General features: G+C 72.5%; 49 protein-coding genes and 3 pseudogenes (1 of these 52 running past the window's edge). 25 read left to right on the top strand and 27 right to left on the bottom strand.

From position 1 onward, the window contains the following. On the top strand, positions 1-1989 hold the 3' portion of the coding sequence (gene lysX / locus ODJ79_RS35755) for a bifunctional lysylphosphatidylglycerol synthetase/lysine--tRNA ligase LysX (protein WP_263028086.1). 1311 nt of this gene lie to the left of the window's left edge; only the last 1989 of its 3300 coding nucleotides appear in the window; the start codon falls outside the window, past its left edge; its stop codon occupies positions 1987-1989. A 94-nt stretch (positions 1990-2083) separates the two neighbouring features. Here the strand turns inward: lysX and ODJ79_RS35750 are convergent, their stop codons facing one another. Beyond that, entirely contained in the window at positions 2084-3451 is a 1368-nt protein-coding gene (locus tag ODJ79_RS35750) for a PKD domain containing protein (protein ID WP_263028085.1), read from the bottom strand. 121 nt (positions 3452-3572) lie between these two features. Here ODJ79_RS35750 and ODJ79_RS35745 point away from each other — a divergent pair, with 121 nt between their 5' ends. After that, positions 3573-4364: a hypothetical protein gene (locus ODJ79_RS35745; RefSeq protein ID WP_263028084.1), complete on the top strand. Its 792-nt coding sequence runs from the start codon at positions 3573-3575 to the stop codon at positions 4362-4364. Positions 4365-4391: 27 nt separating this feature from the next. On the opposite strand, the gene ODJ79_RS35740 is transcribed toward ODJ79_RS35745, so the two are convergent. Next, positions 4392-5600, bottom strand: a complete 1209-nt coding sequence (locus ODJ79_RS35740; RefSeq protein WP_263028083.1) for an NAD(P)/FAD-dependent oxidoreductase — start codon at positions 5598-5600, stop codon at positions 4392-4394. A 2-nt stretch (positions 5601-5602) separates the two neighbouring features. After that, positions 5603-6208, bottom strand: coding sequence for a GTP cyclohydrolase I FolE (gene folE / locus ODJ79_RS35735; protein WP_263028082.1), 606 nt, complete (start codon positions 6206-6208; stop codon positions 5603-5605). 101 nt (positions 6209-6309) lie between these two features. Between folE and ODJ79_RS35730 the strand changes: the two genes are divergently transcribed. Next, complete coding sequence (locus ODJ79_RS35730) at positions 6310-6948, top strand: helix-turn-helix transcriptional regulator (protein WP_263028081.1); 639 nt, start codon at positions 6310-6312, stop codon at positions 6946-6948. 27 nt (positions 6949-6975) lie between these two features. Here the strand turns inward: ODJ79_RS35730 and ODJ79_RS35725 are convergent, their stop codons facing one another. The 3 genes from ODJ79_RS35725 to ODJ79_RS35715 form a co-directional block, all read right to left on the bottom strand. Beyond that, positions 6976-8361, bottom strand: coding sequence for a discoidin domain-containing protein (locus tag ODJ79_RS35725; RefSeq protein WP_263028080.1), 1386 nt, complete (start codon positions 8359-8361; stop codon positions 6976-6978). 224 nt (positions 8362-8585) lie between these two features. Next, on the bottom strand, positions 8586-9323 hold the full coding sequence (locus ODJ79_RS35720; RefSeq protein WP_263028079.1) for a YwiC-like family protein: 738 nt from the start codon (positions 9321-9323) through the stop codon (positions 8586-8588). 7 nt (positions 9324-9330) lie between these two features. Further along, positions 9331-10029, bottom strand: a complete 699-nt coding sequence (locus ODJ79_RS35715) for a helix-turn-helix transcriptional regulator (RefSeq protein ID WP_263028078.1) — start codon at positions 10027-10029, stop codon at positions 9331-9333. A gap of 89 nt (positions 10030-10118) precedes the next feature. On the opposite strand from ODJ79_RS35715, the gene epsC reads away from it, so the two are divergent. Continuing rightward, positions 10119-10664, top strand: a complete 546-nt coding sequence (epsC, locus tag ODJ79_RS35710) for a serine O-acetyltransferase EpsC (protein ID WP_263028077.1) — start codon at positions 10119-10121, stop codon at positions 10662-10664. Next, on the top strand, positions 10637-11566 hold the full coding sequence (gene cysK, locus ODJ79_RS35705) for a cysteine synthase A (RefSeq protein ID WP_263028076.1): 930 nt from the start codon (positions 10637-10639) through the stop codon (positions 11564-11566). The genes epsC and cysK overlap by 28 nt, the downstream gene beginning before the upstream one ends. Here cysK and ODJ79_RS35700 read toward each other — a convergent pair. Then, positions 11544-12752 carry a molybdopterin molybdotransferase MoeA gene (locus tag ODJ79_RS35700; RefSeq protein WP_263028075.1) on the bottom strand — a complete coding sequence of 403 codons (1209 nt, stop codon included), beginning with the start codon at positions 12750-12752 and terminating at the stop codon, positions 11544-11546. The two genes, cysK and ODJ79_RS35700, sit on opposite strands and share 23 nt — an antisense overlap. Before the next feature lie 133 nt (positions 12753-12885). On the opposite strand from ODJ79_RS35700, the gene ODJ79_RS35695 reads away from it, so the two are divergent. From ODJ79_RS35695 to narI, 4 genes and pseudogenes are all read left to right on the top strand, one after another. Further along, the gene (locus ODJ79_RS35695; protein WP_411267405.1) at positions 12886-16512 is read left to right on the top strand and encodes a nitrate reductase subunit alpha; all 3627 of its coding nucleotides are present in this window, start codon (positions 12886-12888) and stop codon (positions 16510-16512) included. After that, a pseudogene (narH, locus tag ODJ79_RS35690) lies at positions 16512-17972 on the top strand (nitrate reductase subunit beta); the annotation flags it as partial. The gene ODJ79_RS35695 and the pseudogene narH, both read left to right, overlap by 1 nt. Before the next feature lie 2 nt (positions 17973-17974). After that, positions 17975-18604 (top strand): nitrate reductase molybdenum cofactor assembly chaperone, encoded by a 630-nt coding sequence (narJ, locus tag ODJ79_RS35685; protein WP_263028074.1) that lies wholly within the window; start codon positions 17975-17977, stop codon positions 18602-18604. Continuing rightward, complete coding sequence (gene narI, locus ODJ79_RS35680) at positions 18601-19353, top strand: respiratory nitrate reductase subunit gamma (RefSeq protein ID WP_263028073.1); 753 nt, start codon at positions 18601-18603, stop codon at positions 19351-19353. The genes narJ and narI overlap by 4 nt, the downstream gene beginning before the upstream one ends. Here the strand turns inward: narI and ODJ79_RS35675 are convergent. From ODJ79_RS35675 to ODJ79_RS35665, 3 genes and pseudogenes are all read right to left on the bottom strand, one after another. Next, positions 19347-19880 (bottom strand): annotated as a pseudogene (locus ODJ79_RS35675) (NifU family protein); the annotation flags it as partial. The gene narI and the pseudogene ODJ79_RS35675 overlap by 7 nt on opposite strands. A 4-nt stretch (positions 19881-19884) precedes the next feature. Further along, positions 19885-21831 (bottom strand): ferrous iron transporter B, encoded by a 1947-nt coding sequence (gene feoB / locus ODJ79_RS35670; protein ID WP_263028071.1) that lies wholly within the window; start codon positions 21829-21831, stop codon positions 19885-19887. Continuing rightward, positions 21828-22067 (bottom strand): ferrous iron transport protein A, encoded by a 240-nt coding sequence (locus ODJ79_RS35665; protein WP_263028070.1) that lies wholly within the window; start codon positions 22065-22067, stop codon positions 21828-21830. The genes feoB and ODJ79_RS35665 overlap by 4 nt, the downstream gene beginning before the upstream one ends. A 197-nt stretch (positions 22068-22264) precedes the next feature. Here ODJ79_RS35665 and ODJ79_RS35660 point away from each other — a divergent pair, with 197 nt between their 5' ends. Together ODJ79_RS35660 and ODJ79_RS35655 are read left to right on the top strand one after the other, a co-directional pair. Continuing rightward, entirely contained in the window at positions 22265-23476 is a 1212-nt protein-coding gene (locus ODJ79_RS35660; RefSeq protein WP_263028069.1) for a nitrate/nitrite transporter, read from the top strand. Positions 23477-23483: 7 nt separating this feature from the next. Beyond that, positions 23484-23951, top strand: coding sequence for a hemerythrin domain-containing protein (locus ODJ79_RS35655; protein ID WP_263028068.1), 468 nt, complete (start codon positions 23484-23486; stop codon positions 23949-23951). A 12-nt stretch (positions 23952-23963) separates the two neighbouring features. On the opposite strand, the gene ODJ79_RS35650 is transcribed toward ODJ79_RS35655, so the two are convergent. Together ODJ79_RS35650 and ODJ79_RS35645 are read right to left on the bottom strand one after the other, a co-directional pair. After that, positions 23964-25175, bottom strand: coding sequence for an NAD(P)-binding domain-containing protein (locus ODJ79_RS35650; RefSeq protein WP_263028067.1), 1212 nt, complete (start codon positions 25173-25175; stop codon positions 23964-23966). Between the two features lie 32 nt (positions 25176-25207). Next, entirely contained in the window at positions 25208-25756 is a 549-nt protein-coding gene (locus ODJ79_RS35645) for an OsmC family protein (RefSeq protein ID WP_263028066.1), read from the bottom strand. A 91-nt stretch (positions 25757-25847) separates the two neighbouring features. Here ODJ79_RS35645 and ODJ79_RS35640 point away from each other — a divergent pair, with 91 nt between their 5' ends. The 3 genes from ODJ79_RS35640 to ODJ79_RS35630 are packed head-to-tail and all read left to right on the top strand — an operon-like array spanning position 25848 to position 28827. Next, positions 25848-27053: a homoserine O-acetyltransferase MetX gene (locus ODJ79_RS35640; RefSeq protein ID WP_263028065.1), complete on the top strand. Its 1206-nt coding sequence runs from the start codon at positions 25848-25850 to the stop codon at positions 27051-27053. Beyond that, a complete protein-coding gene (locus ODJ79_RS35635) occupies positions 27050-28354 on the top strand; it encodes an O-acetylhomoserine aminocarboxypropyltransferase/cysteine synthase family protein (protein WP_263028064.1) in 1305 nt (434 codons plus the stop codon). The genes ODJ79_RS35640 and ODJ79_RS35635 overlap by 4 nt, the downstream gene beginning before the upstream one ends. Beyond that, a complete protein-coding gene (locus ODJ79_RS35630) occupies positions 28351-28827 on the top strand; it encodes a CoA-binding protein (protein ID WP_263028063.1) in 477 nt (158 codons plus the stop codon). The genes ODJ79_RS35635 and ODJ79_RS35630 overlap by 4 nt, the downstream gene beginning before the upstream one ends. A gap of 6 nt (positions 28828-28833) precedes the next feature. On the opposite strand, the gene ODJ79_RS35625 is transcribed toward ODJ79_RS35630, so the two are convergent. Further along, entirely contained in the window at positions 28834-29613 is a 780-nt protein-coding gene (locus ODJ79_RS35625; protein ID WP_263028062.1) for an LLM class F420-dependent oxidoreductase, read from the bottom strand. 68 nt (positions 29614-29681) lie between these two features. On the opposite strand from ODJ79_RS35625, the gene ODJ79_RS35620 reads away from it, so the two are divergent. Further along, on the top strand, positions 29682-30752 hold the full coding sequence (locus tag ODJ79_RS35620) for a cellulose-binding domain-containing protein (protein ID WP_263028061.1): 1071 nt from the start codon (positions 29682-29684) through the stop codon (positions 30750-30752). Positions 30753-30773: 21 nt separating this feature from the next. Here ODJ79_RS35620 and ODJ79_RS35615 read toward each other — a convergent pair whose 3' ends face one another. Genes ODJ79_RS35615 through ODJ79_RS35590 form a run of 6 tightly spaced genes read right to left on the bottom strand, consistent with a single transcriptional unit; the run spans position 30774 to position 37418 of the window. Further along, positions 30774-31241, bottom strand: coding sequence for a YcxB family protein (locus tag ODJ79_RS35615; RefSeq protein WP_263028060.1), 468 nt, complete (start codon positions 31239-31241; stop codon positions 30774-30776). A 1-nt stretch (position 31242) separates the two neighbouring features. Next, the gene (locus tag ODJ79_RS35610) at positions 31243-31764 is read right to left on the bottom strand and encodes a hypothetical protein (RefSeq protein WP_263028059.1); all 522 of its coding nucleotides are present in this window, start codon (positions 31762-31764) and stop codon (positions 31243-31245) included. Beyond that, entirely contained in the window at positions 31668-33458 is a 1791-nt protein-coding gene (locus ODJ79_RS35605) for an ABC transporter family substrate-binding protein (RefSeq protein ID WP_263028058.1), read from the bottom strand. Before ODJ79_RS35605 ends, ODJ79_RS35610 begins: the two co-directional genes overlap by 97 nt. 27 nt (positions 33459-33485) lie before the next feature. Then, positions 33486-35513 (bottom strand): ABC transporter ATP-binding protein, encoded by a 2028-nt coding sequence (locus ODJ79_RS35600; RefSeq protein ID WP_263028057.1) that lies wholly within the window; start codon positions 35511-35513, stop codon positions 33486-33488. Next, positions 35510-36418, bottom strand: a complete 909-nt coding sequence (locus ODJ79_RS35595; RefSeq protein WP_263028056.1) for an ABC transporter permease — start codon at positions 36416-36418, stop codon at positions 35510-35512. Before ODJ79_RS35595 ends, ODJ79_RS35600 begins: the two co-directional genes overlap by 4 nt. Position 36419: 1 nt before the next feature. After that, on the bottom strand, positions 36420-37418 hold the full coding sequence (locus ODJ79_RS35590) for an ABC transporter permease (protein WP_263028055.1): 999 nt from the start codon (positions 37416-37418) through the stop codon (positions 36420-36422). A 153-nt stretch (positions 37419-37571) separates the two neighbouring features. On the opposite strand from ODJ79_RS35590, the gene ODJ79_RS35585 reads away from it, so the two are divergent. Next, positions 37572-38078 (top strand): beta-class carbonic anhydrase, encoded by a 507-nt coding sequence (locus ODJ79_RS35585; RefSeq protein WP_263028054.1) that lies wholly within the window; start codon positions 37572-37574, stop codon positions 38076-38078. Between the two features lie 8 nt (positions 38079-38086). Here the strand turns inward: ODJ79_RS35585 and ODJ79_RS35580 are convergent, their stop codons facing one another. Further along, entirely contained in the window at positions 38087-39013 is a 927-nt protein-coding gene (locus ODJ79_RS35580; protein WP_263028053.1) for a trypsin-like serine peptidase, read from the bottom strand. A gap of 224 nt (positions 39014-39237) precedes the next feature. Here ODJ79_RS35580 and ODJ79_RS35575 point away from each other — a divergent pair, with 224 nt between their 5' ends. Then, positions 39238-40368 carry a hypothetical protein gene (locus ODJ79_RS35575; RefSeq protein ID WP_263028052.1) on the top strand — a complete coding sequence of 377 codons (1131 nt, stop codon included), beginning with the start codon at positions 39238-39240 and terminating at the stop codon, positions 40366-40368. Then, positions 40355-41470 carry an alpha/beta hydrolase gene (locus tag ODJ79_RS35570; RefSeq protein ID WP_263028051.1) on the top strand — a complete coding sequence of 372 codons (1116 nt, stop codon included), beginning with the start codon at positions 40355-40357 and terminating at the stop codon, positions 41468-41470. Before ODJ79_RS35575 ends, ODJ79_RS35570 begins: the two co-directional genes overlap by 14 nt. On the opposite strand, the gene ODJ79_RS35565 is transcribed toward ODJ79_RS35570, so the two are convergent. Next, entirely contained in the window at positions 41463-42830 is a 1368-nt protein-coding gene (locus ODJ79_RS35565) for a sensor histidine kinase (RefSeq protein ID WP_263028050.1), read from the bottom strand. The genes ODJ79_RS35570 and ODJ79_RS35565 overlap by 8 nt on opposite strands. 34 nt (positions 42831-42864) lie before the next feature. Between ODJ79_RS35565 and ODJ79_RS35560 the strand changes: the two genes are divergently transcribed. Genes ODJ79_RS35560 through ODJ79_RS35550 form a run of 3 tightly spaced genes read left to right on the top strand, consistent with a single transcriptional unit; the run spans position 42865 to position 44877 of the window. Next, on the top strand, positions 42865-43335 hold the full coding sequence (locus ODJ79_RS35560; protein ID WP_263028049.1) for a DUF1003 domain-containing protein: 471 nt from the start codon (positions 42865-42867) through the stop codon (positions 43333-43335). A gap of 27 nt (positions 43336-43362) precedes the next feature. Continuing rightward, complete coding sequence (locus tag ODJ79_RS35555; protein ID WP_263028048.1) at positions 43363-44037, top strand: response regulator transcription factor; 675 nt, start codon at positions 43363-43365, stop codon at positions 44035-44037. A gap of 6 nt (positions 44038-44043) precedes the next feature. After that, positions 44044-44877, top strand: a complete 834-nt coding sequence (locus ODJ79_RS35550) for a hypothetical protein (RefSeq protein WP_263028047.1) — start codon at positions 44044-44046, stop codon at positions 44875-44877. Positions 44878-44952: 75 nt separating this feature from the next. Here the strand turns inward: ODJ79_RS35550 and ODJ79_RS35545 are convergent, their stop codons facing one another. The 5 genes from ODJ79_RS35545 to ODJ79_RS35525 all read right to left on the bottom strand — a co-directional run bounded on the left by ODJ79_RS35545 (position 44953) and on the right by ODJ79_RS35525 (position 51780). Then, positions 44953-46041, bottom strand: coding sequence for a hypothetical protein (locus tag ODJ79_RS35545; RefSeq protein WP_263028046.1), 1089 nt, complete (start codon positions 46039-46041; stop codon positions 44953-44955). A 46-nt stretch (positions 46042-46087) separates the two neighbouring features. Beyond that, positions 46088-46885: an inositol monophosphatase family protein gene (locus ODJ79_RS35540; RefSeq protein WP_263028045.1), complete on the bottom strand. Its 798-nt coding sequence runs from the start codon at positions 46883-46885 to the stop codon at positions 46088-46090. Then, positions 46872-47870 (bottom strand): hypothetical protein, encoded by a 999-nt coding sequence (locus ODJ79_RS35535; RefSeq protein ID WP_263028044.1) that lies wholly within the window; start codon positions 47868-47870, stop codon positions 46872-46874. The genes ODJ79_RS35540 and ODJ79_RS35535 overlap by 14 nt, the downstream gene beginning before the upstream one ends. Further along, complete coding sequence (locus tag ODJ79_RS35530) at positions 47867-48184, bottom strand: PadR family transcriptional regulator (protein ID WP_263028043.1); 318 nt, start codon at positions 48182-48184, stop codon at positions 47867-47869. Before ODJ79_RS35530 ends, ODJ79_RS35535 begins: the two co-directional genes overlap by 4 nt. Positions 48185-48285: 101 nt before the next feature. Beyond that, positions 48286-51780, bottom strand: coding sequence for a putative Ig domain-containing protein (locus ODJ79_RS35525; RefSeq protein WP_263028042.1), 3495 nt, complete (start codon positions 51778-51780; stop codon positions 48286-48288). Positions 51781-52226: 446 nt separating this feature from the next. Between ODJ79_RS35525 and ODJ79_RS35520 the strand changes: the two genes are divergently transcribed. The 4 genes from ODJ79_RS35520 to ODJ79_RS35505 all read left to right on the top strand — a co-directional run bounded on the left by ODJ79_RS35520 (position 52227) and on the right by ODJ79_RS35505 (position 56645). Further along, positions 52227-52847, top strand: a complete 621-nt coding sequence (locus ODJ79_RS35520; RefSeq protein WP_263028041.1) for a fasciclin domain-containing protein — start codon at positions 52227-52229, stop codon at positions 52845-52847. A 593-nt stretch (positions 52848-53440) separates the two neighbouring features. Further along, positions 53441-54250, top strand: a complete 810-nt coding sequence (locus ODJ79_RS35515; RefSeq protein WP_263028040.1) for a hypothetical protein — start codon at positions 53441-53443, stop codon at positions 54248-54250. Positions 54251-54435: 185 nt separating this feature from the next. Beyond that, complete coding sequence (locus tag ODJ79_RS35510) at positions 54436-55173, top strand: IS5 family transposase (RefSeq protein ID WP_317620731.1); 738 nt, start codon at positions 54436-54438, stop codon at positions 55171-55173. After that, positions 55170-56645, top strand: a complete 1476-nt coding sequence (locus tag ODJ79_RS35505) for a tetratricopeptide repeat protein (RefSeq protein WP_263028039.1) — start codon at positions 55170-55172, stop codon at positions 56643-56645. The genes ODJ79_RS35510 and ODJ79_RS35505 overlap by 4 nt, the downstream gene beginning before the upstream one ends. Here the strand turns inward: ODJ79_RS35505 and ODJ79_RS35500 are convergent. Next, a pseudogene (locus ODJ79_RS35500) lies at positions 56642-57095 on the bottom strand (ATP-dependent Clp protease ATP-binding subunit); the annotation flags it as partial. The gene ODJ79_RS35505 and the pseudogene ODJ79_RS35500 sit on opposite strands and share 4 nt — an antisense overlap.

The following is a 57095-nucleotide window of genomic DNA, read 5'->3' as shown; positions in this document are numbered from 1 at the left end:
ACCGCGCACGATCCGGGCGGCGCGGTGCGCGGGCTGCTCACCTTCGTCCCATGGGGCGTGCGCGGCCTGTCGCTCGACCTGATGCGCGCCGACCGGCAGGCCGAGAACGGCCTGACCGAGTTCATGGTCGCGTCGCTCATGGAGGCCTGCGCCGACCTGGGCATCCGCCGGATCTCGCTGAACTTCGCGATGTTCCGCTCGGTGTTCAGCTCGGCCGAGAGCGTCGGCGCCGGCCCGGTCACCCGGCTCAGCGACGCGGTGCTGTCGGTGGCGTCCCGGTTCTGGCAGCTGGAGTCGCTGTACCGGGCGAACGCCAAGTACCTACCCGCCTGGTATCCCCGGTTCCTCTGCTACGACTCGTCGCTCACGCTCAGCCGGGCCGCGCTGGCCGCCGGCATCGCCGAGGGCTTCCTGCCGTCGCTGGCCCCGCCGGCGCCGGACCGGGCCGACGAGATCGTGGACGTCGTACGCGCCCAGGAGCAGGAGCTGCTGCGCCCGGTCCGCCCGCCGCGCCGGCTCAGCCAGCAGCAGCGCGCCCGCCTGGAGAAGACCGATCGGCTGGTCAAGCTCGGCCACGAACCCTATCCCGTGTCAGTCCCGCACACCTCCACCATCGCCGAGGTCCGGGCCACCCATCCGGGACTGGCGCCGGACGCGCGGACCGGCGAGCGGGTCTCGGTCACCGGCCGGGTGCGGGCGCTGCGCGACCTGGGCGGCGTGCTGTTCGCGGTGCTGCAGGACGGCGCCGTCACGCTGCAGGCCATGCTCACCGACGACACCACGCCCGCGCCGGCCGGTCACCGGTGGCGGCAGACCGTCGACCTCGGCGACCACGTGAGCGTCACCGGCGAGGTGGTCACCTCCCGCCGCGGTGAGCTGTCGATCCTGGTGGACGACTGGACCATGGCCGCCAAGTGTCTGCGCCCGCTGCCCGACACGCACGCCGGCTTCACCGATCCCGAGGCCCGGCTCAGCCAGCGCCACCTCGACCTGCTGATCAACCCGGACGCGATGCAGGTGCTGCGCGACCGCAGTGCCGCGGTGAAGGCGCTGCGGGACGCGTTCGCCGCCCGGGGATACGCCGAGGTCGAGACCCCGATGCTGCAAGCGGTGCACGGTGGCGCGGCGGCCCGCCCGTTCCGCACCCACATCAACGCGTACGACATGGGCCTGTATCTGCGGATCGCGCCCGAGCTTTACCTCAAGCGGCTCTGCGTGGCCGGGATGAAGAAGGTCTTCGAGCTCAACCGGAACTTCCGCAACGAGGGCGTGGACGCCACCCACAACCCGGAGTTCACCTCGCTGGAGGCGTACGAGGCGTACGGCGACTACCACTCGATGCGCGACCTGACCCGGGAGATCGTCCTCGAGGTGGCCATCGCCGTGCACGGCAAGCCGGTCGCCATGCGACCCGACGGGCCGGTCGACCTGAGCGCGCCGTGGCCGGAGGTGACCGTGCACGAGGCGGTGAGCCGGGCGGCCGGCGCCGAGCTGACCTCGGGCACCCCGGTCGAGCGGGTACGCGAGGTCTGCGAGCGGCACGGCGTGCACGCCCCGGCCGATGCCACCGCGGGCGAGCTGGTCGTCGAGCTGTACGACGCGCTGGTCGAGAAGCAGACCACCTACCCGACGTTCTACACCGACTTCCCGATCGAGACCTCGCCGCTGACCCGCACTCACCGCGCCGACCCGCGGCTGGCCGAACGCTGGGACCTGGTCGCGTTCGGCATGGAGCTGGGCACCGCGTACTCGGAGCTGGTCGACCCGGTGGAGCAGCGGGAACGGCTCACCGCGCAGTCGCTGAAGGCGGCCGCCGGCGATCTGGAGGCGATGCAGCTCGACGAGGCCTTCCTTACCGCCCTGGAGTACGCGATGCCGCCGACCGGCGGGCTCGGCCTCGGCGTCGACCGGCTGGTGATGCTGCTGACCGGCACCACGATCCGGGCCACCCTGGCGTTCCCGTTCCACCGCCCGGCGGCCGGCTCGTAGGCGATCGCGGTGGTCGCCGGGCCGGCGCTCGGCGCCCGCACGAGAGGTGGCGAGGCTCAGGTGTGGCTCGCTGAGCGCGTCGCTGGGGCCGGGTCTATCTCGTTGAGGCGCTATGCCGAAAAGGCGCCGCGCCCGGCAACGGGAACATGCCGATCCGGCCGTGGTACTCGTGGCCGAGCTCGTCGGTGTCCGAGCCGACCAGCAGGCCCTGCGGGACGACCACCAAGGCGTAGACGCCGACGCCGCGGGCCCGGGTCGGGTTCCAGGGCAGCGTCTTGCCGGTGGCCGGGTCGACCGCGCCGATGCCGGGCCGCTCGACGGCGCCCGGCCCGACCGTGTAGAACGGCTTCTCGCCCGGGTTCTTGACCTTGTGACCGTCCGGGTTGTCCATGTACAGCTGGTGGCCGCCCAGGTAGACGGCGACCCCGGTGATCGCCACCGCGGACAGCGAGTTGCCGCCGGTGTGCTGCACCCAGACCGGCTCGTGCCGGCCCGGACCGGCGGTCTGGAAGCGGACCGCGGCATCGCAGACCTTGTCCCGTCCCGAGGTGCCGCCGCTCGTGGTGACCACGATGTAGGTGCCGTCCGGGGAGAACTTCACCTGCCGCAGGTACGCCTGGAAATCGGGTGCGCACGGGGGTATGAACGCGTCGGTGTACCAGTCGGTCAGCGCCGCCCGCGGCCCGGACACGTCGAACATCGCGATCTGGGAGCGGTAGATCGCGCCGACCCGCCGCATCGCACCGACCGCCACCAGCCGCTGCCCGTCCGGCGACAGGTCGAGGCTGGTGACGAAGGTATCCGGCAGGCCGAGCGCGGTGAGCTGGGCGTCGAAGCCGGGGTCGACCGCGCCGGTGAAGGCGTCGAGCCGGGCGAGGCCGGCCCGCCGGATCCGGTTGATCCCGGTGAAGGTGCCGCCGGCGTAGACGTTGTCGCCGCGAACGGCCAAGGTTCGGACGTCGCCGTAGTTGATCGCGGCCCGGAAGCCGCTCACCCGCTTTCCGTTGAGCGAGAGCCGGGCCAGGCCGCGCTGCCCGAAGCCGTTGACCGTGGTGAACGTGCCGCCCGCGTAGACCGTGCCGCCGGGGCCGGTGGCCAGCGCGTGCACGCCGCCGTCGACCCGCGGCGCGAACGGCAGGACCGCGCCGGTGAGCAGGTCGAAGGCGAAGATGTTCCGCCGGGCGTAGAGGTGCCGGCGGGAGCTGTCGGCGACCTTCTTGAACTCGCCGCCGACGACCACCGTGCGATCGACCACGGCGATCGCCCGGACCTCGCCGTCCAGCACGTGCGGGGTGTAGGCGACCGGATGCTCGGAGACCACCGCCGGCTGCCAGGAGTCCGCGGCGGCCGGATGCACCGAGACCACCGCCGGCTGCCAGGAGTCCGCGACGGCCGGCGACGGGGTACCGGAGGTGACGGCGACGACCACGAGCAGGGCAGCAGCAAGCAAACGACGGCGCATCGATCGGTCCCCCATCGCTGGAAGTGGTTGAGGGGATCAACGAGGATCGGCTCGCCGGGTGGCGGTGACTCATCCGAAGGGAATGAGGCCGGCCGGGCGGGGCGGCCCACACGATGATGATGTGCGCGTTCCGGCGACGCTTCCGCAGGCCGTCCGCGAGGAGTTGCGGCGGGCGCTGCACCCGCCGTACGACCTGCCGCTGGGCATCCTCGGCAACGGCGTGCTGCTGGTGATCTGCTGGACGCTGCTGCCGGCCCGCGCGGTCGACGCGCTGTTCCGTTTCCAGGGGCCGTTCGCGTTCGCCATGGTCCTCGCGCTCTGGATCTACTCGGACGTGCCGGTGACCAACCCGCTCTGCGGCGATGCCGGGCACAGCATCGCCGCCCTCGACGACCCGGCGGCGCTGCGGCGCCTGCTGTACGCCAAGAACATCGCGATGTGGCTGCTGGCCACCCCGCTGTGCGTGCTCGTGGCGGCGGCCATCGGGGTCACCGAGCGGCGGCCGGTCACCTTCCTGGTGACCGCCTCCTGGATCGTCCTGGTGCCGCTGGGCGCGCTCGGCGCCGCCGCGTGGGTCGGCATCCGCTGGCCCTACCACCCGCTGCCGCTGCGCGAGCGATGGGCGGGCAGGCGGCGGTGGCGGCCGATGCTGCTGCGGTGGACGGTGCTGATCCTCGCGCCGTTCCTGGTGGTGCCGTTCCTGACCGCCGTGCTGACCGTGCCGGGCCTGCTGGTGTGGTGGTGGGCGGGACACGGCGGCCGGGTCACCGACGGCCAGTTCGCCGCCGGCGTGCTGCTGACCGCGGTCCTCGCGGCCGTGGCGTGGCCGGCCGGGCACCGCCGCGGCGCACGGCTGGCCCGGCGCCGCCGCGAGCAGCTGGCCGCCTATCTCGCAGATCCGGCCCAGGGCTGAGCTCGCCGACCGCCCAGGAAAAGGTCGTCAGGCGTTCGCCAGGTCGGCCAGCGGGACGGAGGGGTCGGCCAGCCGGGCCGGGTCGACCGGGACGCGCGCGCGAACCAGCTCCTGGATCGACTCGTTGACGTCCCAGACGTTGACGTTCATGCCGGCCAGCACCTGGCCCTTGTCGTGCCAGAACGCGACGTACTCGCGGCCGTCGAGGTCGCCGCGGATCACCAGGTCGGGCTCGGCGCCGGGCGGGATCCAGCCGGCGTACTCCATGCCCAGGTCGTACTGGTCGGTGAAGAAGTACGGCACCCGGTCGTACGCCACCTCCTGGCCCAGCATCGACCGGGCGGCCGCCGCGCCGGTGTCGATCGCGGTCGCCCAGTGTTCCACCCGGATCCGGTGGCCGAACAGGGCGTGGTCGACGGCGGCGACGTCGCCCGCGGCGAAGACGTCCGGGTCGTCGGTGCGCAGCCCGTGGTCGACGAGGATGCCGTCGTCCACCGCGAGACCGGCCGCCCGGGCCAGCTCGGTGCGCGGCCGCACGCCGACCGCGACCAGCACGGTGTCGGCCGGGCAGAGCGTGCCGTCGTCGAGCACGACGCCGTCCGCCCGGAACTCGGCGGCCTGCCGTCCGAAGTGGAACACCACGCCGTGCGCCGCGTGCATCGCGGCGAAGGACGCGGCGAGCCGGTCGCCGAGCACCCGGTGCAGCGGCAGCGGAGCGGTCTCGACCACGGTGACCGCCGCGCCGCGTTCCCGGGCCGCGGCCGCGATCTCGAGACCGATCCAGCCGGCGCCGACGATCACCAGGCGGGCGCCGTCCCGCAGGCCGCCGGCCAGGTGCTGGCTGTCGGCCAGGGTACGCAGGTAGGCGACGTCGCCGGGGAGGGGCAGGCGGCGGGGCTCGGCGCCGGTGGCCAGCAGCAGCCGGTCGTAGCCGACCGTGCTGTCGTCGGCCAGCCGCACCCGGTGCCCGGCCCGCTCGATCGCGCGCACCGGGGTGGCCGTGCGCAGCTCGACATCGTGCCGGCGATACCAGTCGGCCGCGTGGACGTACACGTTGTCCCGCTCCGCCGTGCCGAGCAGCAGGCCCTTGGAGAGCGGCGGCCGCTCGTACGGCCGCTCGGTCTCCTCCCCCAGCAGCACGACGCGCCCGGAGAATCCCTCGGCGCGCAAGGTCTCGGCGGCTTTGGCGCCGGCCAGGCCGGCGCCCACGATCACAAAGGTACGGTCGTCGATCATCGTCATCCCTTTCCGGTGGATGCCAGGCCGGCCACGGCGAGGAACTCGGCACGCGAGCGGGCGTCCGTGCGGAGCGTGCCGAGCAGGGTGGAGGTGACCGTCCGCGCGCCGATGGCCTGCACGCCCCGTAGGCTCATGCACAGGTGCTCGGCCTCGATCAGCACGCCGACGCCGCGCGGGCGCAGGTGGAGGTCCAGCCAGTCGGCCACCTGCTTGGTCAGGCGTTCCTGCACCTGAGCGCGGCAGGCGAACAGCTCGACGACCCGGGCCAGCTTGGACAGGCCGAGGATGCGGTCGCCGGGCAGGTAGCCGACGTGCGCGACGCCGGTGAACGGCAGCAGATGGTGCTCGCAGAGCGAGCGCACCGGGATCGACCGGACCAGGACGAGCTCGTCGTAGGCCTCGTCGTTGTCGAACGTGGTGAACGCGAACTCCCGCGGGGTGAGCAGCTCGGCGTACGCCCTGGCCATCCGCATCGGGGTCTCGGCCAGGCCGGGCGCCGTCAGGTCCACGCCGATCGCGCCCAGGAACGCCTCGGCCGCGCGCTCGGCGGCCGGCAGGTCGGGTTCGGTCCGGGCGGGCTGCACGCGTTCCGGCGCGATCGTCATCCGCGTCCTCCAATTTTACCAGCGTTCGTTTGCTTTAAAGACGAGCCTGCCTGGAGTCGCGGAGAATTTCAATAGCCAATGTTGATGATAATCTGCAGAACATGGACCCGTGGAACGCCGTGACGACCCTGTCCGACCCGTCGCGCCGCGCGCTGTACGACTACGTCCGCCGCCAGGACCACCCGGTCGGCCGGGACGAGGCGGCGACCGCCACCGCGATGTCCCGCGGGCTGGCCGCGTTCCACCTGGACAAGCTGGTCGACGCGGGCCTGCTTTCGGCCCGCTACGCCGCGCCCGCCGGCCGGCCACGCGGCCGGGGCCGCGCGCCGAAGGTCTACGAGGCGACCGGCGACGGCTTCGCGGTGACCATTCCCGAGCGGCGGTACGAGTTGATCGCCGACATCCTCGCCGAGGCGGTGGCCGGCGGCGAGCAGCCGGCCACCGAGGCCGCCACGCGACTGTCCTACCGCCGGGGACGAGACCTGTCGGCGGTGCTGCCACCCGGGCAGGACGTGGTCGGCGCGCTGGCCGACCTCGGCTTCGAACCGCGGCGCGACCCCGAGGCGGTCACCCTGCACAACTGCCCGTTCCACGCCCTCGCCGCCCGGCACACCTCGCTGGTCTGCGGGCTGAACCACGCGTTTCTCTCCGGGCTGGTCGACGGGCTCGGCGCGACCGACTCGGCGCCGGTGCCGGCCCCGCGACCGGGGCGCTGCTGCGTGGAACTGCGCTCGCGCTGAACCACGCAGCAGCAAGGTTTCACCGGGTCAGGACCCGTAGACCTGGAACTCCCAGAGCGAGTAGCCGTACTGCGTGCCCCGCTGCGTGCCGTTCATCCGCACGTAGCGGCCGGAGCCTGAGACGTTGAGCGTCTGGTTGCCGCCCGTCCCGGTGGTGGTGGAGTAGATCGTCGTCCAATTGTTTCCGTCGGTGGACGTCTGGATCTGGAAGGCTTTCCCGTACGCCGCTTCCCAGTTCAGCCCCACCTGCGTGATGGTGTGCGTCGCGCCCAGGTCGACGCGCAGCCACTGCGGGTCGCTGAAGGCGCTGGACCAGCGGGTGCCGGTGTTGCCGTCGGTGGCCGCCGACGCCGGGAACGAGCCGTTCTCGGTCGACGACGCGGTGGTCGGCCTGCCCTGCGCGAGGTTCGTGCCGCCGGGCGGGGGCGTGGTGCTGCCCGGACCCTTGTTGTAGACGGCGACCCAGTCGACGTTCATCTGGCCGCCGGAGACCGTCGCGGCGGTGGGGCCGCCGCCGAACGCGTCCGGGAACCCGCCGCCCATCGCCAGGTCGTAGATGATGAAGAACGGGTGGTCGACCGCGTTCGCCCAGGTCGTCGCGTCGACCCGGGTGGCGGGCAGGGTGAAGTAGTTGGCGCCGTCGAGGTACCAGCGGATCTCCTCCGGCGACTTCGACCGGTCGATCTCGACCGCGTAGTTGTGATAGCCGGTCTGGCAGCCGGAGCAGGCGCGCTCGCCGCTGCCGAGCCCGGTGGACTCGTTGCACGGGCCGCCCGGGTTGGTGCCACAGTGCAGCGTGCCGAAGACCGAACTGCGGCCGTTGATGTCCTCGAGGATGTCGACCTCGCCGCTGGTCGGCCACGACGTGCCGGTCCGCAGCGTGCTGCCGAGCATCCAGAAGGCGGGCCAGTAACCGGCCCCGTTCGCGGTGGTCACGTTGGGCTGCTGCAGGCGCGACTCCATCCGCACGACACCGCCGGGCGCCGCGCCGAAGGTGGCCGCCTGGGTCTCGATGCGGCCGGACGTCCAGCCCGAGCGCGGGGCGGAGCCGCTGTGCAGGGCCCGCAGCACGAGGTGGCCGGCGCCGTCCTGGAAGACGTTGGCCGTGCTGTTGGTCATCGTCTCGATCTCGCCGGTGCCGAAGCTGCTGCCCGGCCCGGTGTCGTACTTCCAGGTGCCGGTGTTCACGCCGGTGCCGGACGCGCCGGTGAAGTCGTCCGCCCAGGTCTGGGTGAAGCCGGCCGGTGGCGCGGGAAGCGCGGCCGGCGCCGCGGCGGCGACGGGCGCGGCCGGGGCGGTGCTGAGGTCGGCGGCGTGCGCGGTGGCGGTGACCGCGAGCAGCCCGGCGGTGGTGGCCGCGGTCGCCGCCGCGATCCACAGTCGACGCCCTGGTGATCCGGTGATTCGTGGCATGCGGAAACTCCCTGGGGTGAGGGATGCGCCGAGCCAGGGCCGAGGGCACGTACGGACGGCAGTGCCCGGGCCGGGGAACTGGCCCGATGCGTCGTTCGCCGCCGGCACCGGGGTGCGCCGGCGACGCTGGGGATGAAAAGAGAGCGCTCTCCCACAGCATGTAACGCCTTCGCCGGGCGGCAGTCAAGTGATCCGGGGAAGCGCTTCCCGGCCCGGGTCGCCGGTCAGACGACCGCGGCGATCAGCACGAGCGCGCTCGCCACGATCTCCGCGAGGCCCACCTGCTTCGGGGTGAGCCCGCGCCCCGGCGCCAGCCACGCCCGCGCCAGCAGCAGGGCGAACACCACCGCCGGGACCGGACCCAGCGCGGCCGCCACGACCAACGCGAACAGGTGGAAGGCCATCGACGCACGCCGGTACGCCCGGCTCCCCCGCTCCCGGATCATCGTCTTGACGTAGAGCACCGTGCCGGCGAAGTAGAGCAGGACGACCAGGAACGGGGTGAGGACCCGGCCCGGCGGCTGCCCCGCCACGACGGCCACCACGAACACCATCAGGCAGCTCTGCACGACCAGGGCCAGGTCGTTGACCAGGGCGCGGTCCCGGCGGCGCGCGGCGTACCAGGCGTTGACCGCCAGCAACACGGCGAACACCGGCGCGAACAGCAGCACCCGGGGGCGAGCCACGACGACGGCGAGGCTGAGCGCGGCGGTGATCGGGGCGTACCAGAACAACGGCTCGCGGAAGCGTTGCGGGCGACGGGTCTTGACCGCCTGCAGGGCGAAGTAGGACAGCAGGTACCCGCTCAGCCAGGCGCCGAGCAGCGGCAGGTCCGGCCATCGGAACCCGGCCGCGAGCACCCCGGCCAGGTACGGCAGCAGCAGCATCGCCCAGGCACCGTGCTGCGGGGGCACGAACTGCCGGACGGCACGGCGGCGGGCCACCGCGGCGGGAGCGCTCATCGCGCGGTCACCTCGGACGTCCCCGGAACGCCGGCAGGCGGACGACACAGGCGTGCGGCGCGCCGAACGGCTCCAGCACGGCGCCCTCGCCGGTGGCGCCGCGGCTCTCCAGGACGCCCCGCACGACGCCGGCGTGCAGGCCACACATCGCGTCCGGGTTCTGCCCGACCAGGTCGAGGAACGGGCAGGTCCGCAGGTGCACCTCGACGTCGGCGGCGTCCGGCCGGGCCGGCCGGCGCTCCGGGTTGAAGCCCAGTCCGCTCAGGACGGCGGTCACCGTGGTGAGGGGATCGTCGTCGGCCGGTGCGGTCGCCGCGAGCTGCCGTCCCCAGTCGCGGCCGACGCGGATCGCCGCGGCCCGGACGTCGCCGCCCCGGCGGGGCAGGTGCTCGAGCAGGGCGGCGGCGAGCGCCCGGTACGGCGCGGGCGCCGGATCGGTGGCGGTCGCCCGGTACCGCCACGCGGGCCGGCCGGGCTGCCCGCCGCTGGCGCGCGCCTTGACCAGCAGGCCGGCCTCGACCAGACGCTCCAGGTGGGCGCGGGTCGTGGACAGATGCTGCCCGGTGGCCTCGGCCACGTCGGCGGCCGTCAGCCCGCCGGCCGCGTCGCGCACCAGTCGCAGGATCGTCACGCGGCTCGCCGACCCGAGAGCCCGATACCGCGGGGTGTCGATCGTCTCGCCGCTCGGCCCACTACCCGTTTCCACGTCTCCGACGTTACGACGTCAATTGACGTCAAAACTAGGGGCCGTTCGACCCTGATCGCGCCGCCTGTGCTCGCCTAGCGTTCCCGATCATGGACGACATCCGCGCCGCCCTGCGGCGCGACCCCGCCCTGTACGGCATCCACCGCGTCGAGGTCCTGCTCTACCCGGGCCTCTGGGCGGTGTGGGGCCACCGGATCGCCCATCGGCTGCACCGCTGGGGTGTGCCGCTGCTGCCGCGACTCCTCTCGCAGGCGATCCGGCAGGTGACCGGCATCGAGATCCACCCCGGCGCCGTCGTCGGCCGACGACTGTTCATCGACCACGGCGCCGGGGTCGTCATCGGCGAGACCGCCCGGATCGGCGACGACGTGACCATGTACCACCAGGTCACGCTCGGCGGCCGGGGCTGGCGCCGCGATCCGAAGGGCAGCCGGCGGCACCCCACCGTGGGCGACCGGGTCGTGCTCGGCGTCGGCGCCACCGTGCTGGGTCCGGTGCGGATCGGCGACGACGCCGAGATCGGCGCGCTGTGCCTCGTCCTTTCCGACGTCCCGGCGGGCACGCGGCTGCGCGCGCCCGCAGCCCTGCCTGTACCTGGGAGATTCGCATGGTCTACCTCGACATCACCGAACTGATCGGACGTACGCCGCTGGTGCGGCTCGCCCGCTTCGAGCCCGGCCTGCCGGCCCTGCTGCTGGCCAAGCTGGAGTCCGCCAACCCCGGCGGCAGCGTGAAGGACCGCATCGCGCTCGCCATGATCGAGGCCGCCGAGGCCACCGAACAGCTGCGGCCGGGCGTGCCCATCGTGGAGGCGACCAGCGGCAACACCGGCATCGGCCTGGCCATGGTCGCGGCCGCCCGCGGCTACCGGCTGACGCTGACCATGCCGGAGAGCATGAGCGCCGAGCGACGGGCGCTGCTCGCCGCGTACGGCGTCGAAGTGGTCCTGACGCCCGCGGCCGAGGGCATGCGCGGCGCCCTCGACCGCGCCCTCGAGATCGCCGACGAGCGCCGGGCGTTCATGCCCCGGCAGTTCGACAACCCGGCCAACCCGGACGCGCACCGCCGCACGACCGCGTGCGAGATCTGGAACGACACCGACGGCGCGGTCGACGTGCTGGTCGGCGGGGTCGGCACCGGCGGCACCCTGACCGGCGTCGGGCAGGTGCTCCGGGAGAAGAAGCCGGGCCTGCGGGTCTACGCGGTCGAGCCGGCCGAGTCACCGGTCCTGTCCGGCGGTGCGCCCGGCCCGCACGGGATCCAGGGCATCGGCGCGGGCTTCGTCCCGGAGGTGCTCGACCCAACTGTGTACGACGAGGTCGTGCGCGTCGATGTCGAGCAGGCCCGGGCGGCGGCCCGCCGACTGGCCCGCACCGAGGGCATCCTCGCCGGGGTCTCCGGCGGCGCCGCCCTGCACGCGGCCGCGGCGATCGCGGCCCGGCCGGAGCACGCCCGGCAGACCGTGGTCGTCATCCTGCCCGACACCGGCGAGCGCTACCTGAGCACACCGCTGTTCACTGCCACGGATCGGCCGTAGCCGTCGGCCACGGCAGGCGCAGGATCTCGACGGGGCCCGCGACCGGGCCGGGCGGCAGCACCGCGAAACCGTCCGCGCCGGCGGCCCCGCCAAGGTAGCCCGGCTGCCCGCCGCCGACCGGCCGGAATCCGTCGCCGGCACGGCGCACCGGCAGGATCCGGGTGCGCCGCGCGTCCGGCGGCACCGGCTCGACCAGCGGTGCACGGACCGGTGTCGCCGGCGCTCGCCCGGCCAGCCCGGCCAGCAGCGGCTCCACCAGGGTGAACGCGGCGACCAGCGCGGCGTACGGGTTGCCCGGCAGGCCCACGATCCAGCCCTCGCCGTGCCGGGCCAGCACCTGCGGATGCCCGGGCCGGCAGGCGACGCCGTCCACGTGCACCACGGCGCCGAGCCGGTCGAGCGCCCGGTGCAACCCGTCGGCCGGACCGACGGACGAGGCACCGCACACCACGGTCAGCTCCGCGTCGCCGGCGCACGCGGCCACGGCGTCGGCGAACTCGTCGGCGTCGTCGTCGACCATCCGGGTGGCCGGCAGGTCCGCACCCCACGAGGTGAGCAGCGGCACCAGCATCGGGCCGATCGCGTCCCGGACCCGGCCCCACGGCGGCGGGCCGGACACGACCAGTTCGCTGCCGCTGACCAGCAGCCGCACCCGCGGCCGGGGACAGGCCGCGACCGCGTCGAGGCCCACGCTCGCCGCGAGGCCGAGCACCGGCGGCGTGACGATCGCCCCGGCCGGCAGCAGCTGCTGACCCGGCCGGGCGTACTCGCCCTGCCACCGGATGTGGCGGCGGGGACCGTCCGCGCCCCACACCCGGTCGCCGTCGCGCCCGGCGTCCTCATAGGGCACCACCCGGTCGGTTCCGGGCGGCACCGGCGCCCCGGTGGCGATCTCGACGGCGGCGCCGTCAGCGAGCGGTTCGGGCAGCACAGCGTGGCCGGCCAGGATCCGGCCGGCGACCCGCCACGGCGCCGGCCCGCGCACGGCGTAGCCGTCCATCGCCGCGTTGTCGAAGCCGGGCAGCGGCACCACCGCGGCCAGCGGCGCGGCGAGCGTCCGCCCGGCGGCCTCGGCCAACGGCACCACCTCGGCCGGGCCGGGCGTCGCCAGCGTGTACGCCAGCAGCCGGGCCGCGGCCCAGTCGAGCGATGTGGACGTGGGGTGTTCCTGCGCGGCCAGCGTCATGCCCGCATCCTGCCGACGCGTTACCGGGTGCGGCCAGGGTCGAAGTCCCCGCCCCGATTCGGGACCTTGGTCCCGCGCGATGGGGGACCACGGCCACCTGAAACTCGCCCTTTGATCGGCAAGCCTTGGGATCGTGCCAACACACCACCCCACGGGGCCCGCCACCGACCACGTCCCCGGCACCGCGCCGCTTCTCGCGGCCCGCCGATTCCTGACCCGGGAGACCGTCGGTGACCACGGCCGCACCCTGCATCAGGTGGACTCCGGCGACTGGGACGCGTTCTACCGGGACCGCTGGCGCTACGACCGGGTGGTCCGGTCCACGCACGGGGTCAACTGCACCGGCTCGTGCTCGTGGAACGTGTTCGTCAAGGACGACCTGATCACCTGGGAGCACCAGGCCACCGACTACCCGACCACCGGCCCGGACTCGCCGGACTACGAGCCGCGGGGCTGCCCGCGCGGCGCGTCCTTCTCCTGGTACGAGTACTCGCCGTCGCGGGTGCGGCACCCGTACGTGCGCGGTGTTCTGGCCGAGATGTACCGCGAGGCGCGGCAGCGCCTGAACGACCCGGTGCTCGCGTGGGCCGAGATCGTCGAGACGCCGCTGAAGGCGCAGGCGTACAAGGCGCAGCGCGGCCGCGGTGGCTTCGTCCGGTCGAGCTGGGACGAGGCGATCGAGATGATCGCGGCGGCGCACGTCTACACCACCAAGACGTACGGGCCGGACCGGGTTGTCGGCTTCTCCCCGATCCCGGCGATGTCGATGGCGTCGTTCGCCGCCGGCACCCGCTACCACGCGCTGCTCGGCGGCACGCTGCTGAGCTTCTACGACTGGTACGCGGACCTGCCGATCGCCTCCCCGCAGGTCTGGGGCGACCAGACCGACGTACCGGAGGCGGGCGACTGGTGGAACGCCACGTACCTGATGATGTGGGGCTCGAACATCCCGGTGACCCGCACCCCGGACGCGCACTTCCTGGCCGAGGCCCGCTACAAGGGCACGAAGGTGGTGGCGGTCAGCCCGGACTATGCCGACAACGTCAAGTTCGCCGACGACTGGCTCGCGCCGCACCCGGGCACCGACGGCGCGCTGGCGATGGCGATGGGCCACGTGATCCTGACCGAGTTCTTCCGCGACCGCCAGGTGCCCTATTTTCTGGACTACGCCCGGCAATACACGGATCTGCCGTTCCTGGTGACACTGGTCGACGGCAAGGCCGACCGCTTCCTCACCGCCGCGGATCTCGGGGCGCAGGACGGTGCGCACAAGACGGTCCTGATCGACGAGCGCACGGGCGAGCCGGTGGTCCCGAACGGCTCGCTGGGCTTCCGGTACGGCGAGCCGGGCCGCTGGAATCTGGACCTCGGCGACGTCGTCCCGGCCCTGGGGATCGAGTCGGACGAGACCGCCGAGGTGGAGCTGGCGCGCTTCGACGTCGGCGAGACCGAGGGCGGCTCCACCGTCCGGCGTGGCGTGCGCGTGCGGCGGATCGGCGAGCATCTGGTCACCACGGTCTTCGACCTGGTCATGGCGCAGTACGGGGTGCGGCGCGGCGACCTGCCCGGCTACGACGACGACCTCAACACACCCGCCTGGCAGGAGCGGATCACCGGGGTGCCGGCCGCGCTCGCCGCCCGGATCGGCCGCGAGTTCGCCCGCAACGCCGAGCGCAGCCGGGGCCGCTCGATGATCGTGCTGGGCGCCGGCGCGAACCAGTGGTTCCACTCCGACATGACCTACCGCGCCTTCATCGCGCTGGTGACGCTCACCGGCTGCCAGGGCGTCAACGGCGGCGGCTGGGCGCACTACGTCGGGCAGGAGAAGGCCCGCCCGGTGACCGGCCAACAGCACATGTCGTTCGCGTTCGACTGGCAGCGGCCGATGCGCCACCAGGCGAGCACCCCGTTCTGGTACCTGCACACCGACCAGTGGCGCTACGAGCGGGTGCCGGCCGATGAGCTGTCCTCGCCGCTGGGCACCGGCCGGTTCGCCGGCATGGCGTTCGCCGACACCGTCGCCGCCGCGCAGCGCATGGGCTGGACCCCGGGCCACCCGTTCTTCAACCGCAACCCGCTCGACCTGACCGACGAGGCCGCCGCGGCCGGGGTGCCGGTGGCCGACTACATCGTCGCCGGCCTGCGTGACGGCACGCTCCGGTCGGTCGCCGAGGACCCGGACGACCCGGCCGCGTTCCCGCGCTGCCTGACCCTGTGGCGGTGCAACCTGCTGGGCTCGTCCGGCAAGGGCAACGAGTACTTCATGCGCCACCTGCTCGGCGTCGAGGGCAGCGCCACCGCCGGCGAGTGCGACCCGGACCACCGGCCGCGCGACGTGGCGTGGCGCGACGAGGCCCCGACCGGCAAGCTCGACCTGCTCACCACGATCGACTTCCGGATGACCAACACCGGTCTGCACTCCGACGTCGTGCTGCCGGCGGCCACCTGGTACGAGAAGAACGACATCTCCACCACCGACATGCACCCGTTCGTGCACGCGTTCAGCCCGGCCGTGCCGCCGCCCGGCGACGCGCACACCGACTACGACGCGTTCCTCGCCCTCGCCGACAAGGTCAGCGAGCTGGCGGTGGAGCACCTCGGCGTACGCCGCGACGTGCTCGCCGTCCCGCTGCAGCACGACACCCCGGACGAGCTGGCGACGCCGAGCGGACGGGTCCGGGACTGGCGGTTCGGCGAGTGCGAGCCGGTGCCCGGCCGGACCATGCCGAAGCTGGTCGAGATCGAGCGGGACTACACCCTGATCGGTAAGAAGATGCGTACGGTCGGGCCGCTGCTCGACACCCTGGGCACCACGACCAAGGCGATCACCGTCGACGTCACGCGTGAGATCGAGTACCTGCGGCACCAGAACGGGGTGATCGACGGCCGGCCCTCGCTGGCGACCGCCGACCGGATGTGCGAGGCGATCCTCGCGCTGTCCGGCACGACCAACGGGCGGGTCGCCGCGGCCGGTTTCGCCGCGCTGGAGAAGCGGACCGGGCAGCCGTTCGCCGACCTGATCGCCGGGCACGAGGACGACCGGATCACCTACTCGGCGACCCAGGATGCGCCGCAGCCGGTGTTCACCAGCCCGGAATGGTCCGGCTCGGAGAAGGGCGGCCGGCGGTACTCGCCGTTCACGCTCAATGTGGAGCGGCTCAAGCCGTGGCACACGATCAGCGGCCGGCAGCACTTCTTCGTCGAGCACGACTGGGTGGCCGAGCTGGGCGAGCAGCTGCCGGCGTTCCGGCCGCCGCTGAACATGGCGCGGCACTTCGGCCGGCCGGGCGACGCGGTCGACGGCGGCGTGACCGTCCGGTTCCTGACCCCGCACGCGAAGTGGTCGATCCACTCGATGTACCACGACAACGAGCTGATGCTCGCGCTGTCCCGGGGCGGGCCGGTGATCTGGATGAGCATCGAGGACGCCGCCAAGATCGGCGTACGGGACAACGACTGGATCGAGGCGCACAACCGCAACGGGGTCGTGGTGGCCCGCGCCGTGGTCAGCCACCGGATGCCGGAGGGCACGGTGTTCCAGTACCACTCCCCCGAGCGCACGGTGAACGTCCCCAAGGCCGAGAAGTCCGGTAAACGAGGCGGCTACCACAACTCGATGACCCGGCTGCTGATCAAGCCGACCCACCTGGCCGGTGGGCACGCGCAGTTCACGTACGCCTTCAACTACTACGGCCCGATCGGCAGCCAGCGCGACGAGATCACCGTGATCCGCCGCCGCACCCAGGAGGTGGAGTACTGATGCGCATCCGCGCGCAGATGGCGATGGTGATGAACCTCGACAAGTGCATCGGTTGCCACACCTGCTCGGTGACCTGCAAGCAGACCTGGACCAACCGGGAGGGCACCGAGTACGTCTGGTTCAACAACGTCGAGACCAAGCCCGGCATCGGCTACCCGAAGCACTACGAGGACCAGGAGCGCTGGAAGGGCGGCTGGGTCCTGGACCGCAAGGGGCGCCTGACGCTGCGCTCGGGCGGCCGCGCGAAACGGCTCAGCCGGATCTTCGCGAACCCCGACCTGCCCTCGCTCGACGACTACTACGAGCCGGCCACCTTCGACAAGGACATCCTGGTCAACGCGCCGGCCGGGCTCACCGACACGCCGGTCAAGCGGCCCCGCTCGGCGCTGACCGGCGAGCCGATGGCCGTCACCTGGGGCGCGAACTGGGAGGACTCGCTCGGCGGACAGTCCGGCCTGGACGACCCGAACCTCACCAAGATGGCCACCAAGGTGAAGTTCGAGTTCGAGAAGACGTTCATGTTCCACCTGCCGCGCATCTGCGAGCACTGCCTCAACCCGGCCTGCGTCTCGGCCTGCCCGTCCGGCGCCATGTACAAGCGCGCCGAGGACGGCATCGTCCTGGTCGACCAGGATCGCTGTCGGGGCTGGCGGATGTGCGTGTCGGCGTGCCCGTACAAGAAGGTCTACGTCAACCACGCCACCGGCAAGGCCGAGAAGTGCACGCTCTGCTTCCCGCGGATCGAGGCCGGGCTGCCGACCATCTGCGCGGAGACCTGCGTCGGCCGCCTGCGCTATCTGGGCCTGATCCTGTACGACGAGGACGCCGTGCTGGCCGCCGCGTCGGTCGAGGACGAGCACGATCTGCTGGACGCCCAGCGCGCCGTCTTCCTCGACCCGCACGACCCGGCGGTCGAGCGCGCGGCCCGCGACGCCGGCATGCCGGACGAGTGGATCTCGGCGGCGCAACGCTCCCCGATCCGCAAGCTGATCAGCGAGTACAAGATCGCGCTGCCGCTGCACCCGGAGTACCGCACGCTGCCGATGGTCTGGTACGTGCCGCCGCTGTCCCCGGTGCTCGACGCCGCGGGGGCCGCCGGGCGCGACGACACCGACGCGGACGAGGTCTTCCACACCATCCGGGAGCTGCGCATCCCGGTCGAGTACCTGGCCGAGCTGTTCACCGCGGGCGATGTGGACGCGGTCGCCGGGGTGCTGATGAAACTGGCCGCGATGCGCTCGTACATGCGGGCCCGCACCCTGGACGGCACCGTCGCGCAGGACCTGCTCGACCGGGTCGGGATGACCGCCGAGCAGGTCGAGGCGATGTACCGGCTGCTGGCGATCGCCAAGTACGACGAGCGGTACGTGATCCCGGCCGCGCACGCCCGGGACGCCGCCATCCTCGACTCGCAGGCCGCCGGGCACGACGCCTGCCCGGTGGAGCGGGTGGGCAGCCCGTCATGAGGGCGCGACTGTTCCGGCTCGCCTCGCTGCTGCTCACCTACCCCGACGACGAGTTGCTGGCAGCGGCCCCCGAACTGCGGGCCGCCGCGGCGGAGATCGAGCCGGACGGCGTACGCGAACAGGTCGTCGCCTTTCTCGACTGGCTGCTCGCCACGCCGGCCATCGAGGTCCAGCGCGAGTACGTGCGGACCTTCGACCTGCGCCGCCGATCCGGCCTCTACCTCACCTACTACCTGCACGGCGACACCCGCAAACGCGGGATGGCACTGCTGATCCTCAAGCAGCGGTACCGCGCGCACGGGCTGCGAATCACCGGCGGCGAACTGCCCGACCTGCTGCCGGTGGTCCTCGAGTTCGCGGCCACGGCCGGACCGGGCGACGGCGAGGCGCCCCTGCGCCAGCATCGGCAGGGCCTCGAGCTGCTCCGGGCGGCGCTAGCCGAGTCGGGCACGCCGTACCGGCTGCTGCTCGACGCGGTCTGCGCGGTGCTGCCCGACCTCGGCGACGACGACCGGGCCGCCGTCGCCGCGCTCGCCGCCGACGGGCCGCCGGTGGAGACGGTCGGCCTGGAGAGCATCGGCCTCGCTCCCTATCCCACCTGCTCGGTCGTGGAGGCCGGACGATGAACATCCTGCTCTGGGTCGTGCTGCCGTACGCCTGCCTGACGGTCTTCGTGGCCGGGCACATCTGGCGGTGGCGGCACGACCAGTTCGGCTGGACCACCCACACCAGCCAGCTGCTGGAGAACCGGCTGCTGCGGCTCGGCTCGCCGCTGTTCCACCTGGGCGCCTTCGGCGTCATCGGCGGGCACGCGATGGGTCTGCTGATCCCCGCGTGGCTCACCGAGAAGGCCGGCGTCCCCGAGGGCCTCTACCACTTCGTCTCGGTGTCGGCCGGCACGGTCACCGGGGTCATGCTGGTCGCCGGGCTGGCGCTGCTCATCGCGCGCCGCTTCGTCAGCGGCCGGGTGCGCCGGGCCACCACCACGATGGACCGGATCCTGTACGTGTTCCTGGCGGCCATGGTGGTGCTGGGCATGGCCGCCACCGTCGGCAAGAACCTGCTGGGCGGCGGATACGACTACCGCGAGACGATCGCCGTCTGGTTCCGCGGCATCTTCTGGTTCCGGCCGCACACCGAGCTGATGACCGGCGCGCCGCTGGTCTACCGGCTGCACGCGATCGGCGGCTTCCTCTTCCTGGCACTGTGGCCGTTCACCCGGCTGGTGCACGTCTGGTCGGCGCCGCTGGCCTACCTGTGGCGTCCGTACGTGCTCTACCGCGCCCGCCGCGCCCCGGCGCCGACCCCGCCACCGGCCCCGGTGGCCGTCCGCGACGCCGCCCGCCACCCGGCGCCCTCCGAGCGGTCGCGATGAGGCCCGGCGACGACTGCCCGCACCGCTGGGCAGCGTCGCCGTAGCTCGCGTTCCAGCCGCTGGTGCAGGGTGATGCGGGCGGCCGGGCAGCCGTGGCATGCGCCGGCCAGGCGCACGGTCACCACGCCGTCGTGCACGTCGAGCAGCTCGATCCCGCCCCCGTGCGAACGGGCGAACTCTCCGGCTGCACCGTCGAGCAGCTTGCGCACCTCGGCGGCGAGCAGTGCGTCGAAGCCACGGTCGAGCGTCGGCGCGACCGCCCAGGCGTCGGAGCGTTCGAGCGCGGCGTGCAGGGCGGTGCGGACGCGGGGGCCGTCCACCGCCCAGCCGCGTCCGGGGCCCAGCCGGGTCAGCACCGCGGACGGCTCCACCGCGATCTCGGCGAGCGTGCCGTCGGCCAGCAGCGCCGCCAGCGGGTCCGGCACGGCGACGGCCACGCCGGTCACGGTCAGCGTGCCGGCCGGAACGATCCAGCGCAGCCGGTCCGGTTCGCCCGGACAGGCCTGGGGATGCAGCGCAACGGTCATCGGATCACCCGGTCAGCAGGCCGGTGAGGGTGTGTGCCAGCAGGGCCATGACCCAGGCGGTGAGGGTGAGATAGCCGAACGCGATCGCCGGCCACCGCCAGCCGCCGGTCTCGCGCCGCAGCACGCCGACGGTGGCCATGCACTGCAGGGCGAAGGCGAAGTACACCAGCAGCGCGGCGACCGTGGGCGGGGTGAACACCCGCTGCCCGGCGCGCGGGCCGTCCGCATAGGTCATGGCGTGCAGCGCCGCGGCCGGGTCGGCGGGATCCTGGGTGGCGGCGACCTGGCCGAGGGTCGCCACGAACGTCTCCCGGGCCGACTGGGCCGACAGGACGCCGACGTTGATGCGCCAGTCGAAGCCCAGCGGCTCGAACACCGGCTCGACGAGCCGGCCGAGGCCGGCCGCGTAGCTGTGGTCGGCGGTGTACGCGGCCACCGCGGCCGGGTCGCCGGTCGCCACGGACGCCGCGTGCAGCTCGGCGGCCGAGTGCACCGGCAGGTTCAGCAGCAGCCACAGCCCGATCGTGGTGGCCACGATGATGGTCGAGCACTTGGTCAGGAACGACTTGGCCGAGCCCCACACCGCGATCAGGACCGATCGGATCCCGGGCATCCGGTACGGCGGCATCTCCATGGAGAACGGCATCAGCGGGTCCCGCCGGTGGCCGATCTTCTTGAATGCCCAGGCCGCGAGCATCGCCGAGACCGCGCCGAGCAGGTACATGCCGAACACGACCAGTCCCTGCGTGCCGAACGGCCCGATCCGCGCGGACGGGTCGACCAGCAGCCCGATCAGCAGGGTGTAGACCGGCAGCCGCGCGGAACAGGTGATCAGTGGGGCGGCCATCATGGTGGCGAGCCGGTCCCGCGCCGACGGCAGCGTGCGGGTGGCCATGATGCCGGGGATCGCGCAGGCGAACGACGACAGCAGGGCGACGAAGGCGCGGCCCTCCAGCCCGGCGGCGGCCATCACCCGGTCCATCAGGAACGCCGCCCGCGACAGGTAGCCGACCCCTTCCAGCAGGGAGATCAGCAGGAACAGCAGCATGATCTGCGGGACGAAGGCCAGCACGCCGCCCACGCCGCCGATCAGCGCGTCGCCCAGCAGGGACGCCGCCCAGGGGTTCCCGACGTGCTCGGCGGTCAGGGCCGCGAGCCGGCCGAAGCCGGCCTCCACCGCGCCCTGCAGCGGAGCGGCCAGCGTGAACAGCGTCTGGAAGAACAGCACCATCACCGCGAAGAACACCAGGGTGCCGCACACCGGGTGGAGCAGGACGGCGTCGACCCGCCGGGTCATCCGATGCTGCTGCGGCGCGCGGTAGCCGGCGTAGCCGAGCACCGACTCGGCCCAGGCGTCCCGCTCCGCCGGATCGTCCGGTGGCGCCAGGACCGGCCTGGGCCACCGCTGCCAGCCGGCCAGCGCCTCGCCCAGCCTCGCCATCCCGTGCCGGCGGTGCCCGATCACCGGCAGCACCGGGATCCCGAGCGCCTCGGCCAGCGCGTCGACGTCCAGGCTGCCCTGGCGGCGGGCCAGCTCGTCGGTGAAGGTGACCACCAGAGCGGCCGGCAGTCCCTTGCCGAGCACCTGGCACACGAAGCCGAGCGACCGGCGCAACGTGGTCGCGTCGACCACCACCAGCAGCGCGTCGGGCCGGTCCACGCCGTCGCTCCGGCCGTCCAGGACGTCGACCAGGATCTGCTCGTCCGGGCTGACCGGGCGCAGCCCGTACGTGCCGGGCAGGTCCTCGACGACGAACCGGTCCGCACCCAGCCGGAAACCGCCGACGAAGCGGGCGACCGTCACGCCGGGATAGTTGCCGGTCCGGCCGCGCAGACCGGTCAGCGCGTTGAAGATGCTGGTCTTGCCCGCGTTCGGCGCGCCGACCAGGGCGATCCGCGCGTCCCGGCCCACGACCGTCCCGGTGCCCCCGCCGTGGCAGCCCGTGGTCACCGCTCGACCTCGACGACCCGTACGCACGCCGCCTGCGCCCGGCGCAGACACACCTCGTAGTCCTTGACCCGATAGAGCACCGGGTCACGCAGCGGCGCCCGCCGCACCACGCCCACCACGGTCCCCGCGGTGAACCCGAGATCCGCCAGCCGGGCCGCGGCCCCGGCGTCCTCCGCCACCACGGCGAGCACCCGGGCCCGGCCGCCCGGTGGCACGTCAGCGAGCGTTTCGGTCATCGACACCTCCTCAGGCAAGGGGAGGCTAACCTCGGGCCCGGCGGCGCACCCGGGCCTTTGGTCCTTACCTGAGCGGCGCCGCCCGCAAGACCCGCCATGGGTCCCGATCAGGCCGGGACCAAGGTCCCTGTCGCCCGCCGTTGCACCGATCAATCCTGGTGACGGAACACCCGACCCCTCGAACGGTGGAGAGCGACATGAGCACAACCCAGGCCCAGCCGGTGCGTACCGGGGTTCGCCCCGGCGTGATGCTCGCGCTGGCGACGATCGGCTTCGCCGTCAACTTCTGGGCCTGGGCGCTGCTCAGCCCGCTGGCCACGAAGTTCACCACCACCCTGCACCTGAGCTCGTTCCAGCAGTCGCTGCTGGTCGCGGTGCCGGTCGTGGTCGGCTCGCTCGGGCGCATCCCGATCGGCGCGCTGACCGACCGGTTCGGTGGGCGGATCATGTTCCCGCTGGTCTCGCTGGCCACCATCGTGCCGGTGCTCTACCTCGGCCTGGTCGGCCACACCTCGCTGCCGGCGATCCTGGTCGGCGGGTTCTTCCTCGGCATCGGCGGCACCGCGTTCGCGGTCGGCGTGCCGTTCGTCAACGCCTGGTTCCCGCCGGAGCGGCGCGGCTTCGCGGTCGGCATCTTCGGCATGGGCATGGGCGGCACCGCGATCAGCGCCCTGACCACGGTCAAGCTGGTCAAGGCGCACAGCATGCAGACCCCGTTCCTGATCACCGCGACCGTGCTGGCCGTCTACGCCGTCGTCGCCTGGCTGGTGCTGCGCGACGCGCCGAACCGGGTCGTGCCGTCCACCCCGCTGGCACAGCGGCTGCGCGCCACCCTCCGGCTGCCGATCACCTGGCAGGCCGCCGCCCTGTACGCGGTCGCGTTCGGCGGCTACGTCGCCTTCTCCGTCTACCTGCCGGCCTACCTGAAGAACGCGTACGGGCTGGCCCAGGCCGACGCCGCGAACCGGATGGCCGGTTTCGTGCTGCTGGCGGTCGTGATGCGCCCGATCGGCGGCTGGCTCGCCGACCGGATCGCCCCGAGCCGGGTGCTCGCCGTCACCTTCGCCCTCGTGATCACCGGCGCCGTCGTGCAGGCCTTCACCCCCGGCCTCGCCCCGGTGGGCACCGTCGCGTTCCTCGGCATGGCGGCCGCGCTGGGCACCGCCAGCGGCGCCATCTTCGCCCTGGTCGCGCAGCGGGCCCCGGCCAGCCAGGTCGGCTCGGTCACCGGCGTGGTCGGCGCGGCCGGCGGCCTCGGCGGCTTCGTCCCGCCGCTGGTGATGGGCTCCATCTACGGCAGCTACCACTCGTACGCGCTGGGCCTGGCGCTGCTCGCCGTGGTGGCCCTCGGCGCCCTGGTGCTGAACGTGCTCTCGGCGGGCCGGCGCCGCAACGCCGTCGCCGCCTGACCCGGCCATGTGCGAATACTGCGGCTGCCAGGCCGTCACCGCGATCGACGAGTTGACCCGGGAACACGACATGGTCGTCGACATGATCAGCTCGGTTCGCGCCGCCCACGCCGACGGCAACGTCAAGCGGATGGCGGACCTGGCCCGCGGTATCGCCGCGGTGCTGGTTCCGCACACCGCGGTCGAGGAGCACGGCCTCTTCCCGCTGCTGGCCGGCGACTTCCCCGGCCAGGTGGCCGCGCTCGAGGCCGAGCACCGCCGGATCGAGGCGGTGCTCGGCGCCGCGGCCGACGGCACGCCCGCCGACCCGGGCTGGCCGGACCGGCTGATCGAGGCGCTGGACCTGCTGCGCGAGCACATCCTCAAGGAGCAGGACGGCATGTTCCCGGCCGCGCTCACCAGCCTCAGCGGCAGCGACTGGGACACCGTGGACGAGGTCCGCGACAGGGTGGGCACCCTGCTCCCACCCGGCTGATCAATGGACGATTCAGCGCAGGCCGGCGACCAGGTGGCCGATCACCGCGCGGGCGTCGTCCTCGATGCCGTTGATGAACGACGACCGGCGCCGGCGCATCATCGGCAGGCCCAGCGCGTACATGCCGGGGGCGTCCACCACGCCGCCGTCGTGGCGCAGCCGGCCCTTCGCGTCGAGCACCGGCACGTCGAGCCAGCGGTAGTCGGGGCGGAAGCCGGTCGCCCAGACGATCGAGCCGATCTCGCCGCCCGCGAGGTCCAGCCGCAGGCGCGTCGACGCGGGCGGCACGGTGGGCGGGAACCGCTCGGGCGGCCCGGCCTCGGCCTCGCGGCCGCTCTCGCGGGCCCACTCGTCGAACGCGGCCAGCAGCCGGTTCATCTTCAGGTCGGCCAGCGCGCACACGTTGCGCAGGCCGCCGGAGAACAGCGCGCTCGTCTCCCGTACGGCCGCCCACCGGCCGACCAGCTCGACGCCCAGTGCGGTGAGCGCGTTGAGGTCGAGCGTCTCGCGCCCGGGGGTGCCGACCAGCTGCGGCGAGGGCAGCCGGCGGGCCCGGTCAAGGTCGTCGACCTCGTCGTGCCGCTGGTCCCACACGCCCGATTCGTGCATCCACCACAGTACGTCGCGGCCGCGGTACACGCGTGGCAGCCGTACGTGCTCGCCCACCGCGAGGATGACCGGCCGGCCGGAGCGGCGCAGCTCGGCCGCGAGCTGCACGCCGGTCGCCGAGGCGCCCACGACCAGCGCGCCGCCGTCGGGAAGCTGGGCCGGCCCGCGATAGGTCAGCGGTGTCAGCTGCGCCACGGACGAGGGGACCGCGGCGGCGAACGCGGGCACGGTCGCCAGATTGCAGGCGCCGCCGGCCAGGACCACCGACCGGCAGTGCAGCTCGCCGCGGCTGGTGCGGACGTGGTAGCCGCCGGCGGCCGGGCGTACCGAGGTGACGTCGGTGCCGGTGCGAACCGGTGCCCGGACCGCGTGGGCGAAGCGCTCGATGAACTCGACCACCTCGCCCATCGCCATGTAGCCGTCCGGGTCCGGGCCGTCGTAGTGCTGGCCCGGCAGCCGGCTCAGCCAGTTCGGGGTGAGCAGCCGCAGCGAGTCCCAGCGCTCGCGCCGCCACGAGTTGGCCACCTCGCCGCGCTCCAGAACGACGTGATCGATCGACCGCTCGGTGAGGAAACGACTGGCCGCCAGGCCGGCGTGGCCGGCGCCGACGACCACCGTGGAGACGCTCTCGATGACTCGGGCCTTTCTCAGGCGACTTCGACGGTGACGTCGGTCGGGTTGGTGAGGGCGTCGTAAACCGCCGAGCGCTTCTGCGACTGGGCCACCAGCGCCTCGATCTCCTCCTTGGAGGCGTCGGCGTCGATGGTGAAGGTCACCTTGATGTCGTTGTAGCCGTTGCGGACGTCGCTGTCGACGCCGAGGATGCCGCGGATGTCGTGGTTGCCCTCGACCGTCGCCTCGACCGAGCGCAGCTGAATGCCCCGGTTCTGGGCCACCGAGGCCACCCCCGCGGTCAGGCAGCCGGCCAGTCCGACCAGCAGGTATTCGATCGGGGTGATGCCCTGGTCCTCGGCGGCGAACACCTCGGGGTGATCGGCCGAGAACACCGTCTCGGCCCGGTGCTGCTGCTCCTGGCCGAGCCCGAAGAACTTCTGCACACTCGTGGTGCTGTGCACGCCGTTCTCCCACTTGGACGCCGCGCGCCAGGTGAACTGAGCTGCCTCGGGCGCGGCCTTGAGCGCCTCGCGCGCGTCCAGCAGTGCCTGCACGTTGACCCCGTTGTCCACCGTCGTCATGTGCCGATTCTCCCGTTCTCCTACGAACCACATCGGTAATCACGACAACGATACTGGCCTGCGCAGACGCCGGATAGCTATCATCGCCCGTATGGCGGCACCCTCGACCCTTCCGGCCGGTTCGGTCGGCAGCGTCGAGACCCGGTTCCTCGACCTGCCGGCGCCGTTGCCGCTCGACTGCGGCCGCGAGTTGCGCTCGGTCCGGGTGGCCTACGAGACGTACGGCGTCCTCTCCCCGGCGTGCGACAACGCCATCCTGGTCTGTCACGCGCTCAGCGGCGATGCCCACGCGGCCGGGTTCTCGGCGAGTACGCCGGCCGCGAGCACCCGCGACGGGTTCGCGGCGGAGCGCCGCGACGGCGCCGCCGGCAAGGCCCTGGGCTGGTGGGACGGCATGATCGGGCCGGGCAAGGCGTTCGACACCGACCGCTTCTTCGTCATCTCCACGAACCTGCTCGGCGGCTGCCGCGGCACGACCGGTCCGTCGTCGATCGACCCGGCGACCGGCCGGCCGTACGGATCGGACTTCCCGGTCGTCACGGTCGCCGACATGGTCCGCTGTGAACGGGCCTTCCTGGACGAGCTCGGCGTCGAGCGCCTCGCCGCGGTGGCCGGCGGATCGCTCGGCGGGATGCAGGCGCTGCAGTGGGCGGTGACGTACCCCGGCCAGGTCGACGCGATCGTGGTGATCGCCTCCACGCACGCGCTGCACCCGCAGGGGATGGCCTGGAACGCGATCGCCCGGGAGGCGATCACCCGGGACCCGGCCTGGCAGGGCGGCGACTACTACGGGACGGGCCGGCAGCCGGACGCCGGGATGGGCGTGGCCCGGATGGTCGGGCACATCACCTACCTGTCGGCGCCGGCGCTCGAGGAGCGGTTCGGGCGGCGGTTGCAGTCCGCCGACGACATCGGCTACACGATCGGCGAGCCGGAGTTCGAGATCGAGAGCTACCTCGACCATCAGGCCGGCTCGTTCGTCCGCCGCTTCGACGCCAACACCTACCTGCGCATGTCGCGGGCGCTGACCTACTTCGACCTGGCCCGCGAGCACGGCGACGGATCACTCGCCCGGGCACTTTCCGGAGTCTCCGCCCGTACGCTGTTGATTGCTTTCAGTTCGGATTGGTTGTATCCGCCGTCGGCCTCGATGGAGATCGAGGCGGCGTTGACCGAGACGGACAAGCCGGTCGAGTACCACCTGATCGAGGCGCCCTACGGGCACGACTGCTTCCTGCTCGAGGAAGCCCGTCAGACCCCGATCGTCCAACGATTCCTGAGCGAAAGCCGGTCATGACGGAATTCATCGAGCAGGCCCACGAGTTCGGCTTCGAGACCCGGCAGTTGCACGCCGGCCAGCGGCCGGACCCGAACACCGGCGCCCGCGCCGTGCCGATCTTCCAGACCACCAGCTACGTGTTCGAGGACCCGGAGTCGGCGGCCGCCTACTTCAACCTGCAGGAGTACGGCAACACGTACTCCCGGATCATGAATCCGACCGTGGCCGTGTTCGAGGAACGGGTGGCGAACCTGGAGGGCGGCTCCGGCGCGGTCGCCTTCGCCAGCGGGATCGCGGCCCAGGCGGCCGCCCTGTTCACCCTGCTCGAACCGGGCGACCACGTGGTCGCGTCGGCGGCGCTCTACGGCGGCACCGTCAACCAGTTCAAGCACCTGCTGCGCAAGATGAACGTCGAGCTCACCTGGGTCGACCCGGACGACGCCGACGCCTGGCGCAAGGCGGTGGGCGCGAACACGAAGGCGTTCTTCGCCGAGACGATCGGCAACCCGGGCGGCAACGTGCTGGACATCGAGACGGTCGCGGGCATCGCGCACGAACACCGGTTGCCGCTGATCGTGGACAACACCTTCGCGACCCCGTACCTGTGCCGGCCGATCGAGTGGGGCGCCGACATCGTGGTGCACTCGGCGACCAAGTTCCTCGGCGGGCACGGCACCAGCATCGGCGGCGTGGTGACCGAGGCCGGCACCTTCGACTGGTCGAACGGGCGTTTCCCGGTGGTCGCCGACCCCTCCCCCGCCTACCACGGCCTGCAGTTCCACGAGACCTTCGGAACGTACGGCTATCTGATGAAGCTGCGCGCCGAGACGCTGCGCGACCTCGGCGGTGCGCTGTCGCCGTTCAACGCGTTCCTGTTCCTGCAGGGGATGGAGACGCTGTCGCTGCGGATGGAGCGGCACGTCGCGAACGCCCAGCAGGTGGCGGCGTTCCTGGAGGCGCACCCGTTGGCGTCCCGGGTCAGCTATCCGGGCCTGCCGTCGAGCGGGTACCGGCCGCTGGTGGACAAGTACCTTCCGCTCGGCGCGGGCGCGGTGTTCTCCTTCGACTGCGCCGGGGGCCGGGACGGCGGCCAGGACCTGATCCGCAACGTCACGCTCTGGTCCCACCTGGCCAACGTCGGCGACGCCAAGAGCCTGATCATCCACCCGGCCAGCACCACCCACCGCCAGCTGAGCGACGAGGAACTGCAGGCGGCCGGCGTCGGGCCGGGCACCGTACGGCTGTCGGTCGGCACCGAGTCGGTGCAGGATCTGATCTGGGACCTGGAGCAGGCGCTGGGAAAGGTGGCGGCGGGATGATCTCGCAGTACCAGGACGTGACGGACATCCAGCGGGTGCTGCACAGCGCGAAGACCATCGCGATCGTCGGCCTCTCGAACAACCCGCTGCGGGCGAGCTACTTCGTCGGCTATTACCTGCAGCGGCACGGCTATCGGGTGATCCCGGTCAACCCGAGGGAGAGCGAGATCCTCGGCGAGACCAGCTACCCGAGCCTGCGCGACGTGCCTTCGCACGTCGACGTGGTGAATGTCTTCCGGGCCCCGAGCGCGCTGCCGGCCATCGCCGAGGACGCGGTGGCGGTCAAGGCGAGCACCCTGTGGTGCCAGTTCGGCGTGATCAACGAGGAGGGCGCCCGGATCGCGGCGGACGCCGGCCTCACCGTGATCGTGGACCGCTGCCTGAAGGTCGAGCACGCCCGGTACGTCGGCCGGATGCACTGGCTCGGCTTCAACACCCAGCGCATCACCTCGGTCCGCGCCGGCCTCCAGTAGGGCGGGTCAGGCGTTGACCTCGTCGCGCCAGGCGAGCCACTCCCGCAACTCGGCGAGGTCGTAGTCGGGGCCGCCCGCCTCCGCGGTGAACAGCGTGACACCGGCAGCCAACAGGGCCGGGCCGCTGTCGGACGGCTTGCCGAACACCGCCGCCGACACCTCGATCTCGGCGGGGTCGCGGCCGACCTCGGCGCAGTGCCGCCGGAGGATTTCGGTCTTGCGAGCGATCGTCTCGGCGTCGCCGAAGCTGTGCCAGATGTCGGCATGCTTGGCGACCAGGCGCAGCGTCTTCTTCTCGCCACCACCGCCGATGAGCACAGGGATCTTGCGGGTCGGCGCCGGGTTCAGCTTGCCGAGCCGCGCCTCGATCCGGGGCAACGCCTCGGCGAGGTCGTCGAGCCGGCTGCCCGGCGTCCCGAACTCGTACCCGTACTCCCGGTAGTCCCGCTCGGCCCAGCCGGAGCCGATGCCGAGGATCAGCCGGCCGTCGCCGATCCGGTCGACGGTGCGCGCCATGTCGGCGAGCAGGTCGGGGTTGCGGTAGCTGTTGCAGGTGACCAGCGCGCCGATCTCCACCCGGGAGGTCTGCTCGGCCCAGGCGGCGAGCATCGTCCAGCACTCGTAGTGCAGGCCGTCCGGGTCGCCCGAGAGCGGGAAGAAGTGGTCCCAGTTGAACAGGATGTCCGTGCCGAGGTCCTCGGCCTCGGCGACGGCACGACGGATGTCGCCGTAGTCGGCGTGCTGCGGCTGGAGTTGGACACCGACGCGGACGGGCCTGGAAGTCATGATCACAGCTTAGGCCGCATTTCGAGGGAGCGATTTAAATCGACGCGCATCTATGGCACTCTGGCGTCATGGCACTGTCCCGACGTTCGATCCTGGCCCTGTGCGCGGGCCTCGGCGGCACCGTCGTCCTCGCCACGCTCGCCATGTCGCCGGCCGCCGCGCTCTCGGCCGGCGGATGTACGGCGACCGCGCACATCGATTCGCAGTGGGGCAGCGGCACCGGTGGCGGCCAGATCGTCACCGCCACCGTCACCAACACCTCCGCGACGACCACCACCAAGTGGACCGTGACCTGGACCCTCGGGGCCGGCCAGCAGGTCGTGTCCGGGTGGAACGCCGCGGTGAGCGCCTCGGGCAGCTCGGCGACCGCGGTCAACGCGGCGTACAACGGGAGCCTGGCGCCGGGCGGCTCGACCACGTTCGGGATGCAGCTCGCCGGCACCGGCCCGGCTCCGGTGCTCGGCTGCGACAACGGCGCGACGCCGCCGGCCAGCTCCCCGCCACCGTCCAGCTCCCCGCCGCCGGGCGGACCGGACGTCACCGTCGGGCCGGGCGACAGCCAGCGCAGCATCACCCTGGTGGTCGGGCAGACGCTCGGCGTCTCGCTCGGCGCCGAATACCGCACGCCGGCCATCGTCGGGGCCGCCCTGACCCAGGTCTCGGCGAGCGGCGGCTATCCGAGCGGGCAACCGCTCGACGCCCGCTATCGAGCCGTGGCGGCCGGGCAGGCCGATCTCAGGACGCAGTCGGACGCGCCGTGCCTGCACACCACGCCGCCGTGCACGATCCCGGTCAGCCTCTGGACCGTGCACGTCACCGTCGTCGCGGCCACCGGGCAGACCGTCACCGTCTCCACCGCCGACAACGAGTCGACCGTACGCCTGCACGTGGGCGACACGCTCGTGGTCAGCCTCGCCGTCAACTACCTGCCACCTACGCTGTCCGGCACCGGTGTCCTGGTGCTGCGCGACACGACCGGCGGCTACCCCACCGGCCAGCCCCTCGTGACCCGCTACCTCGCGGCCGCGGCCGGCACGGTCAAGGTGTCCACGCGTACCGACATCGCCTGCAACCACGAGCCGACGCCCTGCCCGTCACCGCAGATCCCGTGGACGGTCACCGCCGACGTCACCGCCTGACGCGCCGGCCGCCGAGCCGGCTCAGGTAGCCGGGAGCAGCCCGCGATCGGTCAGGAAGGCGCGGAACTCATCGTCCTGATCCGGGGTCAGGGGCTCTCGGGGGACGTCGAAAGTCGCCGTGTGCGGGTTGTCGCTCTGGTAGAGCAGGTAGCGGTCCGGGTACTCGACCGCCCGGTGTACCTGGGCCCAGGTCCAGTGCACGGAACCGAGCCGATTGCCCGACCGCAGCCCGTCGTCGTCGATCGCCCATCGGCGGGGTTCGCGGTTGGCGTCCGCCGCGACGAGGCGGCGGGTGACTGCCGTGTTTGCCAGCAAGCAGCAGCCGAGCACGCCCACGAGCTGGCCGAGCAAGTTGGCACCCGAGCCGCCCCCGAGAACCAGGGCGACGCCGATCGCGACGGTCGCGCCGCCCGGCCAGTACGAGCGCGGCCACCGACGGCCCGCGGCGGGCGGACCGGGCGGCCGGGCAGAGCTGAACTCGAGGAGCACGTCAGGCACCCACGGGCCGGGAGTAGAAGGTGATGCCGTGCCGGGCGACGAGCTCGCGCACGGCCGCGTCGTCGGCCTCGGTCAGCGGCCGGCGCGGGATGTCGATCGTGCGCCGGTCCGCCGGGTCTTTCAACACGAAGACGTACGCGTGGGAGAGCGCCATCATCGTCCGGAAGGCCGGCCAGGCCACGGTCACCGAGTTGTCGGCGTGCGCGATCTCGACACCCTCGTCGCTGATCACCCAGCGCCGGGGCTCCATCGCGGTGGCCGGCATGACGAACCGGCCACGGCCGCGCTGCCGGGCGGCGACCGCGATCCCCACGCCGAGCAGCAGGCCGCCGACGCCGCAGGTCGCGGCCTGCGGGGCGTCGTCGACCACCGCCGCGACCGCGATCGCGGCCCCGGCCAGGCCGAGCACTGCCGCGATCAGGTAGCTCGGGATCGGTGACGCGCTCCGCTCGGCCGGCGACGCAAACCCGGCGAAGTGGTCCGGCCCCCGGGTGTAGGTGAACTCGATCCGCACCCGGGCATCCTAGATCTGTTACGGACGTTACTTCTGCCAGCCGATGGTCTCCGGCAACGGGGAGCCGAAGATGGTCGCGCCGATGTTGGCCAGGCCCTTGGACACCCGTAGATCGATGGACCGCTGAAGAGCGGGATCAGGCCGTACTGCGCCAGTCCCTCGCGTTCCAGCTCGTTGGCCCGGGCGATCTGCCGGTCGGGGTCGGCGATCTCGGCGGCTGCCTTGATCTTCCGGTCCAGCTCGGGAGTGCCCGTACCGGTGATGTTCTCGTTGTTCGTGCTGCCGAAGAAGCCGTCGAGCGACCGCGCGCCGAACGGGTCGAGGGACCGGTTGCCGGCGAAGAACAGGTCGAACTTGCGGCCGCTGACGACGGAGTCGAAGTCGTTCTCCGAGACGGTTCTGATGTCGACCTTGACGCCGAGCCGTTTGAGCTGCGCGGCGAACGCGGTCGCGGTCGCCTTCTCGAGCGGGACGCTGCCGGTCAGGGTGTAGCTCAGCGCCAGCTTCTTGCCGTCCTTGGCGCGGATGCCGTCGCTGCCGGTCACCCAGCCGGCCGCGTCGAGCTCCTTCCTGGCCGCCGCCGGGTCGGCCGTGAGCACGTCGGCGACGTTGTCGTGGTAGCCCTTCTGGAAGGAGTAGAAGATCGCGGAGCCGGGCAGCGGCTCGCGGTAGTCCAGGCCCTGCAGGTTGATCGCGGCGATCTGCTCGCGGTCGATGCCTTCCAGGATCGCCTTGCGTACGGCGAGGTCGCCGAGCAGCGGTGCCTTGGCGTTGAGGAGCAGGATGTACTCGAACGGGCTGCCGCCCCGGCGGATCTCGGTGTTGGCCACGCCGGAGATCTGCTTCAGGCCGTCGGCGTCCCCGGTCCCGATGTAGTCGAGCTCGCCGTTGCGGAACGCGTTGATGGCGGCCTGTGTGTCCAGGCCGATGATGATCCGCTTGTCCAGCTTGCCCTTCCGGCCCCACCACTTCGGATTGCGCTCGAAGGTGACCCCGCCGGTCGCGGCGTCGTACTTCGTCACGGTGTACGGTCCGGCGCCCCACTGCGGCTGGACCTTCTTGAGGTACGCCGTGTTGAACGTCTTCGCGTCCGCGGCCGCCTCGGGGTTCAGCAGGGTGGTGAACAGCGCCGACCACCAGGCGTCGACGCCGGTGAACTCGATGACGGCCTGCTTGTCGTTCACCCCGGCGTGCACCGAGGAGATCCGGGCGTACGGAATGGTGTCGCCGGCGTAGTAGTCCTTGTTCGTACCGTTGTTGGCCTTCCAGGTCGCCTCGACCGCCCGGTAGTCGATCGGGGTGCCGTCGTTGAAGGTGGCCTTCGGGTTGATGGTGATCGTGACCCGCTGGTTGCCGCCCACCACCTCGGTCTTCACATCGCTGAAGTAGTCGGGGTTGTACAGCACCTCGCCGGTCGGCGAGTAGGTGATCGTGTCCGCGTTGTACCAGAACCACAGCCGGTTGGCGGCCAGGTTCGCGTCCGCCTGGAACGGGTTTCCCTGCTCGATCACCTGCCCGGCGAGGCGGAGCGTGCCGCCGTCCCGGACGTTCTCGTACGGCTGCGGGTTGTAGTCGGTGGTGGCCGACGCCGCGCCGGTGGTGGGCGTGTAGGGCGTCTTCTCCGCCGACGTGCCGCAGCCGGCCGGCAGGGCGGTGAGCAGGAGGACGGCGGCCGCCGCACCCAGTCGCTTCATGATGGTCTTCCTTCCGATCGGATCCGGTCAGGCGGCGTGGCAGGCGGCCAGGGCGCCACCCGAGGCCGGTTCGAGGCGCGGTCTCGTCCCGGCGCAGAGCTCCCGCACCGGCGCGTCGAGGGTGGGGCGTAGCGGGCATCGGTCGGCGAAGACACAGCCCGGCGGAAGGTCGGCCGCGCTGGGCTGCTCGCCGTGCAGCACGATCCGCGCGCGCGAGCGTTCGCGTTCCGGATCCGGGACCGGGACCGCCGAGAGCAGCGCCTGCGTGTACGGGTGCCGGGGTCGCGCGAACAGTTCCTCGGCGGCGCCGAGCTCGACGATCTGGCCCAGGTACATCACCGCGATCCGGTCGGCGATGTGGCGTACCACGGCCAGGTCGTGCGCGACCACCAGGTAGGCCAGGCCGAGCTGTGCCTTCAGGCGAGCCAGCAGGTTCAGGATGCCGGCCTGCACGGACACGTCGAGCGCGGAGACCGGCTCGTCGAGCACGAGCAGCCGGGGCCGGGTGGCGAGCGCCCGGGCGATCGTCAGCCGCTGCCGCTGCCCGCCGGAGAAGGCGGCCGGGAACCGGTCGAGGACGCCGGGCGGCAGCCCCACCAGGTCGAGCAGCTCGAAGACGCGGTCCCGGGTGGGGCCGGCGGCCCATCCGGCGGCGCGCAGCGGCTCGGCGAGCAGTTCGAAGACCGGCAGCCGCGGGTCCAGGGCGCCCTGCGGGTCCTGCATGACGATCTGCACGGACTGGCGCAGCCGGCGCCGTTGCGGCGCCGGAAGCGGGCCGGCCACGTCGGTACCGAGGACCTCCACCGAGCCCGCCTCCGGCGCCTGCAGCCGCAGGATCTCCATCAGCGTCGTGGTCTTGCCGCTGCCGGACTCGCCGACCAGGCAGAAGGTCTCGCCCGCCCGGACCTCGAAGCTCACGTCGCGGACCGCGTGCAGGGTCCCGACCCGGCGCCGCGGGAACGAGCCGCTCGTGATCGGGTAGGTGCGGGAGAGGCCGTCCAGCCGCAGGACCGGCCCGGCGGGCGTGGCCACGGCGGGCGGCGGCTCCGCGGCCGCGGGGAAGACGTCACCGGGCCGGCGCCCGGCAACCGCCGCGGCGTGCAGGCACGCCACCTCGTGCCGCGTCCGGAGCTCGGCCAGCACGGGCTCCCTCGCCCGGCAGTCGTCGCGGGCCAGCGGGCAGCGTGGCGCGAACGGGCAGCCGGCCGGCCGGTCGGTCGGCGAGGGCGGCTCGCCCTCGATCGGAACCAGCGGCAGCCGCCGGGTGGCCTCGGGCGACGGCACCGAGCCGAGCAGGCCCAGGGTGTACGGCATCGCCGGGGACGCGAACAACTCGCGCACCCCGGCGCGCTCGACGACGCGACCGGCGTACATGACGGCGACCTCGTCGGCATGGCCGGCCACGACGCCCAGGTCGTGGGTGATGAGCAGGACCCCGGCGCCGGTCTCGGCCTTCGCCGTCGCCAGCACCTCGAGGATCTGCGCCTGCACGGTCACGTCCAGGGCGGTGGTCGGCTCGTCGGCGATGATGAGGTCGGGATCGTTGGCGATGGCCAGCGCGATGACCACCCGCTGGCGCATGCCGCCGGAGAACTGGTGCGGGAAGTCCCGGGCGCGTCGCCGCGGCTGCGGGATGCCCACCAGGTCGAGCAGCTCGATCGCCCGTTCCCAGGCCGTCCGCTTCGGCAGCCGGGTGTGCACGCGGACCGCGTCGGCGACCTGGCGGCCGACCGAGAAGATCGGGGTGAGCGCGGAGAGCGGGTCCTGGAAGATCATCCCGATCCGTTTGCCGCGGACCGCCGACATGCGCCGGTCGTCGAGGGCGAGCAGGTTCTGCCCGTCGAGCAGGACCTCGCCGCGCGCCCGGGCGTCCGGCGGGAGCAGGCCCATGACGCTCGTGGCGGTGGCGGACTTGCCCGAGCCCGACTCGCCCACCAGGGCGAGTGTGCGGCCGGCGAACAGGTCGAGGTCGACGCCGCGGACGGCCTCGACCGGGCCCTGCTCGGACGGGAACGTGACGGTCAGGTCGCGTACCGAAAGGATCTGCTTGGTCATCCCCGGCCGCCGGCGTTCGACGTGGGGTCGAGCGCGTCGCGCAGGCCGTCACCGATCAGCGTGAGCGAGACGGTCAGCAGGACCAGCAGCCCGGCCGGGACGGCGAACAGCCAGGGCGCCGAGCTGATCGTCGCGGAGCCGTCGGCCAGCAGCGAGCCCAGCGAGACGTCGGGCGTCTTGACGCCGAAGCCGAGGAAGCTCAGCGAGGTCTCGAGCACCACCGTGCTCACCACGCCGAGCATGAGGTTGACGATGAGCAGGGCGCCGAGGTGCGGGATGAGGTGACGGGTCACGATCCGGGCGCGGCCGACCCCCATGAACTCGGCCAGCCGGACGTAGTCGCGTTCGCGCAGCGACGTGGAGACCGACCAGATGACGCGGGCGGGCAGCACCACGGTGACGAAGGTCAGCAGCAGGATCAGGACGCGCCAGTCGCCGCTCACCCGGTTGGACACCAGGGCGAGGATCAGGAACGACGGGACGACCAGCAGGAAGTGGAGCACGGCGAGCGTCCACCGCTCGACCCGGCCGCCCAGATAGGCGGCGCCCGCGCCGACGATCGCCGAGACGACCGTGGTCAGCACCGAGACGCTCAGCGCGATCACCAGCGACCGCTGCAGGCCGTGCACGGATTGGGCGAGGACGTCGTTGCCACCCTGGTTGGTGCCGAACCAGTGGCCGGCGCCGGGCGGCTGGGTCAGGGCCAGGAAGTCCTGCTCGGACCAGTCCCGGGGGGTCAGGTACCGGCCGAGCACGGCGTATCCCACCAGCAGCAGGAAGATCATCACGCCGGCCAGGGCCGAGCGGTTGCGGGCGAACCGCCGGGCGTACAGGCGGGAGCGCCCCAGGCGCAGCGGAGCCGGCGGGGCGTCGGACGGCGAGGTGTGCGGAAGCGTCGCGGTCAACTCAGCTCGCTCGCACCCGCGGGTCGAGGGCGACCGTGGCGATGTCCGACAGGATCGCGCCGATCGCCGTCAGGACGGCGCCGAAGGCGGCCACGGCGACCACGCCGTCCACGTTGTTCTGCCCGATGGTCTTGGTGAAGTAGCGGCCCATCCCCTCCCAGCCGAAGATCGTCTCGGTGATGATCGCGCCGGTGAACACCCACGGGATGTAGAAGGCGACCGCGGCAGCGGTCGGGATCAGCGAGGCCCGCAGGGCGTGCCGCCGGATGGCCTGGTTCCGCGTCAGCCCGGTCGCCCGGGCGGTGCGGACGAAGTCGGCGTTGAGCGTGTCGAGCAGCAGCGCCCGCTGGGTCAGGTGCCAGCCGACGTACCCGGTCACGATGAGACTGAGCGTCGGCAGGACGAGGTGGTCGGCGCGGTCCAGGACGGTCGGCCATCCGCCGGTCACGCCGGGAGTGCCGGCGCCGGCGACATGCAGCACCGTCCGTCCGGCGAGCTGGTTGAGCCAGATCGCGCACAGCACGAGCACGAGCGCGCTGACCGCGGTCGGGATGTTGTACAGCACCACCGACACCGCCTGACTGAGCCGGTCGACCGCGCGGTACTGCCGGGCGGCGGTGTAGACGCCCAGCGCGACGCCGAGGACGACCGACACCACCGTGCCCAGCAGGATCAGTTCGCCGCTCACCAGCACGCGCTCGGGGATCTCGGAGTTGACCGGCACCCCGGTCGGCGAGTGGCCCCAGTCGAAGCGCAGCGTGACGTCGGCGAACCAGTACCACCAGCGGTGGACCACCGACCACTGCGGTGACAGGCCGTACGGGGCGAGGGCGTGGGCGATCTGCTCGTCGGTGCGCACCGGGCGCAGCTCACGGTAGTTCGACCGTGGATCGAGGAACCAACTGGCCAGGAAGAAGGTCGCGTTGGTCGCCACCACGATCATCGCCAACCACCCGATCGTCTTGCGGGCCACATAGCGAACCACTGCCACCCTCTTCACGTGTTTCCTACATCACCCATAGATTATGGGGGCTGCATCGAAGGCGATCCACAATAGATTGCCTACGAAGGTTACATTACGGACTAAGTCGGGCGTATCAGGTAGAGATACGCTCCAGCTGACCACCCCACCCACGGCCAAGGAGATGTCACCGTGAGCGTGACCGACGAACTGCTCCAGAACGCCGAGCGCTACGCCGCCTCGTTCGACCGGGGCGACCTGCCGCTGCCACCGGCCAAGCACGTCGCCGTCCTCGCCTGCATGGATGCGCGGCTCAACCCGTACGGGCTGCTCGGGCTCGCCGAGGGCGACGCGCACGTCATCCGCAACGCCGGCGGGGTCGTCACCGCCGACGCGCTGCGCAGCCTGGCGATCAGCCAGCGACTGCTCGGCACCACCGAGATCATCCTGATCCACCACACCGGGTGCGGCATGCTGACTTTCACCGACGACGGTTTCAAGGCGAGCATCCAGGCCGAGGTCGGCATCAAGCCGTCCTGGGCCGCCGAGGCGTTCGCCGACCTCGAGGAGGACGTACGCCAGTCGCTCCGGCGGGTGCTCGACGACCCGTTCATCCCGGTGAAGGACTCGGTACGCGGCTTCGTCTACGAGGTCGAGACCGGCCGGCTGCGCGAGGTCCCACCCTCACCCGGAGCGTGAACGCGGGCTCATCCCCCGATCGCCCGGCGGTAGAGGGAGACCAGCTCGCTGCCGTACACCGGCGAATAGCTGATCCAGTCGTCGTCGTAGTCGTCGCCACCGCCACCGCGGCCGCCCACCTCGCCGATGACCTGACCGGTGTGCCGGACGGCGTCGTAGTGCGCGATCCACGGGCTGCCCGAGACGCCGTCGAAGTAGCCGCCGCACACCATGCTCATCTGCCGGTAGCCGGCCAGCCGGGTGGTCGGCACGGTGCAGATGATGGCCCGGCGGCCCGGGTTGTGCCGGCTCTCCGGGTAGCCGATCACCGTGACCGTGTTGCGGTAGCTCGGCGTGGTGCGGAGGGTGAGCGCCCTCGTGACGTCCTCGACCCGGCGGTGGTCGGCGTCGGCGCCGAGCCGGGCGAACGCGAAGTCCAGGTCGGTGACCGCGGCGGTCGGCGGCCTGGGCCGGTATCGCGCGTCGAGGACGAACCGCTGCACCGGATAGAACCCGTACGGCTGATGGGTGGCATCCTTGCCGTACGCGTAGGCCGGCACGAAGATCCGGTGCGTCGTGGAGCGTTGCCACTCGTACGCGCAATGTCCCGCGGTCAGCACCAGATCGTGGGCCGGGCTGTGCACGACGCTGCCGGTGCAGCTGGTGTTCCCGTTCGGCGACGCCACGAAGAACGTACCCACCTGCGGGATCCCGGCGAAGTACCGGCCCTGCGGTATACCGGGCGGCGGCGGGCGGAGGGCACTGCGGTGCGCCGCCTCCGGCCCCTTCGCGATCGGCGCCGCGGCGTCGAGACGAGCGGCCGTCCAGTACGCGGCGTCCGCGGTGACGGCCGCCGAGCCGGCCGGCCGGGGCTCGGCCGCCGACGCGGGATCGCCGCACACGACGGCCGACACCCCGAGCAGAATGCACGGGAGACTGCGAAGCCAGCGGCCCATGAACCGACCGTACGATCGCCGTCGCCGGCCGTACGCGGCATTTCGACGAAGAGCGAACCAGCGACCGACAATCGGTAACATCGATGATCAACGATGCCGACTTCACGTTCCTGTGAGTGCGTTGTGAAAAGGGCGCGCGACGGCGTGCTCTCATCCCACTGTCATTTTCGGCGACGCATGGTTGACCCGAAGATGCCCTCGACCCGGTGGGAGAAGACAGCCCGATGTCGCTGACCGGTATACCGCTGATCGCCTGCGCGGTCCTCGCCACGGCCGCCGCGCTGGCGGCCACGATTCTGATCTGGAATCGTTGGCGGCGGCTGCGGTTGGTGCTGCGCCCGGCCGGGGTGCTGCTCACCGAGGCGCTGCTGGTGGTGTCCGTGGGGCTGATGGTCAACCGGTCGGAGGAGTTCTACCCCGACTGGGCGGCGCTGATGCAGTCGAACAACTCCGCCGGCACCACGTACGCGGTGCATCCGGGCGGGCTCGACGGGTGGCTGCGCGGCCAGTCCGGCGACCTCGCCGACCAGGGCTCCGCCTTCCCCTGGCAGCCGGCCGACTGGACCAGCTGGCATCTGGCCGGCGCGCCGCTGGTGTTCACGCCCGCCGGCTATCTGAAGCACACCGGCTGGCGGTATCCGACGTTGCTGGTCCTGGACGACGGCAAGAACGGCTGGACTCCCGACGGCGAGACCGCGGCCGCCCGCAGCGCCGACACCGCGGCCGGGCCGGCGGTCGTGGTGTTCGCCCGGACCACCCCGGCGACCAGCATCGAGACGCTCACCACCGCCATGCCGGCCGCGCTCGCCCACGACCTGCGGGTCACCGACCGGCGCTGGGCGCTGGTCGCGCCGGCCGCGGACACCGGCCTCGCCGACAAGATCGTCGCCGCGGCGCCGGGGCGCTATCCGGCGCTCGCCCTGGTTCAGGCGAAACCCGCCACCGGCAAGAAGCCGGCCACCAAGCCGGCCAGCAAACCGAAGACCGCGGCAAAGCTGAAGACCGTGACGAAGCCGAAGAGGGTGGCGAAGCCGAAGACCGCGGCGAAGGGCGGCAAGCCCCGGACCACCGTGGCGGGGCTGCCGGCCGGCATCACCACCACGACGATCGTCGAGACCGCCCTCACCAGCACCGGCCCGGCCGTGCCGCCCGCCGAGACCGCGCTCGCCTCGGCCCTCGACTGGGCCTGCGGTCAGACTCCTCCCCCGCTGGCCGCCTCGACGCCCGCGGCCACGTCGCTGCCGGTCTACCACCCCCACCACGGCGCCAAGCACCCGTCGCCGGGCAGCTCCGGCGCGGTCCCGCCCGGCGGGGGCGTCTCGAAGCCCCGGGGAGGACAACGTGTCGCCCGATAGCCTCGCCGTCGAGCTGATCGCCCTGGTTGCGACCGTGGTCGCCGCCGTCGCGCTGAGCGTCTTCTGGTCCGCCATGCGCCACTGGCTGCGCGCCGTGGTCATCGCCGCCTGCCTGCTCGCCGTGACCGCGACCACCCTCGTCTGGGTCAACCGGCAGGTCGACAGCTACCCGACCTGGGCCAGCCTGTTCGGCTCGCCGGCCGACGCGGCCGCGCCGGCCGCACCGGCGAAGACCGCGAGCGCGAAAACCGCGGGGCAGATCGTCAAGTTCACCGTGGCCGGCCGGACCAGCGGCATCACCGTTCCGATGTGGGCCTACCTGCCGCCCGGGTACGGGGCGTCGCCGACCACCCGGTACCCGGTCATCGAGGCGCTGCACGGCTATCCCAGCTCACCCGTACAGTGGCTCAAGGGTTTCGGGGTGGCCGCCGTGCTCGATCGTGAGATCGACGCCGGGCGGATGGCGCCCACGGTCGTGCTGTTCCCCTACCAGACGCCCCAGCCGATGGTCGACACCGAGTGCGCGAACCTGGTCGGCGGCCCGCAGGCGGAGACGTTCCTGACCGCCGACGTGCCCGCGTTCGCCCGGACCCATCTGGCCGTCCGCACCGACGCCGCGGCCTGGGGCCTGATCGGCTACTCGGCCGGCGGCTACTGCGCGACCGACCTCGCCCTGCGCCACCCCACCGAGTACGCCGCCGCCGCCAGCCTGTCCGGCTACACCACGCCGGGCATCGTGATCGGCGACAACCTCGAGCACACCGCTTACGACGACGTGTGGCGGCTCAAGCATCTGCCCATCCCGGCCGTCTCGCTGTACCTGACCTGCGCGAAGACCGACCGGGGAGCGATGCGCGCCGCCGAGGAGCTGGCCAAGGCCGCACACGCGCCGCTGTCGGTCACCCTCGCCTACATCGCCGGCGGCGGGCACAACTCGGGGACCTGGCACGCGATGGAGGCGCCGGCCTTCGACTGGCTGTCGAACTCGCTGGGCCGGCCCACCACCGTGCCGGCCGTCTCGCCCACGCCGTCGACGCCCCTGCCCCCGAAGGGCACCCTGCTGGCCGGCAGCCCGGCGGCCACCGGCAAACCGGCTAGGTGACCGCGGGCAGCCGGACGGTGACCACGGCGCCGCCCAGCGGCGGGCCGTTGTGCAGGTCGGCGGTGCCGGCGTGGGCGGTCACCACCGCCCGGACGATGGACAGGCCCAGCCCGGCGCCGGTGCTCGGGGTCCGCGACGGGCCACCGCGGACGAACCGCTCGAACGCCGAGTCGAGCAGGTCCGGCGGGATGCCCGGCCCGTCGTCGGCCCACTCGATCCGGGCGACCATCGGCTCCCGGACCACCGTCACGCGGGCCGTGCCGGCGCCGGCCGCCGCGCTGTTCGCGGCCAGATTGGTCAGCACCTGACGCAGCCGGTCGGCGTCCGCCTCGACGATCACCGGATCGCCCCGCACGTCGATCCGCAGACCGGTGACCCGCCCGAGCACGCCGGCCTCGGCCTTGACCAGGTCGGTCAGGTCGACCGGCTCGCGGTGCACCACCAGCGAGCCGTCCCGCTCCCGGGCCAGCAGCAGCAGGTCCTCGGCCAGCCGGCTCAGCCTCGCCACCTGACCCTGCGCGGCCAGCAGCGACTGGCGTACCTCCTCGGGGTTGTCGAGCGCGGCCAGCGCGAGGTCGATCTCCCCGCGCAACACGGCGATCGGGGTGCGCAGCTCGTGGCTCGCGTCGTCGACGAACGCCCGCTCGCGGTCGAAGGCGACCGAGAGCCGGGCGAGCATGCCGTTCAGGGTGGCCGACAGCCGGGCGATCTCGTCGTCGCCCGGCACCACCGGCAGCCGCCGCTCGGAGTCGAGCGTCGAGATGGCCGCGGCCTGCCGGGTCAGCGCGTCGACCGGCCGCAGCGCCGCGCGCAGCAGCAGCCAGCACAGCATGGCCAGCGCCGCGATCATCAGCGGCGCCGCCACCAGGAGCACGTTCAGCTGCTGGTCGCCGGCGCGCTCGATGCCGGCCGAGGGCAACGCGACGGTCAGCACCCACCCGGAGCGGTCGACCGGGCGCGACAGCAGGCGTACCCGCAACGGTTCGTCGTCGGCGCCCAGCGGCAGGGTCGTGCTGGTCGCGGACGTGCGCCGGACCGCACGGACCTGCGCCGGGGTGAGCAGCGTCCGGCCCCTGATCGAGTCGGCGGTGGCCAGCGGGGTCCCGTCCGAGTCGTACAGCTGGGCCATCGGATCGCTCTTCACCGCATTAAGATCATCTGCGCGTACGCTGGCCACCAGGTCATCGCTGCGCGCGGTCAGGTCGGCGTCGACGGCCTTGCCCAGCTGCCGGTGCAGCGCCACGTAGAGCAGCGCCAGCGACAGCAGCAGGACCACCGAGGTGCCGGCCCCGAACAACAGGACCAGCCGGGTCCGAATCGAGGCCGGGCTGAGCCGCACCGTCACCTCCGCCGTTTTCACGATCCTCTCATCCTCACCGGTCCACGATGGCGGCATGACCACGGCTCACCCTCGCCTCGGCGCGGCACGTCCGCCTGCCGTCCCCGGCCCGTCCGGCTGGGACCAGCACCCCGGGGTACGCACCGGACGCCGGCTGCGGCCGGGTGAGCGCGCCGGTGACCTGCTCTGCCGGGCCGGCGGTTCGTGGACCTACCTGATCGTGCTCACCGTCGCCGTCCTGGCCGGCGCGGCCGTGGTGTCGCTCCAGAACCGTAGCGCCGGCCCGGCGATCTGGCTGGCGGCCGGGCTCGCCGCCGTCGCGGCGCTCGAGGTGCCGGCCGTCCTGCTCGCCGCCCGCCGGTCCGAACGGCTCGCCCGGGAGCTGGCCCTCTACCAGCTCGACCAGGGCCGGCGGGCGGCCGCCGTCGCCGAGGACCTGCGCGCCGAGATGCAGCGGCTGCGCGACGACGTCGCCCGGCTGGCCGCGCACGCGGACATCGCCGGCTACCCGGCGCGTCGGCCTTGAGTCGCCCGGCCTACCTATTCTTTGCTCATGCGTTTGTTGGTCGTCGAGGACGATCCGGCGATGTCGAGCATGCTCTGCCGCGGCCTGCGCCGCGCGGGCTACGCCGTGGACAGCGTCGACAACGGCACCGACGCCGTGTGGACCATCTCCGAGTCCGACTACGACCTCGTGGTGCTGGACGCGATGATTCCCGGGCCGGACGGGTTCGAGGTCTGCCGCCGGATCCGCGCGAACGAGCGCTGGGTGCCGGTGCTGATGCTCACCGCCCGGGACGGCACGACCGACAAGATCCGCGGCCTGGACGCCGGGGCCGACGACTACCTGACCAAGCCGTTCGCCTTCGATGAGCTGCTGGCCCGGGTCCGGGCGCTGGTCCGGCGGGAGCCGCGGCAACGGCCCGCGGTGCTGCGGGTGAGCGACCTGGTCCTGGACCCCGCCGAGCGGAAGGTGCGCCGGGGCGACACCCCGATCGCCCTGTCGGCCAAGGAATTCGCGCTGCTGCACGAGCTGATGCGGCGAGCCGGCGAGACGCTGAGCCGCGGCTACCTGATCGAGCACGTCTGGGATTTCGCCTATGACGGCGGCTCGAACGTCGTGGACGTGTACGTCCGCTATCTGCGCGGCAAGGTCGACCGGCCCTTCGACCGGGACACCATCCGCACGGTCCGCGGCGCCGGCTACCGCCTCGACCCGGAAGCCTGATCCGGATTGATCTTCGCAGTGCTGTGCGCCGTCTGCTACGGCGTGGCGACCGCGCTGCAGGCCCGGGCGGCGGTCGCCGGACCGCTGATCGGTCTGCTGCGCCGGTGGCCGTTCGTGCTCGGTCTGCTGCTGGACGTCGCCGGTTTCGGCGCGCAACTGGTCGCGCTGCGCGTCCGGCCGCTGTTCGTCGTGCAGGCGGCCCAGGCCGGCAACCTGGCCGTGACGGCCGTCGCCTGCGTGCCGCTGCTCGGCGTCCGCCTGGCGCCCCGGCACTGGGCCGCGGTGCTCGCCGTCAGCGCCGGGCTCGCCGTGCTCGGCGCGTCCAGCGGCCGGGAGGGCACCACCGAGGCCGGCCCGACCACCCGGCTGGTCCTGCTCGGCGCCGCGCTCGTGCTGGGCGCGACCGCCCTGATCGCCGCCCGGCTCGCCCCGCCGGCCGGCCCGATCGTGCAGGGCGTGGTGGCCGGCCTCGGGTTCGGGCTGACCGCGCTGGCCGTACGCAGCCTGCCGAGCTTCGCGCCCGGAGATCTGCTGCGCGACCCGGCCGCCTACGCCGCGGTGATCAGCGGCGGCTGCGCCTTCGTCTCGTTCGCGGCCGGCCTGCAGCGCGGGCAGGTCGCCACCGTCGCCGCCCTGACCATCCTCGGCGAGACGGCCCTGCCGGCCGCGGTCGGCATCGCCCTGTGGGGTGACCAGACCCGCCCCGGCTGGGCCGTCCCGGCGGTGCTCGGCTTCGTCGTCGCGCTGGCGGGGGCGTTGGCGCTGTCCCGCTTCGCCGAGCCCGTCTCGCCGACCGGCCCCGAGTCAGCGCCCCCGGGCCCGGTCAACGCCGGTCAGTGACTCCACGGGACCACGGCCGTCAGAGCCTCCGGGCCGTCCGCCGGATTCAGCGCCGCAGGACACCGTCAACGCCGGTCAGTGACTCCACGGGACCACGGCCGTCAGCGCCTCCGGGCTGTCCGCCGGATACAGCGCCCACCGGCGGGCCCGGCGCGCCCGCGCCAGGAACGCGCCGACCCGGTTCGGCTTGACCGACTGGTACCAGACCGCGCCGGACTCGGTGTCCTCCAGAAATCCGTGGTACTCCTCGGCGGGACGCGGGCTGAAGCCCTTCGTCTCGCCGGCGTCGGGCGATTCGGGAAACGCCGTCACCACGGCGCCGGGCGCGACCGTCGAGCGCACCACGCCGAGGTCACCGCTCTCCGGGACCACCAGCCAGCGGCGCGCCAGCCCGTCGGTGGTCTCCAGCATCGCGACCTCGGCACGCCGGCCGGTGGCCAGGGCGGCGACCCGGCCCCAGAAGTCCTCGTCGGCCATCGGGAGGCCGGACGGCTGCGCCCCGACCGGAACGGGGCGCGCGGCCGCCGGCAACGGCACCGCCGAGGGCCGCGGCGCGATGTCCCGGATTCGGAAGATCACACCCGAGGCAGCCACCCGCTCGCGGACCTGCGTCCGAATCTGCCAGACGGCGATCAGCAGGAACGTCAGCCCGATCAGCCGGGCCCCGATCTGCGCGGCGTCCCAGGCCAGCCAGGACGCGAACTGCTCCGCCTGGCTCGAGGTGTCGTGCCCGAAGGTCAAGGGGGTCTGCGCCGGGGTGCCGGCCGGATTGTTGGCGCGAATCATGAAGGACGTGAAGAGCCCGAGGTACCAGGCCCCGACGGTCCAGTGCCAGAGCGCTGGCGAGTTCGCCTCGCCGACCGAGTCGAGCAGCGCCCGGGTGCGCCGCCGCCAGATGAAGAACCCGATCAGGTAGCCGAAGCCCAGCATCAGGTAGAGAGCGCTGATCGCGTCGCCGTTGTCCAGGATCCACGCCACCAGCGCGGACACCCCGTCGGCCCCGCCGGTGAGCAGGTAGGCACGCACCGCCAGGTCGCTGACCAGCAGCAGTATGCCCAGCCCGGCGGCGCAACCAGCCGCCACCATCAGGGCGAAGGTCTGGATTTCCCACTCGTGCGGCGGCTTCGCCACCGGGGGCGCGTCCGCGGGGTTGATCTCACTCACGGCCGCAGATTGTTGCACCCGGCGACGCGCAGCGCTGCCCTCTTTTTCAGGCCGGACGCTGCTTGCCGACGATGGCCAGCAGCGCGGCGTGGGTCGGCTCGTCGGCGGCCGCGACGAGGCCGCCCGAGCCGCGGTGCAGGGGCTGACCGTCGAGGCCGGTGACGACGCAGCCGGCTGAGCGGCAGAGCGCGATCCCCGCCGCGAAGTGAACGCTCTCGGCGAGGTGTCCATCCGTGACGTAGGCGGCTCGCCGGCCGGCCGCGACCCACGCCACGGCCAGCGTGGTGGAGACGACGCGCGGCCGGAACCGCTCGATGAAGTCCCCGTCGGCGAGCATCCGGGCGGCCAGGAAACTGTCCTGGTTCGGAAACGGTGGATCCAGGTTGACGTCGACCAGGTTCGACTCGCCGGACGGGGCGAGCAGTTCGTCGGTGCCGCCGTGGCGGCGGTACGCGGCGGTCCCGTCGGTCCAGAACACCTCGCCGGCGAACGGGTCCGCCGACGCGGCCGCGGTGACCTCGGTTCCCGCCCGCAGCGCCACGTTGACCGACGCGAGCATGGTGTTCGCGGCGAAGTTCAGCGTTCCGCACAGCGGATCGACCAGCCACGTCCGGCCGTTGCCGACACCGCCCGCACGCCCGCTCTCCTCCCCCACCACGACGTCGTCCGGCCGCCCTGCCCGCAGGACGCCGAGAACCGCCTTCTCCGCCTCGACGTCGGCGACCGTCGCAAAGTCGCCGCCGCCCTTCTCGAAGCGGGTGAGCGAGGACCCGAAGTGCGCGCGGACGACCGCGGCGCCGGCTTCCGCGGCCTCGATGGCCAGCGCGTGGTCAGTGATCGACACGCCGGGAACCCGGGATCGGCGCCGCGGCGGGGCGGCGGGTGAGCACCGCCGCGAGTGCCAGGGCGGTCGCCGCGATCGCGCTCAGGAACAGGATCAGCACGTACGGGTCGACGATCTCGATGCGGCTCTCGCTGATGTGCTGGCCGGGCAGGGCCGCCGGGGTGATGTCCGGGATGAGGCGGTCCGGGCCGAAGCGCGCCAGCAGCAGCACGGCCACGAAGACCAGCACCATGGTCCCCGCCGTGGCGAGCAACCCGGCGAGCAGGCTGCCCTCGGTGGTGCCGGAGCCGCCGGCGTTGGCCAGGACGGCCGTGGCGGCGGCGACCGCGGTGACCGCGAGCGCCCAGCCCACCGAGGCCGGGATCGGCGGTGCCACCAGTACGACGACCAGCCACAACACGGTCGCGCCCAGGGCACTGCCGGCCCCGGTGACCAGCACCCGCCTGGTCGCCGCCGACCGCCGCGCGCTCGCCGCGGTCAGTCCGATCAGGAAGCTGCCCGTCACCGCGCCGAGCGCGAGCAGCCCGGCGCCGGCATCCGCCGCCTCCAGTGTCGCGGGGTGGGCGTGAGCGAGGGCGACCGCGGCCAGGGCGACTGCCGTCAGGTAGCCGGCGCCGCGCAGCAGCCTGGCGACGACGCCGTCGCCGGTCGGGCCGAACATCCCGGATCGCCGCGCCTGCCAGCACACCGCGGCCAGCACGGAGGCCATCACGGAGAGGATCCAGGCCAGCGGCGGGTAGTCCACCGAAGCGGTCCAGGCCAGCAGCGCCCCGAGGGTGCCCAGCACCGCGAGCAGGTGCAGCAAACCGCGGAGCGGGCGCGACGCGCGCAGGCACCCCCAGGCGAAGCTCCACCGCTCCGCCGGCTCGTCGATGGCGGCCAGTTCGGCCTGCATCGCCCGGGCCCAGTCGCGGCGACCGGCGGGCAGGACCCGGGCGGCGGCGGACAACAGCCGGGCGGGCCGGTCCCGGTCGAGCGTGGTCACCATGCCTCCCGCAGGTGCGGGCGGACGGCCGGGCGGGCCGGTGCGGGCCGGGCGGCGACCTCGGCCGCCCAGCGGACGCCCTCGTCGGTCAGCCGGTACAGGTGCCGCGGCGGGCGGCCGGGCGCGGGATCCGCCTCCCAGGTCGCGTCGAGCAGACCACGGTCGCACAGCCGGATGAGGATCGGGTACAGCGAGCCGGCCTTGAGGCCGACCTGCCGCCCGAGCTCGTAGCCATACCGCCACTCGGCCGGGTCGCCGGCCAGCGCGTCGAGGACCAGAACGGTTTGCGCCGAGGGGCGCCTGGGTCGAACCATGCGGGAACTCTATATAGGTAGACAACCAGCGGCAAGCCCCCGGCAACGGCGATGGCCCGCCGCGCCCCGGGAGGGGTGCGACGGGCCATCGGCCGTTCGGGCTACTCGGTGCCGCGGACCTCGATCTCGTCGGCCATCGTCCAGACGTCGCTGCCGTCCAGCTCGACCCGCACGTACCGCGCGGTCGCGTCCAACCCGATCGCCTTGTACGCCTTGACCTGGTCCTTATCCGACACGAACGGCCGGTAGATGTACGACACCCGGTCCCAGGTCTTGCCATCCACCGACGTGAAGTACGAGACACTCGGCGGCAACACCACGAAGTCCGACTTCGCCTGCAGCCACGAAGAATCGATCTCCGTGATCCGCCGCGCCGAACCCAGGTCCACCGTCTGCGAGTACACACTCACCCCGGTCCGGCCCTGCCACGCCGCACGGTCACCGACCACGCCATGCACACCGTCGGTCAACGCACCAGCCTTGTCCGGCATCGACTCGTCCGCCCGCACACTCACCGTGTACCCACAACCGGACTCACCAGCCGCCGCACCACACCGCGCATAGTTCACCGGCGCCGCCGGCGCAGCATCCAGGCCGACCTCGGCCGGCGCACTGACCGCCGAAGCCACCCCGTTCGCGTCCACCGACCGCACCTCGTACCGGTACGAACGGCCCGACTCCAGCTGCCAGTCCATGAACACCGGCCACGTACCGATCTTCGCCACCAGCTCACCATCACGGAACACCTGATAGCCAACCGCCTGCGGAACATCCGCCCACGACAACCGCACCGTCTGCGCATCCACCGCCTCAGCCGTCAAACCGGCGGGCACCGGCAGGGTCGCCGGGTCGGTGCCGCGGACCTCGATCTCGTCGGCCATCGTCCAGACGTCGCTGCCGTCCAGCTCGACCCGCACGTACCGCGCGGTCGCGTCCAACCCGATCGCCTTGTACGCCTTGACCTGGTCCTTATCCGACACGAACGGCCGGTAGATGTACGACACCCGGTCCCAGGTCTTGCCATCCACCGACGTGAAGTACGAGACACTCGGCGGCAACACCACGAAGTCCGACTTCGCCTGCAGCCACGAAGAATCGATCTCCGTGATCCGCCGCGCCGAACCCAGGTCCACCGTCTGCGAGTACACACTCACCCCGGTCCGGCCCTGCCACGCCGCACGGTCACCGACCACGCCATGCACACCGTCGGTCAACGCACCAGCCTTGTCCGGCATCGACTCGTCCGCCCGCACACTCACCGTGTACCCACAACCGGACTCACCAGCCGCCGCACCACACCGCGCATAGTTCACCGGCGCCGCCGGCGCAGCATCCAGGCCGACCTCGGCCGGCGCACTGACCGCCGAAGCCACCCCGTTCGCGTCCACCGACCGCACCTCGTACCGGTACGAACGGCCCGACTCCAGCTGCCAGTCCATGAACACCGGCCACGTACCGATCTTCGCCACCAGCTCACCATCACGGAACACCTGATAGCCAACCGCCTGCGGAACATCCGCCCACGACAACCGCACCGTCTGCGCATCCACCGCCTCAGCCGTCAAACCGGCGGGCACCGGCACGACCACGGTCCAGCCGACCGTGGTGCTGGTGGTGCGGGCGGCCGCGTCGGTGACCACGATCGTGGCCGTGGCGGTGCCCGCGCCGGTGGGCACGCCGCTGATCTCACCGGTCGCGGCGGCGATGGACAGGCCGGCCGGGAGGCCGGTGGCCGTCCAGGTGTACGGCGCGGTGCCGCCGGTCGCCTCCGGAAGAAGCGAGACCGGCGAGCCGGCGGTGGCGCGCTGCGCGCCCGGCTCGTTCAGGGTGAGCGCGGGCGGCACGGCCGCGGCCACCTTCACGGTGAACTCGCACCACGACGACCACGAGGTGGCGTCGTTGCCCTGGCCGGCCCGGACCCGCCACTTGTAGGCGTTGTCGCCGGCCAGCTGCTTGGCCGGGACGTCGACGGCGGCCGTCGTGCCCGGCTTCACCGGGTCGCTGGTCGCGCTGCCGATCGGCGCGGTGCCGTCCACCGCCCACCACTCGAACGTGGCCGCGACGGTCGGCGTGCTACCACCGGTGTAGGTGGCCCGCAGCTGCGGGGTGGTGGTGTCTACGGACGGCCGGTCGGCGCCGGTGGCGCACTCGGTGGCCGGCGCGGTGGACCGGTCGGTCAGCCGCGGGCCCGGCACGTAGGTGACCGCCAGGACGGCGGCGTTGTCGAACCGCACCGGAAGGAACCGGTCGTTCTCGTCGGTCGCGCGCACGCCCAGGGCCAGGGGGCCACCGCTGGTGGCCGCCGCCTGGACGGCCGCGGTGGCGTCCAGGGCCACGGAACCGGCCGGGCACAGCAGGAAGCGACCCGCGTCGACCGTCGCCGAACCCTGCCGCTGACCCCACGCCGGCTGGCCGGCCCAGGTGGTGGCCGCGGTGACCGCCCCGGTCACCGCGTACAGGTCCACCTTGCGGGGCTTGCAGAGGGCCGTACCCGGCTTGGTCAGGTTCAGCGCGGCGGCGGTCACCCGGCGGCCGGCGAACGGGGCCGCGGTGGTGTCGGTGGTGAAGTACGACCGGTAGGTGCCGCCGAGCACGCCGGTGCCGACCAGCGCGGCGGTGGCCGAGTTCCAGTACGACGTGTCGGGCTGCTTCGAGTTGACCTTCGTCCACGCGCCGCGGGCCGCGCTGAACCCCGGCACGATCGAGATCGGGAAGACCGCGCGCGCGTCGTTCAGCATCGTCCGGCTGGGGGTCAGCACCAGCGACGTGGCGGTCGCCGTCGCCGGCACCGCGACCTCGTCGGAGGGTGCCTGCGGCTGCTCGTCGGACGCCGCCTCGGCGTTGGCGTCCCACATCCGCGGGGCGGTGCCGGTGAAGCGCGAGGCGCCGTCGGCGGTGCCCACGACGGAGAGGTTGCCCGCCTTGTCCACCTTGAGGGCCAGCCCGCTCCCGGTCACGGCGTAGGCCAGCTTGTCCAGCTTGGTGTTGGCCGCCGCCTTGCGGGTCTTGACCACCAGCGTCTGGGTGTAACCGTCGACGTCGGCCTGCAGGCGCAGGTCCACGCCGGGCAGCACCTCGGAGTAGGTGGCGGTGTCGCCGGCCAGTCGCGGCCTGGGCAGCGTGCCCACCGGCGAGCCCAGCGCGATGCGGTCCTTGCCGTCGGCCAGCTCCACGAGCGGACGGGTGCCGCCGCCGGAGAACGCCACGTCGATCGCCGCGGCCCTGGGCGCGACCATGCCGTCCGAGCGCAGCTGCAGCGTGGTGTCCACCGACACCCACTGGCCGGCGCGCTTGACCCGCACCGGGCGGTACCGGTGCTCCCAGAGCACCGAACCGTCGGGGTTGGCCCATGCCTCGTCGGTCTCGGTGGTCAGCCCGGTGATCTTCACCCGCTGGCCGGCCGACCCGGCGGCGGCCAACGCCGCGGCCTCGGTGGGCTGCTCCAGCTGCTGGCTCGTCGCCGGGGCGGCGGCCTGAGCCGACGCCGCGAACGGCAGTGGCGCCGCCACTGCTGCCAGGCCGACCGCGAACACCGCGGTCAACGACCGGCCGGGGGCGCTGTGGCGCCACCGTTCCGGCTTCGCTACCGATGTCAAAGTGCGAGCACGCACGCAAACCTCCGACCGTTTCCTCGCTCCTGAACGAACAGGAGGTTGGAAGGTAGCCGGGCCCGCCCATCCATCTGCAAGGACGCAAAGTACAGGCCGGCCGACGGTGCGTGACGGTTTCAAGTCGGTGGCTTTGATATCCGTCGATGCCATCCGTCACCACTGTGATCATTGGGGCGACTGGGATCGCGGCGGAGCCGGCGGTTCGCCGATGCGATCACCGGCTTCACCAGGAAATACGCCTTTCGGACAGGCCCGGAGCCGACAATATGCCGCACCGTGAGGTCGAAGTCACGCCAAGTTTCCCTACAGTGGCATCCGTCGATCGGCGGCCTCGCAATCCGAGCCGAACGGACGATGGCTGCCGCCCCCCGAACGGCTCTGGCCTGCGAAAACCGCTGAAGCGGCCACCCTTCGTGTCGATGGAAGCGACGATGCGTACCAGTGCCTTCGCCGCCGCCGCGGCCGTCCTCCTCACGCTGACGATGTCGGCGTGCGGCGACCATGCCACCAGCAAGGCGGCCGCCAGCCAGGCCCCGGCCGTCGCCGACCCGAACAGCAACCCGCCCCCGGGGAAGACACAGTTCGGGGCGGCCTGCGCCACGTTCCCCACCGACCCGGCAAACCCGGGCAGCTTCGAGTCGATGGCCAAGCGGCCGGTCGCCGCCGCGGTCGCCGCCAACCCCGCGATGTCCTCGCTGGCCGACGCGGCGAAGCGGGCCGGCCTGACGAACGCCCTGAACGCCGCGCCGGGCATCACCGTCTTCGCCCCGGCGAACGTCGCCTTCAGCAAGCTGCCCAAGGACGACCTGCGCAAGCTCCTGGCGGACAAGAAGGGCCTGGCCGGCATCCTGAACTACCACGTGGTGCCGGGCAAGGTCACGCCCGACCACCTCGCCGGCCAGCACAAGACCCGCCAGGGCGGCACCATCTCCGTGACCCGGCAGGGCGCCAAGTACAAGGTCAACGGCCGGTCGACGGTGGTGTGCGGCAACGTGCAGACCGCGAACGCCACCATCTACCTCATCGACACCCTGCTCACTCCGCCGCGCTGACCCACCGGCGCAGGCGTAACCGCCGCAGTCCGGTCATCGCTGTCTAAGAGCCTGGTAAATAACCGGTTCAGGGTGCGCGGAGTGGTGGCGGGCGAACAGCCTTCGCGCCGACGCCCACGCGCCGGGCCAGAGCGGCGATCTGGTCGTCCGACAGACCCGCGGTGCCCTCCACCGGCTGCGCGTCGAAAAGTGCTGCGTTGAACGCCAGCACCCGCTCGGGGGCGCCGCGGCCGGCCCGACGACCAGTGCCCCGCCTGCCGTGGCACCCGCGGGCACCGCCGCCGCGTCCTGGGTGCCGCCGGAGTCCCGTCCTCCCAGCGCGACGGCCACGATGGCGACCACCAGGCCGAGGATGACGACCACGCCACCGGACTACAGTCGAGTGGCCGCGTCCTCCACATCACTGGACTTTCGCCTCTGCCCGGTCCGGCTCGCTCACGCAACACTGGACTCTGAGGCTCTGCGGCAGCGCCGTCGCGTCTCGCGCGGGATCGAAGTCTCCGACGTGCCAGGCCCACTCCGCAGGCGGTCTGGAGGTCGTCATGTCTACGAAGAGGCGGACCCGTTGGGGACGTCTCACCGGTTTCGCCGCCTTGCTGCTGACGTTGATTCTGCCCGCAACAGCCTGTTCGGCCCGGGACACGTCGCCCGGTCCGACCGGCCCCACCAGCGCTTCGCCCGCATCCCCGCCGCCGACGCCGTCGGTGACGCGATCGCCGAGCGCCGGCGGCGGCCAAGGCGGTGGCGGCGCCACCGCCACCGGCACCGCCACCACGCAGCTGGCCGGCTTCATCAGCCAAGCGCGCGTCCTGGACTCACGGCTGCGACGAGCGGCGACGCTCATCAACGGCGGTGTCCACAAGGACGTCATCGTCCTCGCTCCGGCGACCGTCGCCGCCGTCGACGACATCAACCCTCGCACTCTCGTCCCGCACATTCCCAGCGGTATGTCACCCTCGCTGCAGCGCGCGGTGATGCTGGTCTACAGCGACGTGGTGTCACGACGGCTGGCCATGAGGCGTGTCACCGAGTACGCGGAATATGCACCGCTGCCGCGCGAGGGCACGATGGCGACCGAACTCGTCGCCAGTTTGGGCAACGGCGCTCCGGCGGCACGGCGCTTCAACGGCGACCTGGCCGCGCTGCGCCACCAGGCCGCCACGTCCGCGCCCGTCCGTGTTGCCCCGCGCAGCTCCCGGAGTACGGCCGAGGTTCTGCTCCGGACGTTGTACATCGACATGCTCAACGGCGGCTGCGACAGCAGCGGCGGCGGCGTGCTCACCACTCTCCCGCCGATCGTGTGGACGCACGCGGGAGGCTTCGATGGCACCATCAACGGCATTTCCTTCAAGGCGGACTACTCCGCCAGCACCGGCTGGAAGGTGATGATCAACGCCTGCTGAACGGAGCCCGAGGCTGCGGAACGTCTTAGAGCCTGGTAAATAGCCGGTTCTGGGTTGCCGGACAGGCGTGATCATCGATGCATCCGGTTCAGGTCCGGCGTGTCGAGCCGCCCACAAAGGGGGCCTTCGAGTACGAGCACTGGTGACGATACCTCTGCCCTGTACCCGAAGGCCCACCGTGGAGTATCCACGTCCTGACCGGGCGGGGTGCACCGGCGGTCCCCGACGCCGCCGCTCATCTGCCCACCCAGCGTCCGCGCACCTACCCCTCGGACATCATCGACGCCGAATTGCAGCTGTTCGCCCCACTGATACCGGTCGGCGGCACCCGACCCAGTGTCGGCGGCCAGCCGGTGACATACCCACGCCGTGACGTTGTGGATGCGATCCGCTACGTGACCCGCACCGGCTGCCAGTGGGACGCGCTGCCCGTCGACTTCCCACCCGCCTCGCTGGTCAAGCACTACTTCAGCGTGTGGACCCGGGACGGCACCCTGACCCGCCTACACAACATCCTGCGCGAACAGGTCCGCCAGATCGAGGGCCGCACCCCGGACCCGACCGCGGCGCTGATCGACTCCCAGTCGATACGCGCGGCCGAGACCGTCACCCGCACCAGCCGCGGACTCGACGCCGGTAAACGGGTCAACGGCCGTAAACGGCACATCGTCACCGACACCTGCGGATGGCTGCTGGCCGTACTGGTCACCGGCGCCCACATGCAAGACCGCGACGCCGGACACGTGCTGGCCTGGATCATCTGCACCGTGTTCCCCACGATCCGGCTGCTCTGGGCCGACAGCGGCTACGCCGGCACCAAGCCGCCGGACGAGTCATCCCGCAACCACTCCGCGCACCCCGAACCGGTTACTTACCAGGCTCTAAGAAAAAACCAAGAAAGCCGCTACACTGCGCGGCCATGAGCGCTGCACCCGCATTCATGAGCCCCCTCGACCAGGCATTGACGCTGCTGGCGGAGGGCCGGGTCGCAGACGCAGAGGAGCGGATGAAGCAAGCCCTGCGCCAGGCCACCGAGCTGCACGGCGAGCACACCGCCGGATGGGCGGCCGCGCAGTCCGACATGGGCAACGTGTTGCTGCGGGCCGACCAGCCGGCGTGGGCGGCCGAGTGCTTCCGGGCGGCGGTGTCGGTGCCGGTGCCGCCGGGCGCGGACCCGCAGCGCCGCCTCGGCTACCAGCTCAACCTGGGGATCGCGCTCGCGCTCTGCGGGCGGCTCGAGGAGGGTGCGGAGGCGCTGCGGGAGTCGCGGGCCGGCCGGGCCGCTTTCTTCGGCCGCAAGCACGTCGGGTACGCGACCGGCCTGGAGCCGCTCGCCGACGTGCTGCTGCGCCTGGGCGACCACGCGGGCGCGCTCGAGGCGATCGACGAGGCGGTCTGGATCTTCAAGCGCGCCGGGCACGAGCGGGCCGCCAGCTCGGTGGCGCTACGCGGCGTGATCATGGTGGCGAACGGGCACACCGGGCCGCTCTTCCCGGCCCTCAAGGATCTCCCCGACCCGCTCGTCGAGCGGGTCGGCACGTTCGTCGCCGCCCGGATCCAGCGGGACATCGATCCGGCCGCCGCGTACCGCATGATCGGCCAGCTCGCCGGCGCGCTGGCCGATCGCCTCGGGCCGGACCATCCGGCCACGATCGAGGCCCTCCGCAGCCTGGCCACCGAGGCCGCCGACCGCGGCCAGCACGCCCATCGCATCGCGGCGCTGGAGCAGATCCTCGCCTCCTACGACCGCCAGGACCGCGCGGAGGACGGGCTTGCCGCGGCTACCGACGTCGCCGAAGCGCTCAGCGACGCCCGCGAAACCGACAAATGCCTGCTTGCGTACGAGGAGGTGGCCGACCGAGCCCGGCGGACCGGCCGCGTCGACCGGCTCAGCCAGGCGCTGTTCGACTGGGGGCTGGCCCTGCGGAACGCCGGTCGGCCGGAGGACGCCGTCGAGCGGTTCGGCGAGGCCGTGGTGGCCGCCCGTGGCGGCGACGACCGGGAGCTGCGGGGGCAGGTCATCGCCGCGTACGGGATAGCCCTCCAGCACCTGGGACGAGCGGCCGAGGCTCGCGAGGCGCTCGAGGAGGGCCTGTCCGTCCTCGACCCGACCGATGCGGCCGCCCAGCCGGCGCGCGGCCACCTGGTCGCGCTCCTCGACGGCCGGGACTGCGGCTGCACCGCGTTGCAGGCCGCCGTCGAGGAGGCGTTCCGCGAGTTCGTGGTGTCCCGCGTGCCGGCCGACCTGCTGGCCCGGTTCGGCGTACGGGTGGTCGGCAACAACTTCGTGGTCGACGTCGAGTTCCAGCGGGAGCCGGGCGACGAGGAGCTGGCCAAGTTCAACGAGGTCGTCCGGGCCGCCCACGCCGAGTTCAGCCGCCAGATCGCCGGCTAGAGCGGCACCGCGGCGGCGGCCTCCGTCCGCTCGTGGAAGACCAGCGCGCCGTCCGCGCAGTCGACCACCGTCACCTGACCGGGGCGCAGGTCGCCGACCAGGATGCGCTCGGCCAGCACGTCCTCGACCTCGCGCTGGATGACGCGGCGCAGCGGCCGGGCGCCCAGCGACGGGTCGAAGCCCAGCGCGGCGAGGCGCCGGCGGGCCGCGCCGGTGACCTCGACGCCCATCTCCCGATCGCGCAGCCGCAGGTCGACGCGGGCCAGCAGCACGTCGACAATGGCCAGCACGTCGGCCTCGGTCAGCCGGGGGAACACGACGGTGTCGTCGATGCGGTTGAGGAACTCCGGGCGGAAGTGCTGCTTCAGCGCGTCGTGCACCTTGGCCGCCATCCGCTCCGGCGCGCCGCCGTCGGCCTGGAAGCCCAGCGAGACCGCCTGGGAGATGTCG

This window comes from Actinoplanes sp. KI2 (genome assembly GCF_025630775.1).
Lineage (GTDB): Bacteria > Actinomycetota > Actinomycetes > Mycobacteriales > Micromonosporaceae > Actinoplanes.
The sequence above is the reverse complement of the archived record's forward strand: the minus strand, read 5'-3'. Positions and strand labels throughout refer to the sequence as shown.

What these genes read in the sequence shown, in the direction of transcription:
- ODJ79_RS35605 (WP_263028058.1), bottom strand. Translation starts at nt 33,458, where the DNA reads ATGAAGCGACTGGGTGCGGCGGCCGCCGTCCTCCTGCTCACCGCCCTG.
- ODJ79_RS35625 (WP_263028062.1), bottom strand. Translation starts at nt 29,613, where the DNA reads ATGACTTCCAGGCCCGTCCGCGTCGGTGTCCAACTCCAGCCGCAGCAC.
- ODJ79_RS35635 (WP_263028064.1), top strand. Translation starts at nt 27,050, where the DNA reads ATGACGGAATTCATCGAGCAGGCCCACGAGTTCGGCTTCGAGACCCGG.
- narJ (WP_263028074.1), top strand. Translation starts at nt 17,975, where the DNA reads ATGAGGGCGCGACTGTTCCGGCTCGCCTCGCTGCTGCTCACCTACCCC.
- ODJ79_RS35640 (WP_263028065.1), top strand. Translation starts at nt 25,848, where the DNA reads ATGGCGGCACCCTCGACCCTTCCGGCCGGTTCGGTCGGCAGCGTCGAG.
- ODJ79_RS35620 (WP_263028061.1), top strand. Translation starts at nt 29,682, where the DNA reads ATGGCACTGTCCCGACGTTCGATCCTGGCCCTGTGCGCGGGCCTCGGC.
- ODJ79_RS35645 (WP_263028066.1), bottom strand. Translation starts at nt 25,756, where the DNA reads ATGACGACGGTGGACAACGGGGTCAACGTGCAGGCACTGCTGGACGCG.
- ODJ79_RS35560 (WP_263028049.1), top strand. Translation starts at nt 42,865, where the DNA reads ATGACCACGGCTCACCCTCGCCTCGGCGCGGCACGTCCGCCTGCCGTC.
- ODJ79_RS35700 (WP_263028075.1), bottom strand. Translation starts at nt 12,752, where the DNA reads ATGACGCTGGCCGCGCAGGAACACCCCACGTCCACATCGCTCGACTGG.
- ODJ79_RS35505 (WP_263028039.1), top strand. Translation starts at nt 55,170, where the DNA reads ATGAGCGCTGCACCCGCATTCATGAGCCCCCTCGACCAGGCATTGACG.
- ODJ79_RS35660 (WP_263028069.1), top strand. Translation starts at nt 22,265, where the DNA reads ATGAGCACAACCCAGGCCCAGCCGGTGCGTACCGGGGTTCGCCCCGGC.
- cysK (WP_263028076.1), top strand. Translation starts at nt 10,637, where the DNA reads ATGGTCTACCTCGACATCACCGAACTGATCGGACGTACGCCGCTGGTG.
- ODJ79_RS35730 (WP_263028081.1), top strand. Translation starts at nt 6,310, where the DNA reads ATGGACCCGTGGAACGCCGTGACGACCCTGTCCGACCCGTCGCGCCGC.
- ODJ79_RS35600 (WP_263028057.1), bottom strand. Translation starts at nt 35,513, where the DNA reads ATGACCAAGCAGATCCTTTCGGTACGCGACCTGACCGTCACGTTCCCG.
- ODJ79_RS35750 (WP_263028085.1), bottom strand. Translation starts at nt 3,451, where the DNA reads ATGCGCCGTCGTTTGCTTGCTGCTGCCCTGCTCGTGGTCGTCGCCGTC.
- ODJ79_RS35630 (WP_263028063.1), top strand. Translation starts at nt 28,351, where the DNA reads ATGATCTCGCAGTACCAGGACGTGACGGACATCCAGCGGGTGCTGCAC.
- ODJ79_RS35530 (WP_263028043.1), bottom strand. Translation starts at nt 48,184, where the DNA reads ATGGTTCGACCCAGGCGCCCCTCGGCGCAAACCGTTCTGGTCCTCGAC.
- ODJ79_RS35740 (WP_263028083.1), bottom strand. Translation starts at nt 5,600, where the DNA reads ATGATCGACGACCGTACCTTTGTGATCGTGGGCGCCGGCCTGGCCGGC.
- ODJ79_RS35555 (WP_263028048.1), top strand. Translation starts at nt 43,363, where the DNA reads ATGCGTTTGTTGGTCGTCGAGGACGATCCGGCGATGTCGAGCATGCTC.
- ODJ79_RS35665 (WP_263028070.1), bottom strand. Translation starts at nt 22,067, where the DNA reads ATGACCGAAACGCTCGCTGACGTGCCACCGGGCGGCCGGGCCCGGGTG.
- ODJ79_RS35655 (WP_263028068.1), top strand. Translation starts at nt 23,484, where the DNA reads ATGTGCGAATACTGCGGCTGCCAGGCCGTCACCGCGATCGACGAGTTG.
- folE (WP_263028082.1), bottom strand. Translation starts at nt 6,208, where the DNA reads ATGACGATCGCGCCGGAACGCGTGCAGCCCGCCCGGACCGAACCCGAC.
- epsC (WP_263028077.1), top strand. Translation starts at nt 10,119, where the DNA reads ATGGACGACATCCGCGCCGCCCTGCGGCGCGACCCCGCCCTGTACGGC.
- ODJ79_RS35720 (WP_263028079.1), bottom strand. Translation starts at nt 9,323, where the DNA reads ATGAGCGCTCCCGCCGCGGTGGCCCGCCGCCGTGCCGTCCGGCAGTTC.
- narI (WP_263028073.1), top strand. Translation starts at nt 18,601, where the DNA reads ATGAACATCCTGCTCTGGGTCGTGCTGCCGTACGCCTGCCTGACGGTC.
- ODJ79_RS35580 (WP_263028053.1), bottom strand. Translation starts at nt 39,013, where the DNA reads ATGGGCCGCTGGCTTCGCAGTCTCCCGTGCATTCTGCTCGGGGTGTCG.
- ODJ79_RS35520 (WP_263028041.1), top strand. Translation starts at nt 52,227, where the DNA reads ATGCGTACCAGTGCCTTCGCCGCCGCCGCGGCCGTCCTCCTCACGCTG.
- ODJ79_RS35725 (WP_263028080.1), bottom strand. Translation starts at nt 8,361, where the DNA reads ATGCCACGAATCACCGGATCACCAGGGCGTCGACTGTGGATCGCGGCG.
- ODJ79_RS35575 (WP_263028052.1), top strand. Translation starts at nt 39,238, where the DNA reads ATGTCGCTGACCGGTATACCGCTGATCGCCTGCGCGGTCCTCGCCACG.